The 57671-nt window shown below is 63.7% G+C and carries 40 protein-coding genes and 1 pseudogene (1 of these 41 running past the window's edge); 20 read left to right on the forward strand and 21 right to left on the reverse strand.

What is annotated here, in order from left to right; all coding sequences use genetic code 11:
* The first annotated feature begins 93 nt into the window (after positions 1-93).
* The 3 genes from tnpA to Pla111_RS10030 are packed head-to-tail and all read left to right on the forward strand — an operon-like array spanning position 94 to position 1001.
* A complete protein-coding gene (gene tnpA / locus Pla111_RS10020; RefSeq protein WP_197524927.1) occupies positions 94-438 on the forward strand; it encodes an IS66 family insertion sequence element accessory protein TnpA in 345 nt (114 codons plus the stop codon).
* The gene (gene tnpB / locus Pla111_RS10025; protein ID WP_197524928.1) at positions 435-779 is read left to right on the forward strand and encodes an IS66 family insertion sequence element accessory protein TnpB; all 345 of its coding nucleotides are present in this window, start codon (positions 435-437) and stop codon (positions 777-779) included. Before tnpA ends, tnpB begins: the two co-directional genes overlap by 4 nt.
* 42 nt (positions 780-821) lie before the next feature.
* Positions 822-1001: an IS66 family transposase gene (locus tag Pla111_RS10030; RefSeq protein ID WP_197524929.1), complete on the forward strand. Its 180-nt coding sequence runs from the start codon at positions 822-824 to the stop codon at positions 999-1001.
* 24 nt (positions 1002-1025) lie between these two features.
* Here the strand turns inward: Pla111_RS10030 and Pla111_RS10035 are convergent, their stop codons facing one another.
* The 3 genes from Pla111_RS10035 to Pla111_RS10045 form a co-directional block, all read right to left on the reverse strand.
* A complete protein-coding gene (locus Pla111_RS10035; RefSeq protein ID WP_231930932.1) occupies positions 1026-1526 on the reverse strand; it encodes a transposase in 501 nt (166 codons plus the stop codon).
* Entirely contained in the window at positions 1511-2041 is a 531-nt protein-coding gene (locus tag Pla111_RS10040) for an IS630 family transposase (RefSeq protein ID WP_146573948.1), read from the reverse strand. The genes Pla111_RS10035 and Pla111_RS10040 overlap by 16 nt, the downstream gene beginning before the upstream one ends.
* A gap of 326 nt (positions 2042-2367) precedes the next feature.
* Positions 2368-3498, reverse strand: coding sequence for an IS110 family transposase (locus tag Pla111_RS10045; RefSeq protein WP_197524931.1), 1131 nt, complete (start codon positions 3496-3498; stop codon positions 2368-2370).
* Between the two features lie 141 nt (positions 3499-3639).
* On the opposite strand from Pla111_RS10045, the pseudogene Pla111_RS17675 reads away from it, so the two are divergent.
* A pseudogene (locus Pla111_RS17675) lies at positions 3640-3693 on the forward strand (hypothetical protein); the annotation flags it as partial.
* On the opposite strand, the gene Pla111_RS10055 reads toward Pla111_RS17675, so the two are convergent.
* The 8 genes from Pla111_RS10055 to Pla111_RS10095 all read right to left on the reverse strand — a co-directional run bounded on the left by Pla111_RS10055 (position 3683) and on the right by Pla111_RS10095 (position 11960).
* The gene (locus tag Pla111_RS10055; RefSeq protein WP_146573952.1) at positions 3683-4996 is read right to left on the reverse strand and encodes a transposase; all 1314 of its coding nucleotides are present in this window, start codon (positions 4994-4996) and stop codon (positions 3683-3685) included. The pseudogene Pla111_RS17675 and the gene Pla111_RS10055 overlap by 11 nt on opposite strands.
* A gap of 69 nt (positions 4997-5065) precedes the next feature.
* A complete protein-coding gene (locus Pla111_RS10060) occupies positions 5066-6160 on the reverse strand; it encodes an isocitrate/isopropylmalate dehydrogenase family protein (RefSeq protein WP_146573953.1) in 1095 nt (364 codons plus the stop codon).
* 10 nt (positions 6161-6170) lie between these two features.
* On the reverse strand, positions 6171-6470 hold the full coding sequence (locus Pla111_RS10065; protein ID WP_146573955.1) for a putative quinol monooxygenase: 300 nt from the start codon (positions 6468-6470) through the stop codon (positions 6171-6173).
* A gap of 11 nt (positions 6471-6481) precedes the next feature.
* Complete coding sequence (otnC, locus tag Pla111_RS10070; RefSeq protein ID WP_146573957.1) at positions 6482-7114, reverse strand: 3-oxo-tetronate 4-phosphate decarboxylase; 633 nt, start codon at positions 7112-7114, stop codon at positions 6482-6484.
* Positions 7111-8373: a 3-oxo-tetronate kinase gene (otnK, locus tag Pla111_RS10075; protein WP_146573960.1), complete on the reverse strand. Its 1263-nt coding sequence runs from the start codon at positions 8371-8373 to the stop codon at positions 7111-7113. Before otnK ends, otnC begins: the two co-directional genes overlap by 4 nt.
* Positions 8370-9008, reverse strand: a complete 639-nt coding sequence (locus tag Pla111_RS10080; RefSeq protein ID WP_231930934.1) for a hypothetical protein — start codon at positions 9006-9008, stop codon at positions 8370-8372. Before Pla111_RS10080 ends, otnK begins: the two co-directional genes overlap by 4 nt.
* A 28-nt stretch (positions 9009-9036) precedes the next feature.
* A complete protein-coding gene (locus Pla111_RS17465) occupies positions 9037-10689 on the reverse strand; it encodes a cyclase family protein (protein WP_231930942.1) in 1653 nt (550 codons plus the stop codon).
* The gene (locus Pla111_RS10095; RefSeq protein WP_197524932.1) at positions 10686-11960 is read right to left on the reverse strand and encodes an MFS transporter; all 1275 of its coding nucleotides are present in this window, start codon (positions 11958-11960) and stop codon (positions 10686-10688) included. The genes Pla111_RS17465 and Pla111_RS10095 overlap by 4 nt, the downstream gene beginning before the upstream one ends.
* Before the next feature lie 718 nt (positions 11961-12678).
* Between Pla111_RS10095 and Pla111_RS10100 the strand changes: the two genes are divergently transcribed.
* On the forward strand, positions 12679-15195 hold the full coding sequence (locus Pla111_RS10100) for a glycoside hydrolase family 2 TIM barrel-domain containing protein (protein WP_146573964.1): 2517 nt from the start codon (positions 12679-12681) through the stop codon (positions 15193-15195).
* Between the two features lie 191 nt (positions 15196-15386).
* On the opposite strand, the gene Pla111_RS10105 is transcribed toward Pla111_RS10100, so the two are convergent.
* The 3 genes from Pla111_RS10105 to Pla111_RS10115 form a co-directional block, all read right to left on the reverse strand.
* The gene (locus Pla111_RS10105) at positions 15387-17306 is read right to left on the reverse strand and encodes a sulfatase-like hydrolase/transferase (protein ID WP_146573966.1); all 1920 of its coding nucleotides are present in this window, start codon (positions 17304-17306) and stop codon (positions 15387-15389) included.
* Between the two features lie 605 nt (positions 17307-17911).
* Complete coding sequence (locus tag Pla111_RS17615; RefSeq protein WP_146573968.1) at positions 17912-21292, reverse strand: alpha-L-fucosidase; 3381 nt, start codon at positions 21290-21292, stop codon at positions 17912-17914.
* 22 nt (positions 21293-21314) lie between these two features.
* A complete protein-coding gene (locus Pla111_RS10115) occupies positions 21315-22334 on the reverse strand; it encodes a family 16 glycosylhydrolase (RefSeq protein WP_197524933.1) in 1020 nt (339 codons plus the stop codon).
* A gap of 229 nt (positions 22335-22563) precedes the next feature.
* Here Pla111_RS10115 and Pla111_RS10120 point away from each other — a divergent pair, with 229 nt between their 5' ends.
* The 7 genes from Pla111_RS10120 (at position 22564) to Pla111_RS10150 (ending at position 33037) form a co-directional block, all read left to right on the forward strand.
* Complete coding sequence (locus Pla111_RS10120; RefSeq protein ID WP_146573973.1) at positions 22564-26157, forward strand: G8 domain-containing protein; 3594 nt, start codon at positions 22564-22566, stop codon at positions 26155-26157.
* 26 nt (positions 26158-26183) lie between these two features.
* Positions 26184-27782 carry a sulfatase-like hydrolase/transferase gene (locus tag Pla111_RS10125; protein ID WP_146573975.1) on the forward strand — a complete coding sequence of 533 codons (1599 nt, stop codon included), beginning with the start codon at positions 26184-26186 and terminating at the stop codon, positions 27780-27782.
* A 60-nt stretch (positions 27783-27842) separates the two neighbouring features.
* Complete coding sequence (locus tag Pla111_RS10130; RefSeq protein ID WP_146573977.1) at positions 27843-28094, forward strand: hypothetical protein; 252 nt, start codon at positions 27843-27845, stop codon at positions 28092-28094.
* A 207-nt stretch (positions 28095-28301) separates the two neighbouring features.
* Positions 28302-30116 (forward strand): DUF5060 domain-containing protein, encoded by a 1815-nt coding sequence (locus Pla111_RS10135; RefSeq protein WP_146573979.1) that lies wholly within the window; start codon positions 28302-28304, stop codon positions 30114-30116.
* A gap of 86 nt (positions 30117-30202) precedes the next feature.
* The gene (locus Pla111_RS10140; protein WP_197524934.1) at positions 30203-30694 is read left to right on the forward strand and encodes a DUF5060 domain-containing protein; all 492 of its coding nucleotides are present in this window, start codon (positions 30203-30205) and stop codon (positions 30692-30694) included.
* Positions 30695-31231: 537 nt separating this feature from the next.
* Positions 31232-31726, forward strand: a complete 495-nt coding sequence (locus Pla111_RS10145) for a DDE-type integrase/transposase/recombinase (RefSeq protein ID WP_197524935.1) — start codon at positions 31232-31234, stop codon at positions 31724-31726.
* 738 nt (positions 31727-32464) lie between these two features.
* Positions 32465-33037, forward strand: coding sequence for a site-specific integrase (locus Pla111_RS10150; protein ID WP_146573985.1), 573 nt, complete (start codon positions 32465-32467; stop codon positions 33035-33037).
* 148 nt (positions 33038-33185) lie between these two features.
* On the opposite strand, the gene Pla111_RS17575 is transcribed toward Pla111_RS10150, so the two are convergent.
* Positions 33186-33410, reverse strand: a complete 225-nt coding sequence (locus Pla111_RS17575; protein ID WP_146573987.1) for a transposase — start codon at positions 33408-33410, stop codon at positions 33186-33188.
* Positions 33411-33944: 534 nt separating this feature from the next.
* On the opposite strand from Pla111_RS17575, the gene Pla111_RS10160 reads away from it, so the two are divergent.
* From Pla111_RS10160 to Pla111_RS10175, 4 genes are all read left to right on the forward strand, one after another.
* A complete protein-coding gene (locus Pla111_RS10160) occupies positions 33945-35189 on the forward strand; it encodes a DUF1559 domain-containing protein (RefSeq protein WP_146573989.1) in 1245 nt (414 codons plus the stop codon).
* A 218-nt stretch (positions 35190-35407) separates the two neighbouring features.
* Positions 35408-40006, forward strand: coding sequence for a Calx-beta domain-containing protein (locus tag Pla111_RS10165; RefSeq protein WP_146573991.1), 4599 nt, complete (start codon positions 35408-35410; stop codon positions 40004-40006).
* Positions 40007-40125: 119 nt separating this feature from the next.
* Entirely contained in the window at positions 40126-41310 is a 1185-nt protein-coding gene (locus tag Pla111_RS10170) for a transglutaminase-like domain-containing protein (RefSeq protein ID WP_197524936.1), read from the forward strand.
* A 43-nt stretch (positions 41311-41353) separates the two neighbouring features.
* A complete protein-coding gene (locus Pla111_RS10175; protein ID WP_146573993.1) occupies positions 41354-41533 on the forward strand; it encodes a hypothetical protein in 180 nt (59 codons plus the stop codon).
* Between the two features lie 822 nt (positions 41534-42355).
* Here Pla111_RS10175 and Pla111_RS10180 read toward each other — a convergent pair.
* Positions 42356-42859: a MerC domain-containing protein gene (locus Pla111_RS10180; RefSeq protein WP_197524937.1), complete on the reverse strand. Its 504-nt coding sequence runs from the start codon at positions 42857-42859 to the stop codon at positions 42356-42358.
* A gap of 444 nt (positions 42860-43303) precedes the next feature.
* On the opposite strand from Pla111_RS10180, the gene Pla111_RS10185 reads away from it, so the two are divergent.
* Positions 43304-44953 carry a SpoIID/LytB domain-containing protein gene (locus Pla111_RS10185; RefSeq protein WP_146573997.1) on the forward strand — a complete coding sequence of 550 codons (1650 nt, stop codon included), beginning with the start codon at positions 43304-43306 and terminating at the stop codon, positions 44951-44953.
* Between the two features lie 12 nt (positions 44954-44965).
* Here the strand turns inward: Pla111_RS10185 and Pla111_RS10190 are convergent, their stop codons facing one another.
* On the reverse strand, positions 44966-45982 hold the full coding sequence (locus Pla111_RS10190; protein ID WP_146573999.1) for a DUF1559 domain-containing protein: 1017 nt from the start codon (positions 45980-45982) through the stop codon (positions 44966-44968).
* 137 nt (positions 45983-46119) lie between these two features.
* Positions 46120-47433, reverse strand: a complete 1314-nt coding sequence (locus Pla111_RS10195; RefSeq protein WP_197524938.1) for an outer membrane protein assembly factor BamB family protein — start codon at positions 47431-47433, stop codon at positions 46120-46122.
* Positions 47434-47637: 204 nt separating this feature from the next.
* Here Pla111_RS10195 and Pla111_RS10200 point away from each other — a divergent pair, with 204 nt between their 5' ends.
* Genes Pla111_RS10200 through Pla111_RS10210 form a run of 3 tightly spaced genes read left to right on the forward strand, consistent with a single transcriptional unit; the run spans position 47638 to position 52978 of the window.
* Positions 47638-48153, forward strand: a complete 516-nt coding sequence (locus Pla111_RS10200; protein WP_146574003.1) for a MarR family winged helix-turn-helix transcriptional regulator — start codon at positions 47638-47640, stop codon at positions 48151-48153.
* Positions 48150-49454, forward strand: a complete 1305-nt coding sequence (locus Pla111_RS10205) for an efflux RND transporter periplasmic adaptor subunit (RefSeq protein ID WP_197524939.1) — start codon at positions 48150-48152, stop codon at positions 49452-49454. The genes Pla111_RS10200 and Pla111_RS10205 overlap by 4 nt, the downstream gene beginning before the upstream one ends.
* 50 nt (positions 49455-49504) lie before the next feature.
* Positions 49505-52978, forward strand: a complete 3474-nt coding sequence (locus Pla111_RS10210; RefSeq protein WP_146574005.1) for an efflux RND transporter permease subunit — start codon at positions 49505-49507, stop codon at positions 52976-52978.
* A 42-nt stretch (positions 52979-53020) separates the two neighbouring features.
* Here Pla111_RS10210 and Pla111_RS10215 read toward each other — a convergent pair whose 3' ends face one another.
* From Pla111_RS10215 to Pla111_RS10225, 3 genes are all read right to left on the reverse strand, one after another.
* Positions 53021-54346, reverse strand: coding sequence for a LamG-like jellyroll fold domain-containing protein (locus Pla111_RS10215; protein ID WP_197524940.1), 1326 nt, complete (start codon positions 54344-54346; stop codon positions 53021-53023).
* A 100-nt stretch (positions 54347-54446) separates the two neighbouring features.
* Positions 54447-56318 carry a sulfatase gene (locus Pla111_RS10220; protein WP_146574009.1) on the reverse strand — a complete coding sequence of 624 codons (1872 nt, stop codon included), beginning with the start codon at positions 56316-56318 and terminating at the stop codon, positions 54447-54449.
* A gap of 334 nt (positions 56319-56652) precedes the next feature.
* On the reverse strand, positions 56653-57671 hold the 3' portion of the coding sequence (locus Pla111_RS10225) for a type III polyketide synthase (protein ID WP_146574011.1). It continues 49 nt past the right edge of the window; the window shows 1019 of its 1068 coding nt (coding positions 50-1068); its start codon lies beyond the right edge, outside the window; the stop codon is at positions 56653-56655.

Genomic DNA, 57671 nt, shown 5'->3' on the forward strand with positions numbered 1-57671 from the left:
CTCCAGGGCCTGCTTCGGCTACGCCTCAGCAGGCCCCTCCGCTACGGAGGGCCAGCGGAGTAGAGTTCAACAATCCCGATTCTCTCATCGCAGGTGGTACATAGATCGGGGGAAGGCCAGGACGGGGCGAAGGAGCGGGTTTGGCGTGAGCTGGTGAGCCGGCAAGCGGCCAGCGGTCTTTCGGTGCGGGCGTTCTGCCGGCGTGAGGGGGTGAGCGAGGCGTCGTTCTACGGCTGGCGGCGGGCGCTCGGCCGACGGGCCGGCGGTCCGCCGCCGTTCGTGCCGGTGGTGGTAAGCGACGTTCCGATCCACCGCGAGCCGGCGGCGTCGCTGGCCCTCGAGCTGCGCGGCGGCCGCGTGCTGAGGCTGCCCGCCTCGACCCGGGCGGCGTGGCTGGCCGAGTTGCTGACCGCGATCGCCTCGGGGGACGCCCGATGATCGCGACCGACATGGCCCAGACGCAGGTGGGGGCCCAGACGCGGGTGGGGGTGGCGACCACGCCGGTCGACATGCGGAAGTCGTTCGACGGCCTCGCCGAAGTGGTCCGCAGCTTCCTGGGCCACGACCCGCTGTCGGGGAGCCTGTTCGTGTTCCGCAACAAGGGGGGCCACCTGGTGAAGGTGCTGTGGTGGGACCGCGACGGGCTGGCGATCTACTACAAGCGGCTGGAAGAAGGAGCGTTCGCGTGGCCGAAGGGGAACACTCCGTCGGTCGAGCTGACGTGCGAAGAGCTGCTGAAGCTGCTCTCGGGGTTGGAGGTTTCACGGCGAGTGGCGTGATTGCGGTAGCGCGATGATTCGGCGCCCGGTAGGATCACCGGCGTGGCCACGGTCGAGGAACTGCCGAGCGATGTTGAAGTACTCAAGCGGCTGATCCTCGATGAGCGACGTGAACGCGAGGGGGCGATCGAGCAGGTCACCCGCGGCTACCTCAACATCGACAACAACGCCAGCGAGCGGGCGCTCAAGCGGGTCGCCCTCGGCCGCAAGAATTCTTATTGACCCTTGCGCCGCCAACGAGCCCCTTTATAGCCTGAGTTGGGCGGTCTTGAAGAAGGAGAGTTTGATTCGGTGGTCGTGGGCTTGATCGTCGAGCGAGGCGTGGACGGCGGTGTTGAGTTCCTCGACATTGTCGGGGACGAAGTTGGCCAGGTCGGCGTACTTGGCGTGGCTCCACATCGCCTCGACCGGGTTGAGCTCGGGGCAGTACGCGGGCAGCTGCTCGAACTCGATCCCCTTCCAGCCCTTCTCGAGGATCCGCTTCTCGGCCGACCGATGCACGCTCCAGCGGTCCCACACCACGATCAGTGGGCGACGGACCTTCTTCCGCAGCCGACGCAAGAAGCCGATCGCGTCGTCGGTCTTCACGTTCTTCCGCTGCACGTCGAAGCAGCAGCCGACGCGGGTTCTGGTCGGCGAGAGGATCACCGCCCCGATCACGCTGAGCCGGTCGTGTCGATCCCAAGAGCGTTGGACCGGCGTGCAGCCCGAGGGGGCCCAGGTCCGCCGGTTCACCGGCTGGAGCATGAAGCCCTTTTCGTCGAGGAAGACGATGCTGGCGCCCCGTCGGCGGGCTTTTTTTTGATCCGCACCCACTCGACCCGACGCCAGTGCTCGACCGCATCGGGGTCCTGCTCGCGGGCGACCGTGCGCGGCTTCTGCGGCGTGAACCCCAGCTGCCGAAGCATCCGCGCGAGATGCCCGGCGTTGTACTCGACGCCGAACCGATTCTCGATCAACTCAGCCACCCGCGCGCAGGTCCACAGGTCGGTCGGGAAGCCCGCCTCGCGGGGACCGGCGACGATCAAGTCAACCAACTCGTCACGCTGTGGATCGGTGAGCTTGCGTTTGCCGCCGGGGTGCGGCTTGGCGGCGAGACCCTCTTCGCCCCCTTCACGCCAAGCCCGCCGCCAGCGTTTCGCGCTGCTGCGATCGACACCGAAACGTTCGGCCACCGTGCGGACGGACTCCCCTGCCTGGAAGCACGCCGCAGCGCGACGGCGTCGAGCTTCCAGCTCCGCCGCACTGCCTTGAGGTCTCATGCACCTTGCTACGGTGCTAGCGGCATCGAGGGTTCATTCGCCGCGCCAGGGTCAATATGACCTTCTGTCAACCCTCGAGGCGCAATTCTCCCGCAGTTGCCATTCGGCATTTTTCAATCGGGCAGTCGTTGTTGGCGGAGAGCGGCGTCGCCGGCCTTGCATCGACGGTCGATCCAACTCTTATGCGGGGATTGGCTACCCCAGGATGAAGGTGCGTCGCGCGGGCTGGCCTCGATCTGGCTGCTGTGGTCGGAACACAGAATTCTTGACGAGGGTTCCCTTTACCGCGCCGGCGACGCACGCTCTCCGCCAACCGCACGACCGATTTAAGCGATCGTCGCCGGTTCGCTGCGAGGCGAAACGCACTGGCCGATCGACCAGATGAAGCCAAGCAGTTCCCGGGCGACCGCCGTGATCGCCACCTGCGACTTCTTTCCTTTCGCCTGGAGCTGACGGTATCGCTTGCAGAGTCGGAGCTGCGCCTTCCACGCAATCTCCCTCGCCTCCTGGGGGATGTCGCGCGGCATCGTCTGCTGCATGTGCGAACCAACCTTCGGCGTCAATCGATAACTCCAAGCGGCCTCGTAGAGGAGCGTTCGCACCGAGCAGTTCCCGGCCTTGGTGATCCCCCGTGGCCTCACGCTGCCGCCGCTGGAATACTCGCCGGGGGTGAGGCCGAGAAACGCCATGAGTTGCTTCGGATGGGCGAAACGACGCATGTCGCCGACCTCGGCGACGAGCGTGACCGCGATCACCAATGCCACGCCCCGCAGGGCTTGCAGGGCTTCGACCAAGGCGCCGAGCGACCATTGGGGGACGAGATGGCGAATCTCGGCTTCCAAGTCCGTGCGACGCGACAAGACCTGCTCCATCGCGTTGACGTAACTCTGGAAGGCGATCTGCTGGGCCTCGTGGGGAAAACGCCGCCCTGCGAGCCAGAGCCGATGCCGGCCCGTCCAAGGCTTCGCGGAGTAATCGCTGGCCGCGTGTTTGAGCAAGAAGGACTGGATGCGCTGGCGGGCTTGCTTCAAGTCCTTGCTCGCGGCGTGCCGAGCACGCACCAGGTCGCGGACCGCTTCGTGGACCGGGTCGGGGACCCAAATGGCCGTCAGTTCGCCGGCTCGGGCTAGCCGCGCCAGGGTGACCGCGTCGCGGTGGTCGTTCTTCACCCGATCGCCCGGCTTCCGCGGGATATGGGACGGCGCGATCACGTCGCAGGCGAAGCCCCGTGCCTGCAGCAAGCGGTGAATCTCGTAACCGCACGGCCCCGCCTCATAGGTAAAGGCGATCCGACCGTGCCGCTCGGCGAGCTTGGTGGCGATCTTCTCGACATGGTGCGCCGTGTTGGGAACCGTGCCCCAGAACCGCACCTCGCCGTCCCGGCCCGAGTCGGCCACGGCGACCGCGATCGACTCCTTGTGGACGTCCAAACCGACATACGCATTGACCGCTTCCATGGCGATTCTCCTGAAAGTACCTGAGGAACGTCGCCCCTTCAGGCGACCCTACCAGCCTCGCCTCTCGGAGAAGGTCATACCATCTGGCTCTTCGCCGGGAACGACGCGGCCGCCCAGAGCCACGCGAGGCTCTGGTCGCTAATCGCCAGCTGCGAACGCCACCAGGTCGACCCGCAGCGCTACCTCACCAGCGTGCTGGTAAAAATCGGCCAGACGCCGCGAGAAGATCTCGGCCAGTTCCTCCCCGACGCGTGGAAGGCCGAAGACGCGGCAGAGCCTTTTCCCGAGAAATAGCCCCCCTCGCGACGCTACCTACGGCTACCTGGGGTTCGCCGTTTGGACACACCGCGGCCATGCCCCGGACCCGCAATCGGGCCATGCCCATCTGGTGCTTGAAGCGGGACATGGTCGCCTCGACGCCGGCTCGCCAACGATAGCGGTCGAGGAACTCGTCGGTCGCGTCTCGCAGCCTGCGTGCTCGTTGGCGAACCCGGTCGTGCGTATACTGCCAGCGGCGTTCGCGGCGCCCTACCGCCGACGCCGGGCAGTCTTCCTTGCGTGAGCACGCGTCGCACCCCGCCGGGTCGAACAGCACTTGCAGCCGCACTTCGGCGAGGCTCGTCTCGACCGGCGCCTGCCCGGCGGGACAGCGCAGCACGCGTCCCTCGTCGTCCAGCTCGAAATCCTCCAGCGTGAGCTTGCCTTGCTTCTTCCCTTTAGCGGGCGCTGACGGGGAGACGACCTCGACATCGCGTTCTCGCCCCTTCTCCAGGCACGCGTTGGAGCCGTAGTGCGAGTCGGCGAGCAGTTCGGCCGGCTTCACGCCACGCTGCTCGGTGCCGTCGATCGCCGGTTCGAGCGCGTCTTGGTCGTGCCGGTTGAGAGGATTCACCGCGACGTGCGTGATCAGGTCGGGCTTGCGTGGCGCCGGCTCGTCTTGATCTTCGCCGTCGTCGGGGCGGTCGTCCTCGGCGAAGGTCTCCATCAACTGGACCTGGTAGCCCGTGCCGCGGTGCTTGTTGTAGCGGGCGTCGGAGTCGGCCGGGTTGATGACGCCGTCGCAACCCGACTTGCAAGGCGGTCGAACAACGACTGGCGCCAAGGCGTCGTCGGTTACCTCACACTGCTCGTGGAAGATACGCTCCAGCAAGGCGAAGCTCTCCAGTTCGGCCGCGTCGGTGAAGCGGAACTGCTGGACCAACGCGTAAACGTCCTGCGCCGCCTCCGGCAAGCGACGCTTCGATTCGTTCGGACGCGTGTCGGCGAAGCAGCCCTCGCCCTGACGCTCGACGTACTTGCGGACGACCTCGGCTTCGACCTGGACGTAGAGGGTCGGATACTTACGACGCAGCTCTCGCAAGAACTTGCAGGCCGCCTCGACCAGGATCCCCAGCCGCGTGAGTCCTCGGATAGCCGACTTGTGATCGGCAGTCGAAAAGTGCAGCGCCCGGCGGGCCCGTTGGGCGCCCTCCGACTGATTGAGGGCGCGAACGTCCATCAAGCGGTAATATCGAGTGTCAACCTTGTTGAGCCGGAGGCGACAAGGCCGATAGTCCTAAAAGAGGAGTCAACCGTCGATCTGGTCAGCGACTGCTTCGGCGAACCGAGCCGTCGAGGCGGCGCCGCCGAGGTCGCGCGGGTGATTCCGTGGGTCGGCTACCGCACGCGCGACAGCGTCGTCGAGGAGGACCGCCGCGCGCGAAGCGCTGGGGTCGCCCCGTTCGGCGGCGAGCCACTCGAGCATCATCGCCCCCGAGAGGATCATGGCGGCCGGGTTCGCGATCCCTTGCCCCGCGATGTCGGGCGCCGAGCCGTGGGCGGGCTGGAACAGCGCGCGGCCCGCGCCGATTTCGCCCGAGGGTCCCATGCCGAGGCCGCCGACGAGCCCCGCGGCGAGGTCCGACAGGATGTCGCCGAACTGGTTCTCCATGACCAGCACGTCGTACGCGTCGGGCCGCGACACCAGGTACAGGCACATCGCGTCGACGTAGGCCGCGTCCGCCATCAGGTCGGGGTAGCCCTTCGCGACATCGAAGAAGACCTTCCGGAAGAAGGCGAAGCTGCGGAAGACGTTCGCCTTGTCGACGCAAGTGACGCGGCGTCGAGCGTCGGTCGGCCTCCCGCCGCGACGCCGGGACAGTCGGCAAGCGAAATCGACCACCTTGGAGGTCCCCGTCCGGGTGACCACGATCGTGTCGGTCGCCACTTCGTCACCGACGACCGCGCCCCCGCCGTACGACGCGAACAGGCCTTCGAGGTTTTCGCGGACGATCACCAGATCGATCCCAGCGCCGGGATTCGCCAACGGCGTGGGGACGCCAGGGTAAAGCTTTGCCGGTCGGGCCGCGGAGTGCAGGCCCATCGCGCGGCGGAGCCCCATCATCATCTCGGGCTGCACCTCGGTACCGTCCGCCTTGCGGACATCGGGCATACCGATCGCGGCCAGCCACACCGCGTCGGCCGCCAGGCAATCGGCGAGCGTCTCGTCCGGCAAGGCGACGCCGCAGCGGCGGTGGCGCTCGGCGCCGGCGTCGTGCCGCGCGAACTCGAGGCCCAGCCCGCCGGCCGCCGCGACCGCCTTCTCGATCGGCGCGAGCGCCGCGTCGGTGATCTCCGGTCCGATGCCGTCGCCGGGGAGCAGGACGATCTTGTAGGTGTTCATCTAGGCGCCTTTAGCGAGGGTTGCCGTCGGCCAGTTCCCAGCACGAGACTTCCTTCGACTCGATCCCGTCGCGGACAGCGGCGTCGAACACCTTGAAGTGCTCGGTCTGCAGGTGCGCGTCGAAAGCCGCCCGGTCGTCGTAGACCTCGTAGAGCAGGTAGGCGGCGCCATTGTTGGGGTCGAACGCCACGTCGAACCGCCTGCAGGCCGCTTCGCGGCCGAGCGAATTGGCGGCTTGCTCGTACACCAGCGCGCGAAAACGCTCCGCGAACTCTGTCCGGGCCCGGAATTTCACCAACACGACGTACATACCAAGGTTTCTCAGCTCGGGAAGCGCTCGCGGAGGTCGGCGACCTGGGCGTCGGTGAGCGGCCGGGTCGCGCTACCACGCAGTAGCAAATAGAGTTTGGCGGTCTCTTCGAGCTCCTCGATCGCGTAGACCGCCCGGTCGAGGTCGGCGCCCGCCACCACCGGGCCGTGGTTGGAGATCAGCACCGCATGGTGGCGGTCGGCAAGCCGCTCGACCGCCGCGGCGAGCGACTTGTCCCCCGGCGGATAGAACGGCACGAGCGGCAAACGACCTACTCGCATGACATAGTAGGCGGTCAGCGGCGGGAGGACATCGGCCTCGTTGACATCGGCGAGGCAGGACACCGCAACTGAGTAGGTCGAATGCAGATGGACTAGAGCCCGGTCGGATGGCCGCCGGCCGTACATCGCCAGGTGCAAGAAGGCCTCTTTCGTCGGCTGGTCGCCATCGAGCAACTCGCCTTGTGCGTCGAGCAAAGAAAGCCGCTTGGGGTCGAGTCGCCCCAAGCAGGCGTTGGTCGGCGTCATCAAATAGCGGTCGCCCAGCCGCACGCTGAGGTTGCCCGACGAACCGACGCCGAAGCCGCGCTCAAACAGCGAGCGTCCGTGCAGCACGATCCGCTCGCGGGCCTGGTCTTCGGTCATTGAGCGGTCCCCAGCGCGCGGAAGAAGAAGTCGTCCGCGCCGAAGTTGCCCGACTTGAGCGCCAGCGCCAAGCGGGGTTCGTCGAGCGTCTCGACCCAGGGGACGCCGGGCGCGATCTCGGGGCCGATCCGCACGGCCTCGACGCCGAGCTCGCGTATGACGGCGCCGGACGTTTCGCCCCCCGCCAGCACAAGCCGCCGCACGCCCTTCTCAACGAGGCCCGCGGCGACGCGGGCAAGCGTGTCTTCGAGCATCGCCGAGGCCGCTTCGACGCCTAGCTCGCGCTGCGCGGCACCCACGGCCGCCAGGTCGGCAGTGGAGTAAACCATGACCGGCCCGTCGGCGAGCCGTTCGGCGGCCGAATCGACGATCTTCCGGACCGAGTCGTCGCCCGCCGCCAGCCGCAGAGGATCGACGGCGCGCGAGAACGCCGCCTTTCTGAAGGCGGCCACCTGTCGCTGCGTCGCCGCCGAGCAACTGCCTGAGAGAAACGCGGCGTAGCCCTCCATACCGACAGCATCGGGCAAGCGGAAGGCAAGTTCTCGTCGCATATGGCACGCTTGTGCAATCGCGCCGGCGAAGGCCGATCCGCCCGTCATCAAGACATCGCGCTCGGCGACAAACGCGAGCGTTCCGAGGTGAAGGTCTTTCAGTGCGTCGGCAATGACAAACTGGACCCCTTGGGCAACCAACTCGTCGGCAGCGGTTTCCGCCGGGCCGAATCCCACTTCGACCGCCGAGTACGGCAGCAGGCCGACGGTCTGCTTCGTCTGTCGACCGAGCACCCGCACGAGGTCGGCGTCGGTCATCGGGTTGAGCGGGTGCCGCTCCATGCCCGACTCGTGGAGCGGCTTGCCGTTGACGAACAGATGCCCGCAGTAAACCGTCCGGCCATTCTCCGGGAACGACGGACAGAAAAAGACCCGACTGGCGTCGAGCGTGTCGGCGAGCGCCCCGGCGACCGGTCCGATGTTCCCCTTGTCGGTCGAGTCGAATGTCGAGCAGTACTTGAAGAAGAACCTCGCGAAACCGACCGACCGCAGTACCGCGAGCGCCGCGAGCGACTGCTCGACCGCGTCGCGGGCGGGGATCGAGCGGGACTTTAGCGCAATGATCGCCGCGTCGTAGCCAGCCGCGTTGAGTGGGTTCTCTGGCAGCCCGAAGTGCAGCAGGACACGCATGCCAGCGCGCGACAGCATCGCCCCCAGGTCGGTGGCACCCGTGTAGTCGTCGGCGATGCAGCCGAGCAGGCGGCTCACTCGGCCTCTCCTGCGGGTCGAGGGCGATCGCGGTCGGTCGTTAGGAGGAACTGGTCGAACTCGAAACCATCCTCCCGCATCGAGAACGACACCGTGTGCCTGCCCGACGACGGAATGTCGAGGTAGATGGCGTGGGGGACACCGCAGTGCTCCTTGGGAGTGCGCTGCTTGCTTTCCCACCACCAACGATTCTTTCCTTCGCACCACTGCATCCGCTGGCCTGTGGCGGGCCACTCGCCGTTGAGGCCGACGTGGATGCCATTGTCTTCGCTGCCAGTCGAGTAGGCGCGGCCCCAGACGTAGTAGCGGCCCGCTTCGGGGAAATCGACCTCGTAATCGATGACGGCGACGACGCCCGGCTCGTCAGAGAAGTTGACTCCCTTCGTGAGTTTGTCGGCGTGCGTCCGTCGCGTGTCGGGCAACAACTCAACGTAGGCTTTGCCGCTAGCGCCGTCGAGGTGCGGCGGATCGCCGTCATTCCCTTCCGATGCGGTCGAGTCGGCGCTGATGACACACCACTGACGGTGATCGCTGTTCGACTGCGCGGTGAAACACTCTGCTTCCACGAAGATATCGACCGCCGAGACGCGGCCAGCGACGAACAAGAGGGCAAGGCACGCAAGCCAGTAACGCATAACGGTTATCCGATGAGGGGAGCAAAACTTAGGGTTCAACGGCGATTGCCCGCACCGGTGAACCGTCGCCGCCGATCACTTTGAGAGGCAGGGCGATGAATTCGACCCGCTCGCATCGGAGCTGATCGAGATGGCATAACCCCTCGACGATGACGACACCGCCGCGAAACAGCGTCTGGTGGACGGCCGTCACCTCGCGTAGGTTATTGACATCGGCAACCGAAGGGGGCTCGACGCCCACCAGGGCGACCCGCTTTGCGACGAGCCACTCGGCTAGTTCCAACGAGAGACGCGGCAACGCGTTTCGGTAGGCGTCCTCGCCGTGGCGGCGGTGCCAATCGGTCTGCAGCAGCAAGCGCTCCCCCGCGACCACCTCGCCGGCGGCCGCCGCGAACCGCTCGACCGAGATCAGCTCAGCCGGCTCAACTGGCGTCAGGTCGATGATCCGCGCGGGGCCGCAGCATACCGACAGGTCTTGCTGATCGAGCGTCGCCGCGCCAGGGAAGAAGTGGCACGGCGCATCGATATGCGTGCCGCAGTGGGAGTAGAGCGTGAGCGTTGTCGCATTCCAACCATCGACTGCAAGGCGCTTCGCGGGATCGACTTTCGCGCCCGGTAGGTCGGCGTCGATTCCCCGCGATAAATCGACAATCCGCCGCGGCTCCTCTGGTCTCACCGAGCGGCCAGTTCGGTCAGACTCGTACGCCGCTTCGACCGCCGCCAGCGACCGCAGGTAGTCTTCGCCGGAGGTCTCGAACCGCTCACCCGCGCGAAGCCGTTCGACGAAGTGCCGCTGTGTCGCGTAGACACAGTCTCCGGCAAAGCCCTCGTCACGCCATTCGTAGGCGTGTTCGACTTCTGGCTCACCGAGCCGTTTGACAAACAGCCGCCCAGCGCCGTCCAGGCGAATCGTCCCCCCAGTCCCTTCGACGAGCGTGTCGCCGAACGTCAGGCGGGGGTTTTCGTCGGTCGTCTCGTTGTAGCGGTTGGCGTCCCAAACCGCGACCGCACCGGAAGCGAATCTCACCGTCACCAGCGCGGCGTCTTCGCCGGCGATTGCTGGATTCAACCTCCTGAGGATGGCCGAGACGCTTTCGATCTCGCCGGCGAGATAGCGGAACGTATCTAGGAAATGGACACCCGTCTCGTGAACCAACAGCCGCGGCATTGTCCGAAAGTACGGCTGCCGAGCGACATAAGCGTCTTCCCCCCACCCATCGCCCATCCGAGTGTGGACCATGAGGGTGTGCACATCGCCGACGGTGCCTGTGTCGATGAGGCGCTTGGTCTCACGCCGCCAAGGCTGGAAGCGGAAGTTCTCGTGCACCATGAAGGGGACGCCGTGTGCGGCGGCGACGACCCGCTCGGCGCCGGCTCGGTCGTCGGCGAGCGGCTTCTGGCAGAGGATGGCGACGCCCCAAGCCGCGCACCTCTCGACGAGCTCGAGCTTGCCGGGTGGAGGCGTGATGAGATCGACAAAGTCGGGACGGACGGCGTCCAGCGCCTCGGCGGCGTCGGTGAACCAGCTCGCCGCGCCGACCGCCTCGGCGGCGCGGCGGGCGCGTGACTCGTCGCGATCGCAGACCGCTTCGATCCGCACGTCGTCCATCCTGCGCCATGCGTCGAAGTGGAAGCGGGCAAAATAGCCGGCACCGATCGTCAGCCCTCGCAGCGGCGTCATTGTGAGACCTCCGCCGGTTCATCAAGCAACGGGCTTCGCGGATCGAGCTGCAACCAGCATACGACCGCGACGAGATTCAACCCCGCCGCGACGTAGAAGAACGTGCTGGTAGCGCCCGACCAGTCCTTCAGGTAGGCGTAGGCGAGCGTCGTGAGGAAGCCGCCAACATTGCCCGCCATGTTCATGGTGCCCGAGACGACGCCCGAGTGCCGCTTGCCGATGTCCATACAGAACGACCAGCTGGGGGCGAGCGTCATGTCGGCGCCGAAGATCGCCAAGCAGAACCACGCCACGGCAGAGAAGACCTCGGTCTGCTGCATGCTCATCAGAACGCCGAGCGTCGCCAGGGCGAACCCCGCCGCTGCGGGGACCTGGCGTGAGAGCTTCCACGCGCCGCCGCGGTAGAGGCGGTCGATCAGCCACCCCGAGAACCAATTGCCGATCGCCCCCGCCACTAGCGGCGCCGACGCGTACCATCCCGCCTCGACGCTCCCCAGGTCGAACTTGGTCTTCAAGTGCGGGAACCAATGCGTCAGGCAGAAGAAGAAGGTGAAGTTGGACGCGAAGTACTGCAGGCATAACAGACCAACGCGGCCCGAACGCATCAGGTCGCCGGTGGTGATCGGCCTGCCGTCCGCAACGCCGACCGACCCGCTCTGCTGGCGACTGGCTTGGATGTAGGCGAGCTCTGCGGGCGTTACGGAGCGGTTCTGCTCGGGCTCGTCTCGAAACCAGAGCCACCAGAACACCGCCCAGCCGATGCCAACGACCATCAGCACCGCGAAGCTGGCGCGCCAGCCGAGTGTCTGCAACAGCCAAGCGACGCCCGGCAGCGCAAGGGCGGCGCCCAACCGCGAGCCTGAAAAGTTGATCCCTTGCACCAAACCGCGCTCCTGCATCGGGATCCAAGAGAACGCCGCCCGCGCCATCCCGGGGAAGGCCCCCGCCTCGCCGGCGCCGAAGGCCAGCCGCGCCGCGAGCAGCGACGCGTAGTTGAAGGCCGCCCCGGTCAGCCCGGTAAAGACCGACCACAGCACGACGATCGCCGTGAGGAGGCGCCGGGGGCCGTACTTGTCCGCGAACCACCCGCCGGGCGTCTGGAACACCGCATAGCCGAGCGAGAACGCGCCGAGGACCCAAGCCCACTGCTTGTCGGTGAGCGACAACTCGCCGACGATCGAGTCCTTCGCTGCGGAGATGCACGCCCGATCGACGTACAACAGTACTGACAACGCGAACGTGCCAAATACGAACCAGGCGCGTGATGGCATAGCAGCCCGTTGATTTACGGGATTCCACCGAAGCCGGTCAGAAAAATCGGTGGCCCTGTCCATTCGGTGACTTGTCGGCTCCGGCAGATCCCCGAGTTGTGATCGATATCTTCGCTCCGCATCGCAAAACCAGCAACTTCTCCTGACACCCGGTGCCCGGAACGCAAAACGGGCTGCTACGTCGCTAACCTCCCGCTCATGCAGCATCTGTTTGAACGCAGGGATCGAGTCGCAGCATTGGCCTCCAGTCAGCACCCAAAGGATGCTGGGACGCAAGAACGACTAGGATTGCTGCGACTAGGCAGTTAGAGACCGCTGCTACAACCCCGAGTATGGCGGCGAATCGATTTAAAACGTACAGGTCCTCTGATTAGATGGGCCTTGCCGCCCTGACGAGGACACCGCACCGAAGCGTCGATTCTGGGGCGGATCCAGTCGAGGCCGCTGGCCGTTTGGAGATTGTATACCATGGGCGATTGGGAGTAAAGTGACCTGGAAGATAGGTCTCTTCCAAACCAGCGGTGACGGCTCTGCGCCACGAAACAGACGCAGATCGCACAGTCAGTCGCGGGGAGGGCTAGCACCGCGCGACGTACGACCTCCGACGCCTGACCCGCGATGCCATGATCCAGGATCGCTGCAGCCACACCCTCTCCCTGTAGAAGCCTGCTCAACTAGATCCACAACACTGAAGCCGATACCCACTCCCGCCAGGTTCATGCAGAGCACTTATTTAGTTTTAGTGATCGCATCCATCGCCTGCTGGCAATGCTCCGCTATCGCAACAGAATCCATCGACTTCAACCGCGATTGGCGGTTCCGTCTCGGCGAGCTCGATGCCGCCGCGCCCGACTTTGCCGACGACGCTTGGCGAGTCCTTGACCTCCCGCACGACTGGTCGGTCGAGTCTTCGTTCAGCGAAGGCCTAGAGGGTTGTACCGGCTACCTGCCCGGCGGCGTCGGCTGGTACCGCAAGACCCTCGATCTCGACTTGGGTGAAGATCAGGTCGCGTACCTCTGCTTCGACGGCGTGTACAACCGCTCGAGGGTTTGGCTGAACGGCCAGGAGCTCGGGTTCCACCCGTATGGCTACTCCCCGTTTCACTACGAGATCACCTCCGAATTGCTACGTCCGGGAGCGCCGAGCGTAGTCGCGGTACGGGTCGATCACTCACGCTACGCCGATAGTCGCTGGTACACCGGTTCTGGCATCTATCGCGACGTCAAGCTGCGGGTGTGCAATCGCCTGCACGCGCCCGTCGATGGCGTCTATGTGACTACGCCCAAGGTTGGGGAGTCCGATGCGACAGTCGCTATCGAGACTACGGTAAGAAACGCCTACGTCTCTCCAAAGTCATTCCGTGTCGTGACGCGCGTGGTCGGCCCCAACGGGGAAGTTGTCTCCTCTGGATCGACCGATGGAACCCTGAACGCCAACTCGGAACATGTCTTCTCCCAGACGATATCTGTGCAGCTGCCTCGTCTTTGGAGCCCGCGAACGCCCGAGCTGTACACGGCACAGACTTCGATCGAGGTCGCCGGCGAGACCCTCGATCGCCGAACGACGCGCTTCGGCATCCGATCAATTCGCTTCGACGCGGACCGGGGGTTCTTTCTGAACGGGGAGTCGCTTCGGATCCAAGGCGTCTGCCTGCACCACGACGGAGGTGCGGTCGGCGCCGCCGTACCGGCAGCGGTGTGGCGCCGCCGCTTGCTCGCACTCAAAGAGGGCGGCTGTAATGCCGTGCGGTCGGCCCACAATCCTCCTTCTCCAGAGTTCCTTGACCTGTGCGACGAGCTCGGCTTACTCGTTCAAGACGAGTTCTACGACGAGTGGGATTACCCGAAAGACAAACGACTCAACATGCAGGAGAAGTCGGTAGACCCGATCACCCGCGGTCACCACGATCACTTCCAGGAGTGGGCCGAGCGTGACTTGAAGGCGACCGTGCTCCGGGACCGCAACCATCCCTGTGTGTTCCAATGGAGCATCGGCAACGAAATCGAATGGACCTATCCCGGATACCGGACGGCCTCGGGCTACTTCGACGCCGACGCTGGCGGGAATTACTTTTGGGATCCACCGCGCATCGAGCCGGAAGAAGTACGGCGACGCATCGAAACAGCCGACCCCCCCGAATACATCCTCGCCGAAACGGCGAAACGGTTAGCTGCTTGGACGCGGGAACTCGATCGCACGCGGCCGATCACCGCCAATTGCATCTTACCAAGCGTGAGCCACGTTTCGGGTTACGCCGACGCTCTTGACCTTGTTGGGTACAGCTACCGCCGCGTTGTCTACGACTACGCCCAACGTCACTTCCCAGACAAGCCGATCATGGGCACGGAGAATCTGGGGCAGTGGCACGAGTGGAAGGCCGTCCTCGAGCGGCCGCGCGTGGCCGGGGTCTTCCTCTGGACCGGCGTCGACTACTTGGGCGAAGCGAACGGGCGCTGGCCGCAGAAGGGGCTTCGATGCGGATTGCTCGATACGGCGGGTTTCACCAAGCCGTCGTACCACATGATGAAATCCCTTTGGACAAGCGAGCCCTGCGTTTACCTGGCGACAAGCCTCTTGTCAGAGTCAGACTATCAGCTCGATGAAGCCGCGGGACGCGTGACTGAGAAGTCGCCTGGAGCATGGCAGCAGAGGACCTGGGAATGGCACGCGGTCAATCGGCACTGGAACTACGCGGCCGGCGAGACGGTGGTCGTTGAGGCGTACGCCAATGCCGATCGCCTCGAGTTGTTGCTCAACGGTCGGTCCCTAGGAGTCCAGAGCCTTTCTGACTTCCCAGACCGGATCTTCAAGTGGGCCGTACCCTTCGAGCCCGGCGAGTTGGTGGTGACGTCGGCGTCGGGCGCCGCGCGAGACGCGCTGCGTACCGCGGGGCCTCCAGCACGAATGAAGCTCGAGATTGACCGCGGGCGCATCGCACCAGACGGCAGAGACGTGGCCCACGTCGTCGCTCAGATCACCGATGAGAAAGGGGTCCCGGTCCGAACCAGCGACCGAGAGGTCAGCTTTCGAGTCGATGGGCCGGCTCAGTTGATAGGCGTCGACAACGGCTCGCTGACGACGATTGAGAGCTTTCAGTCCGACCGCGTTCCGACGCACCAAGGACGCTGCCTCGGTATCGTGCGTTCAACTCGCAGCGCCGGCGAAGTCACCTTCCGGGCGAGCACCGAAGGTCTGCCGGACGCAGTCGCCGTCATTAGGGTGGGAGACGATTGACGCGGAGGGTAGTCCCGCTATCACATCAAGTGATGGAACGTCGCACCACTTCACATTTGGCGACTCCCACCCGCCTACTGCGTCGCCGGTACACCGGCGTTGTTGATGACCGGATCCAGATCGATGCCCCCGAGCTGTCAAGCGATCCGCGAGCACACCGATCGAAGTCTCTTGTGTAATGCCCAAACCGGCTACTTTGCCCCGATGCCGGGAGGCGCGGAAAGCTGGCCGTACGCGCTCGCAGGAGGAATCATGCCGTCGGGGATCGAGATCCGTTTGTCGTCGGCTCCGCCGGCGAAGTTGCTCAGGCTGTAGCTGTTCGGCAGCGACCAATCGCACTCAATCCGTCCATCCCCCAGAACGATGTTCCCGAGCTTCTCGCGGAACCAGAGGGCGAGGTCGTGGTACTCCACCGTGTACGCGACGTTCCGTCGCTCGAGTGGGTCGGCGCGGAGGTCGTATAAGGCCAGATCGGCGTCGCGGGGTTTGCAAGTGAGCGCCCACCGAACGTCGTCGTTCAGCAACGGGGCTTGCCCTACCGTCCGCCGGTCGCGTGTCCGCATCGAGAAAGCAAAGTCATCCGTCCGCAGGTAGGCGCGGTGCCCGCAGACGAGGTTCATCTCGCCAAGAATGTACTCACGCTCCGGAACCTGTCCTTCGACGACCTGAGCCAGGTCGTCGCCGTCGAGGTAGTCGAAGTCCGGAAGGGAGACATCGACGCCCCCGGCGGCAGCCACGGTCGGGAAGAAGTCGACGTACTCGACCATGCCGTCATGGACGCTGCCCGGCGGGAACCGCTGCACATCCGACGACACGACGATCGCCGCCCCAGAGACCGACTGCCTCCAGGGACCGAACTTGGCCATGACGCCCTGCTCGCCGAGGTGCCAACCATGATCACCGATCGTTAGGACGATCAAGTAACCCCGGCCGGTCCGCTCGCTGTAACGCTTGAAAGCGTCGACCGCCTGACCGATGAGCGAGTCTCCGTACGCCGCGAAAGCGTAGTAGTCCCGGATCGCTTGGAGCTTCTCCGCGGGCCGCATGCGATCGGTCTTCGACTCCAGGTAGGCCTCAACGAGTTGGCTTGGCAACGCCGCCAACTCGTCAGCATCGAACTCCGGCAAGCGATAACTCCGCTCTCGGAATCGCTCTCGGAAGCTCTGCGGCGGAAGGACTGGGGTGTGCGGCAAGTGGAAACCCAGATTGACGAAGAGCGGTTTGTCGGTGTCCGCGCCTTCGACCTCTTTGCTCCACAGCGTTTTGTAGCGTTCGCCCGCGTGCTGGAGGTGATTCTGGAACTCCTTCACGATGTAGGCGTCAACCGTCTCGCCCGCGGGCTTCGGATTAACGCCGCCGAGGATCAAACCGGTGTTCACCATGGTGTACGCGCGAAGGATGTCGAACTCTTCCTCGACGGCGCGCTTGGCGTTGTGCTCTTTCGCATTCAGCAAACGGTCCGCTCTACTCAGGGTGTACCGCTTCACGCGTCCGTCCGGGTAATGGACCGTCTCGGTGGCGTCTTTCCGCAAGAGGATCGCGTCAACCAGCCCGTACGCTCCCGTAGAGACGAGGTCGCCGATCCCGTTTCTCTCCAGATCGCTCTCGTAGTCGATCTCGAAGTCGAAGAGCGTTGGCGTGCCGCGCCGGCTTGAGCCCCGCGGCGTAACGCCGAGGTGACGCTTGCCAATAATCGCTGTGTGGTATCCAGCGTCCCGCATCACTTGCGGCACCGTGGGCCGGGCGAAGTCAGCCTCTTGATGCGTCTGCTCCCAACCGTACTTGCCGTTTCGGAAGGGATACCGGCCGGTGATCATCGATGCCCGCGATGGGCCGCAGGCCGGGGAGTTGCAGAACGCCCGCGTGAAGAGGACGCCTTCGCTCGCGAGCGCGTCGATGTTCGGTGAGGACACGTAGCCGAGCGGGCTCTCGCTCTTTCCGGTCGTCGCCCGGTTATACGCCTCAACCGAGTCCGCCCGATGGTCATCCGTGACAATCCACAGGATGTTCGGCTGCGAGGCCTGCGTCGAGCCGATCGACAGAAGGGCGACCAATGCCACGATGCAAGCTGTCGGGTTACACGCCAGCACGTAGACCATCAGGTGTCTCATCGGTCATAAGATGAAAAGTGCAACGCGAATCGGGCGCGCCGAGCCAACTCGAGCAAGGTAACGGTTCCGCAGCCCGGCGATCGGAGACGGCGGGTCTGCTGTCAAGTCAGTGAGCGAATCGCACGTCGCAAGCATTGCGTCGGACAGGGTGCGACGCCCCCCACCGGCAGAATCGAGGCAGCAGCGGTATCGGGTGTGCGTTGCTGATTGTGTGCAGCACATTCGCTCCGCACAACTAACTCCCAAGATCGAGCACCTCATGAACCCAACCTTTTGCTGCTGAGACACTCGCAAGCCGCCCTGATCGGCTTCCCGAAAATCACCGATTTGTCGTCGATCTCCGCCGCCCACCGGGCCGAACGCGATACGGTGCGCAGCGTTCTTGACGCCGTGCCGTTCGGCGCCGGACGCTCCCGGATCGTCGCCTAGCGTTCAAGGATCAGGGTACGGTCCGGCCAATCGGACAATGGGTCGCGCAGAAGCGAGGAAAGGCGTCTTGAAACGCTGTAGGATCGCCTATTCAAACGTCACGGTCATTGGGCCGCACCTCGTGTGTCGCTAGCCGTATGCTCGGCTTTGCGTTCGCACGCGGGTGCGGCTCCGGGTTACTTCTCTGTCGGCGCCCCTTTGGTCGTCATTCGGAAAGCGAGAGCCGTCTGGTTCGAAGGCGCTTGCGGGCCAACGATCACCACGCCAGCATCCGTTCGCCGCCAGGCGATTTTCTCATCGGACCCAACCAACGCGATGTCAACGACCTCGATTGCGGATGCGGGGCCACTCTTGCCGAACGGCTCGAGTAGGGTTTCCGAGCCGGACGTTGGCACCCCGAGTTGGATGGCGTAGATGACATCGCCTCGGCTGGTGTAGCGGATATCGGCCGCGGTGTAGCGCTGGTCGGTTCGGATCCCTCCGAAGCGGTTCGCACCGGCGGTGGTTGGACCGTGACCGTGGGTCACGAAAGGACGGGTCTCGTAGATCGCCTCGCCGTTCTGGTCAAGCCAAGCGCCTAGCTCGATAAGCACCTTGCGCTGGTCTTCGGGGATGGAGCCATCCGCCTTTGGTGAGACGTTCAACAGCAGTTGGCCGTTCTTACTGACGATGTCGACGAGGTTGTGCACGACCATGGCGGATTCTTTGATCCGCAGGTTCCGGGTGTAGCACCAACTGCCGAGGCTGATGGTGTCGTCCGACAGCCAAGGGCTGTCGGCGATCTCCGCCATGCCGCCTTTCTCGATGTCGAACACGCCGATCCCTTTCGGCAGGTCCTCCTGCTTGAACGTGACGGCTACGTCACGCCCCCATTTGTCGGCGGAATTGTAATAGTAATCCACGAAGCGTCGGCGCAAGTCGTCCGGGATCGTGTCAAGCCAACTGTCGAACCAGATGAGGTCGGGCTCGTACCGATCGATGACCTCGCGCAGCTTGCCGTACCACATCTCGAGGAACTCGTCTCTTGGCATGTCGCCGTAGAGCAGGGCCCGCTCCGGATCGTCGAAGGCGCCAGGGTAGTTTGTCATGGCGAAGCTGTAGTGCCCCACCCATTGGCCGTTTTCCTCGCGGAGATGGTTCCGAGCGTGGTGGAACGTGGCGACGACCTTCATGCCGCGTTCACGGGCCGCTTCGGTGATCTCTCCGAGGAGGTCACGCCGCGGCCCCCGGTCAACCGAGTTCCAGGGCGTCAAGTTGCTGTCCCACAAGGCGAATCCGTCGTGGTGCTCGGCGACCGGACCGACGAACCGCGCCCCCGAGCGGGCGAAAAGATCGATCCATTCTGTCGCGTCGAAGTGCTCTGCAGTGAACTCGTCGACGAAGTCGTCGTACCCGTGCTCGGACGGGTCACCGTAGGTCGCGAGGTGATGCTTGTGGACGTAGCCCTCGGGGTTGTGCATATCGCGAGGGTACCATTCGTTGCCGAACGCCGGCACCGAGTAGACGCCCCAGTGGAAGTAGATCCCGTACTTTGCGTCGCGGAACCATTCGGGGGCCTGTTCGCGTTCGCGTAGTTCGTCCCACGACGCGACGTCCACTTCTGGCTCTGTCGACGTCACGCAAGGGAGGCCGCCGAGCATCAGCGCCCGGAGTTCCGGCAGGTAGCGTTGGTAGACTTCACGCGGGGTGCAGCCTTTGTCTTTGCAGATCGACGACGCCATGCCGACGATCTCGCCCATCATACCGCAGGTCCGCATCACGCGGACTGCGCCGAGGCCGTCCTGGGTAACGCTAATGTCGCGTCCCGCCATGAAGAGGTTGTCGATGTTGCGGCTGTAGAGGCAGCGGTAAGGCGCCCAGTACGGCTGTTTGTACTGGTACTTATCGCCACGAGTGAACGTCGAGAAGAAGGCGTCCGTGTCGTTCTCCTCGAAGTAGTCCGGGTGGGGAGAGTGGACATCGATGTGCCAGGTGCAGGGGAAGGCCGCATCCGCGAACTCGGTGGCGTTGCGGAAGTCCTCGGCGGTGAGGACGACATCGCCGATCAGCCGGCGCGACTCACGCTTGCCGGAGACGTACGCCGCCCACTTCAAGCGGTGATTCGAGTAGCGACCGTCGACATTCTTCAAGACGTCCCAAGCACCGTACATAGCGCGGAAGTTGAGGTCGCGAATCCACTCCCCGTCGGCGATCGGGTTTTTGTTGAATCCCGACTCCCAGAACCAAGTGCCGAGCTGGTTGTCGCCTTTCAGGTCGAACGTCTTATTGCGATTCCGGCCCGGGAAATCAACGTCAATGAGGTCGGCCGCCCATGGGCAACGCGGGAACGGTTGGGCCGACTCGGCCGGCGTGAAGCTTAAGGAGATGCGTTCGTTGAAGTCCTCGCAGAGGCACTTCAACGCGTGCTCGTTCTCCTCGGTCTCGCCAAAGCTCCACAGATTCGTCTGGCCCATTCGGCCCTCAGCGGCGAGTTCGAAGTCGGCGGCGACCAAGGCGCCGAGGACGCCGTCGCCGGTTGAGTCGAGGAACCTCTTGCCGCGGACCAGGGTGCGGCGTCCGCTGCGGGTGTGTTGTGCGATCACCGAGTGGATCGAGCCGCCTTCCGCCCGCGCGGCGTTGACACGCTGCTCCATCATTAGCGTGAGGTTGGGCTCGGCTTGGGCGAGCTCCAGCTTGTGCCGGTCATTGAAGTGCCTGTGGTCCTTCACGTCGGGCACCCCTTGGGAAGGCTGGTGCGGACCGAGGAGTTCAATGACAACGTCGCCGACATGCGGGAAGGGTTCGTAGTTGCTAAAGCCGTGCGGCCAGACGCGGACCTCGCTGCTGCCGTTGCCGCCGAGGGCCGGACGGTCTTGGATCAGCGCTACCGACTGGCCGAGCCGTGCGGCTGTGATCGCCGCACAGGTTCCGGCGATGCCGCCGCCGACCACGACCAGGTCGTACTCGCCGCCGTCGGCCGGACCGCGGTCCCACCCGAGCAATCCGCTGCGTAACGACGCGAGTTTGTCGCCTCCGTCAGGCGGGATGAAGTTGGTATCGCGGGCTAGCAGGATGGCGTCGCAGCGGCCTTCGAAACCGGTCAGGTCGTGGAGGGCGAACTCCACCCGATCGCCGAGTCTCACTGTGCCCCCGTCGTGCCATTGCCACTTGGCGCCCTCGGTTCCAAAGGTCTTGGGCAGCGGCGACCCGTCGACAACGATCCGGAACCGGCCCGGCGCCCCCGGCACGTTCCAAGGCGCCACCCAATCGCGGGTCCGAACCCAGACCCGGTACTCGCCAGGGCTTGGGAGAGACACCGTGGTCGTTGCGTCGTTGACCGGGACGCCGAGCCCGTGGGCGAGCACGAACGGCGACCCCATCTGGTCCATGAACTGCTGATCCACAACCCAACCGCCCGGGCTGTCGAACGCCTCCGCCTCGATGAGCACGAGGTCTTTGCCTTGGGCAGCGGGGCAGGTTGCGACGAGCGCCGCCAGCAGCGTCGCGATCGCCCCCGTCAGGGTCGGTCGAGGAACGTACACGCGGGCGTAAGGGCCCGAGTTCGAAGAGAAGGACATGGAGATGAGTGTGTTGGGGGGGCTACTGCTTCGTATCGCTCTCTTCAATTGGCTTGTAGGCCCGCACCCAATCGACAAGGTACGTATGATCGCGCTTACTGCGGATCTCGGCGTCGGTCGGGTGACGTCCGGCGACGGCGTTCCACGTTTGAGCCTCCATGTTGATGATCACGTGCAACGGTTTGTTGAGTCCCGTGCGGACTCCTTCCTCGTTGCGCGTGAAGCCAGGCGGGTCGATGCCGCCGATGCCGTCGGCGTCGTCGAGCCCTGAGGTGACCTTCACCAACTCGCCGTCGAGGTAGTACTCCAGGTGGGTGGGGTCTCGCCAGTAAACGCCGAACCGATGAAATTGCTTGGTCCAGTAGCCACCGCCGGGCCCGGCTTTCAGACCCGGGCGGGTGTACCAGGTGCTAGCGTCGTGAGGCTGGTAGTCCTGAAAGGGCGCCCTTATGAACGTGTGGTGACTGAAGTGGATGCGCTGAGCGAACCAGTCGTTCCGACCGTCGTCGCCGGCGCCGCCGTAGCTCTCGAGGACGTCGATCTCCTGGGTACTGTCCCCGCTCAACATCCAAACGTTCGCGGCGAGCACAGCGTTTGGGATTTTGACCCGAGCCTCGAGGTAGACCGGGGCTTCGATTGTCTCGAGAGAAGAGATGCAACCCAGGCGGGTCGCCGGGAGAGTGTACTCCTTGGGGGGCCCTCCGGTGCTGTCCGCGTTCTTGAATGACTGGGTCTCGCCAGGCACACGCGTCGCGATGATCTTCAGCTTGCTCTGGTCGATGGACACATTCTCGTGACGCCAGACGGTCGTCCCCGGTCCGTCCCATCGCCCAATGTAGTGGTTCTTCCACTTCCCACCGATCTCCGTCAAGCGGTTGGTCGGGCCAAATTCCGTCCGGAATTCATCCGAGACCCTTTCCTCTAGTCGCCAAACTCGGGTCGGTCCAGGGTCGGCGGGCACGGCGTAGCGATCCCACTCCGCGGCGGTCACCGGGGTTGGTAGCACCGCGGCAGCGGTCAGCAGAAGAAGAGGGCGATGCACGGGGGTCCTTGAAATCTGGGGGGCGTAAGCGATGCAGCCAATCGTAGTCTGACGGCGCATTATTGTCGACAATCGGCAACAGCTGTGGTAAGCTGAAAACGATCACAGTGGCCGTTGCAGCATCAGCTCGCCTGATGTCCGCGGGCCGACGTGTCGCAAGGAAGCGCTGGCGGGTCGAACGCCGCGGGTCACTCTTCTCTATCTCTTTCACCGAAAAGTCGGGTTTGCAATGCGAAACGGACAACGCATTCGGCTCAGCCTTGAGCGGCTTGAGGATCGCACCCTTCTGACAACGACCACGGCGATTCAGAGCGGCGCGTGGGACGATCCTGCGACGTGGACCGCCGGTGCCCCAACTGACGCGGTAAGGGCGATCGTGCCCTCGGGGCTGACGGTTTCGCTGACCGGCGACGACCATGTTGCGCGCGAAATCGTCATCCAAGGCGTCCTCGACGTCGAGGAGTCGCCGGGGATCATCAAGACACTCACAACCGACTGGATTCACGTCAACAGCGGCGGCGTGTTCCAGATCGGAACTGAGGCTGACCGCTACGACGCCAACGATTTCATTATCACGCTGACCGGCGACGACCCGACGGCCGTCTTCACGATAGAGGGAGCGGGAACGCTCACAAACAACAACGGGTTCCTGATGGTCGCTAGCGGTGGCCGTTTGCAGTTCTTCGGCGATGAGAAGCTCAGCTACACCCGCCTGGCGGAGACCGTTAGCGCCGGGGCGTCTCAGATCCGCGTCGAGTCGGCTATTGAACGCAATTTTGACGAACAGATCAACGAAGCCGATGGTTCGGTCGACTGGGAGGTGGGTGACCAGGTCGTCGTCGCCAGCTCGACCGAAGACTACCGCGACGAGGAGGTGCGCGTGATCACTGCGGTCGTCCCGCAGGGCGATGGCACGGTGCTGCTGAGTCTCAACACGCCGCTTCAGAAACGGCACTACGGTGAGATCGAGACTTACAGCCGTGGCGCCGCGAAGGGCGACTTCAACAACGACGGCGTGGTCGATGCGGCCGACTACACCGTTTGGCGTGACAACCTCGGCGCTTCGAACGAGAACGCGATCGCCGGCAACGGGGATGGCGGCGGGATTACCGACGCCGATCGTCTGCTCTGGGCCGCGAACTTCGGCGCGACGGCGGACGCCGACTTCCGCACCTGGGATATCGATATGCGAGCGGAGGTAGCGCTGCTCAGTCGGAACGTCCGTATTCAGGGTCAAGCTTCGCAAGATACGGACAACGCTTTCGGCGACCGAGCTCGATTCAACGCCGATCTGTCGGAGGGTTTTGGCGCCCATACGATGATCATGGGCTCGGCCGGCCAAATCACGATCGACAGCGTGCAGTTCGATCGAATGGGGCAAACGGCGCGTGCTGGCCGATACCCGATCCACTGGCACATCGCGGGCGACCGCACGGGAGATATCCTCCGGGGCGCAAGCATCACCAACTCGAACAACCGAGGCGTCACCGTTCACGGGACGCACAATCTGTTGATCGAGAACAACGTGCTGCACGACATCCACGGCCACGGCTTCTTCGTCGAGGACGCGGTTGAGACCGGCAATCTCTTCCGGGCGAACATCGCTCTGGGCATCCATGCCGTGGGCCGCAGCGAGGCGGTCGGCGACAACGCCCCGGACTTGAACGACCCATTCATCGTCGACACGCACGACCACGTCGGCCAGAACCCGACCCGCTTCTTGAGTTCCGCCGCTTTCTGGGTCACGAACCCGGACAACGACTTTGTCGGCAACATCGCGGCCGGCTCGGAGGGGACCGGTTTCTGGTTCTTGTTCCCTGACTCACCGATCGGCGCCGCAGCTAGCGACCCGCAATACGCGGGCGTCCGGCCCGACCGGGTCAATCTCGGCGTCTTCGATCATAACAGCTCGCACTCAGCGCCGATCGGCCTGAACTTCGACCGCGGTAGTGACATCGAGGGACCGGTTGGTGCCACGCTCAAGCCAAACTTTGACGGTGACGCGCACATCCCTTCCGCGGAGCCTCAGATCACCAATTACACCGCGTACAAGCACACGACCGGGATCTATCACCGCGGACGGATCGGTCACTTTGAAGGGAGTCGATTCGCCGACAATTTCACTAGCACGTTCATCACATTTACCCAACGACTAACCGACACGCTCTACGTCGGTCACAGCCGCGGCAATAGCGACACGAGCGGGCCGGTGACCGGGCACACCTTCTACGATGGCGCAAACACGCACGATGGAACGCACTTCGCTGGCTTCTCCGCCGCGAATGCAAGTATGTTTCGAACGCAGAACGTCGCCATCCGTCACACCCACTTCGTGATGCGGGACTCGTCGTACCAGGACGACGGATCGGCCGACAACCTCCAGTACTCGAACCAGACGGGCGGCTTTTCCTCGTTCGAACTGGTTGGCTCGAACATGCCGTCGGTCATTTACGACGAGGACGGCACACTCACGGGCCACGTCGGCGGCGGGCCGGGCTCGACGGTCGTCCCTGATCATCCGTTCTTCTACGACGCGGGCGACTTCAGACCATCCGGATGGAACGCGCGGGTTTCCAACGACCTGTACGCTGTTTTCCGCATGCGCTCCCCGTCAGGGCAAAACCCGACTTTCCGTGTCACAACGCCGGACGGCGAACAGGGGCAAGACAGCCCGGGTAACGGCCAGTTCGCGGGGACCAACACCCTGATGAAGATGGACGCTGGCGACTACGTTGTCGACTTCCCGGCCGGCACGGCAAGCGCTTCGAACGGGTTCGACATCCTCTACTTCGCGGTCAATGGCCCGCGCACCGGTTCGACCGTTGTGCGTTTCGCCGGTATGGGCAACGTCTTCTCGGTCGATAACCGGACGTTCGTCAGCAATCTGGCGACGCTTCGCGACTCGTCGCAGACCGTTTGGACTCGGTCGGGCAGCGACCTCTACGTCAACTTCTTTAGCGTCACGAGCGAGTCCAACCGAGTCAACTTCGTGCCTGGAGTCATTGGACTCCCGACCGTGCTCTGGGAAGACACATCGCCACCCGACAGTTCTACTGGCTCTGCCGTTACCAAGATCACTGATCCATTCGGCACCGGCAGAGGCGATATCGGTCGGTGGGTGACGAACGGGCAACCCCAGTTCCACAACATCAATCCGGCCGGCCCCGCTCTGAATGTCAGTAGTTTCAACGGATGGGACTACACGTTCTCATTCGAATACTACGTCAGCTCGAACCAGCCACTTACTGATGACACATTCTACACGAATGTCTACGGGCCTACGAACTTTATTACCATCGGTAGCAACGCCGTATTGAACTCCTGGACGACGGTTACCGCGACGGGAACCATCAACACCTCTAGCGGAACGACGGTTGAACCGTTGATCATCGTCAACCGCAAGAGCACTACCGAAACGACTCCGTCTCTCTACATCGACAATATCCATTTCTCAGTCATAGCGCCCGCGGCTGCGTCTGCAGCTGCTGCGACGGCATTTTACACTGACGATTTCAGTTCAACCTTGGACCCGACGGCTTCTAGCGCCGCGACGGTGACGCCCGAGACGTCATTGGCGGCGGCCGCGGCGAGCGCAGTTGCGCCGTCGCTCGCCGTTGTGGAAGAGACAGACGGCGGAGCGGTCGCGGTCGGTTGGTCGAACCAACGGCGTAGCGCCTTGGCGCTGTTAGCGGTCGACCTAGCGCTCGCGGACTGGAAGGACGAGGATCCGCACTTGGACGGGCCGGGGTTCAACGGATCCGATAGCGCGGAGCAGGACGAATCCCCGGGCGTCCTCTTCGACGAACTGCTGTTCCCGTTATAAGCCGCCCTGCACGCACAATAGCTGTCATGTTCAACGAGGGAGATAGCTCCGCGTGGCGCGCTGCGAGGCGTCGAGGCGCGTCGCGGCTCTTGACCGCGATCGCGACGCTTCTGGCGTTTTTCGGGTCGGGGCCCGCAGCGGCGTCGCGCCCGAACATCTTATGGATTGTGACCGACGACCAGCGAAGCGATTCGCTGGCCTGCTACAACCGCGGGACGACCGGTCGGTCGCGCAGCCGGCTCGGCTACGTCGAGTCCCCGAACGTCGATCGGCTGGCGTCGCAGGGGGTGCTCTTCACCAACGCCTACGCCAACTCGATGGCGTGCGCACCGTCGCGGGCTTCGATGATCACGGGCAAATACCCCCACCGCTGCGGTATCTACGGGTTCGAGCAGACCCACCGCAGCGCCGGCTGCACTAGCCGCATGATCCCCGAAGTGCTCAAGGAACACGGCTACCAGCCGGCCGCTTTTGGCAAGAGTGGCGTCCGGATCTTCCCGCGGGAGTGGATGAACCAGTGGAAGTCCCCCGGGTTCTTCAACCCGTATGTCAGCAGCGAGGCGTTGGAGAAGTCGCCGCACAGCGACTTCTGGTTCAACCGGCCGTGGGGCCGGCACGACGGTAAAGGGATGGTCCTCGGCACGGAGGAGGTTTACCGATACGCGGACGGATCGACCAGGCGATTCTGGCGACGGCGCGTCGATCGCGAGATCACCCCGGAAGAGGCGGCCCATCGCCGAGAGGTCGAAGCAGAACTCGACATCCTCCGCACCTACACTCGCAGTAACCCGGATCTGATCATCGGTGGGCGCTCGCCGAACGTCGCTTCGGCGACGCTCGACGGATCGATCGCCCGCTCAGTTCAGCAGTACCTCAGCCACCCCGGCCGAGCTTACGACTCGCTGGTCGGCGAGCGACTCCAAGGCCCCGATCCGGCGAAGCCGATCTTCACCTACGTCGGGTTCTGCTTCCCCCACACGCCGGTCTTGCCGTCGGACGAGTTCCGCGAACGCTTTGCCGGCCAGGCCTACGACGCCCCTGCGTTCACCGACGAAGAGGCCGAGCTGCTACCGCCGTCGATGCGAAAACTGCGGGACGACATGGACTTCTCTCGAATGACCTACGACGAGAAGCAGCAAGCGATCCGCGATTACTACGCGTTCTGTGCAATGGGCGACTCTTTAATCGGCAAGACCGTCGACGCGTTTCGTGACTACTGCGAGCAGCGGGACCAAGAGTATCTGATCGTTTACGTCTGTGGCGACCATGGCTGGCACCTGGGCGAGCAAGGAATCGAAGCGAAATTCACGCCCTGGACGCAAACAGTGCGCTGCAGCTTCGTCGTCGTCTCTTCCGAGTCAGGCAACTACGCACCGGGGACGGTTTGCCACGACGCGGTCGAGTTTGTCGACATCGCCCCAACGTTCTACGAGGCGGCGGGCGTGCCACTCGACGCGCACCCCGGCCTCGACGGCGTCAGCCTGACGACCACGCTGCGTGAAGGGCCGCAACGCGACTACATCCTCGGCGAGATGAATCAGGTCCGAGGAGACTGGGCGTATCTGCGGAGTGAAGACTTCAACTTCGCGATGCGTGTCCGTCCGTTTTTCACGAAACCAGGCTGAGGCTACAAGCCGGGCGCGCGGATCCGCTGGGGGCTCGACGCCCCCGACGAGGCGGTCGAGATGATCCTCCACGACCTCCGTGTGGACCCCGACGAACGTGTCAATGTCGCTTACTACGAGCCTTATCGAGAATTGGCGGGTCTGCTTCGGGGCAAGCTCGCGAGCATCGTGTTGGGCGACGGACGCATCGAGTGCGATTGGCAGCAGGAGGACGATTGGATCGTCAGCGACTTCGCGTCGGGCGCTCACGATCGTCGGCTCGTCCTGCCCACCGGGGCCGCGCCTCGCCCGAGCCTGCCGATCGATCCGTAGCGAGAACCTCTCGCGATCGAATGAAAGTGCGACGCTACATTCACGGTCGATTCGGGCGGGAATCGGTCTTGAGCGACATAAGCTTGAAGACGCCAGCCGGAATTGGCCCTTGCTTCATCGGCTCGTCCCCAGCCCGCCCGCCTCGCCTTGCGGCAGGCATTCAAGCGCCTCGTAACACCGACCGCAGCCCGCAACTCAGGAATCCATGTGAATCGCCGTAGCCCACTCTATCTGGTCTTATTCTGCCTCTTCGTCTTTGGATCGCTGCGCTCGGCATCCTCGGCGGAGACGGTTTCGGGCGAGCTCCGTCGCTGGCACAAGGTGACCATCTCGCTGGACGGCCCGGAGTGCTCAGAGGGCGGCGTGCCAAATCCGTTCCTCGACTACCGGATGGACGTGACGTTCGCTCACGCCGATTCTGGATTGACGTATACGGTCCCCGGTTACTTCGCTGCGGACGGGGACGCCGCGAACACGTCGGCCGACTCCGGGACGAAGTGGCGTGCGCACCTTTCGCCGGACGAAGTCGGCGAGTGGACCTACACGGTCTCATTCCGTGCGGGCGACGGTGTCGCGATATCAGACGACCCAAATGATGGCGCAGCGGTTGCCGGAGTGGATGGCGTGTCCGGCTCGTTCGTCGTCGCCGAGACCAACAAGACGGGTCGCGACTTCCGAGCGACGGGGCGTCTCGGGTACGTCGGGAAGCACCACCTGCGGTTCAAGGGGAACGGCGAGTATTTCCTTAAGGCAGGGGCCGACGCGCCGGAGAACCTGCTGGCGTACCGCGACTTCGACGGCGATTTCGCGACCGACGGTCATCGTGACGGGCTCGTGAAGGATTGGGCTTCGCACGCCCGTGACTGGCGCCCCGGGGACCCCAGCTGGCGGGACGGCAAAGGAAAGGGTCTCGTCGGAGCGATCAACTACCTCGCAGATCAAGGTCTCAACGGCTTTTCGTTCATCACCCTGAATATCGACGGCGACGATCGCAACGTCTTCCCGTACACGAGCTATGCTGAGCGCGAGCGGTTCGACTGCTCGCGCCTCGACCAGTGGGAGATGCTGTTCGAGCACTCCGACCGTCTCGGCATGCACCTGCACTTCAAGACGCAGGAGGCCGAGAACGTCAATTTGCTCGACGGCGGCGAGCTGGGTCCGCGGCGGAAGCTGTACTACCGCGAGTTGATCGCGCGTTTCGCGCATCACCTCGCGCTGAACTGGAATCTCGGCGAGGAGGTGGGCCTAGGGCACAAAGTTGGCACCGCTAAGAAGCAAGCCTGGGCGAACTACTTCGCCGAGCACGATCCCTACCGCCACCATTTGGTGATCCACAATGGCGACAATCACTTCGACCTGCTCGGCGACGCTTCGCCCCTGACCGGATTCTCGCTGCAGACAAACCGCCCCGACTTCGGCAACGTCCACGGCGCCACGCTGCGGTACTTGCGCAAGTCGGCAGCGGCCGGTAAGCCGTGGGTCGTCGCCTGCGATGAACCGGGCGACGCGCAGCATGCATTGATCCCGGACGCAGAAGACCCAACGCACGACGACGCCCGCAAGAACGCCTTGTGGGGCAACCTGATGGCGGGCGGGGCGGGCGTGGAGTGGTACTTCGGCTACAAGCACGACCACAGCGATCTGACCTGCCAGAATTTCCGCGTGCGGGAAACGATGTGGCGACAGAGCCGCATCGCGCTGGAGTTCTTCCGGGCGAACCACATCCCGTTCTGGGAGATGGCGAGCGACGACGACCGCTTATCGGGCGCCGAGGGCTACGCCTTCACGAAGCCGGGCGAACTCTATCTCGTCTACCGCAAAGCAGGCGGGGAGCTTGTAGTCGACCTCGCCGATGCTCCCGCGGACTGCGAGGTCCGCTGGTTCGACCCGCGCGAAGGCGGCCAGTTGCTGGCGGGCTCGGTGAAGACTGTCGCGCCCGGGGCATCGGCATCGCTAGGTGATCCGCCCACAGATCCCGACCGGGATTGGCTGGCCGTCATCCGGATGGCGTCCCATGAGTGACAGAGCGCAAGCGTCCTCGTTGGCTGACGAGCAGCATGCCAACGACATCGCCAGATCCTGACTTCTTCTCTAGACTTGGTCGCGCAATGAAACGACGCTACACGCTTGTGACCCAGATTCGACTCGAGGCGGAGGTTCTCGAACTACGCGTGATGCTCGCCGGCGATGGCTTCAAGGATGAATCCGTCGCCGCGCCGTCATCGGTGCCCGCCGTGGCTTCCGCCGTGATCAACGACGAGGCTCGACCCTGGCACAAGCTAACCTTCGACTTCGAAGGCCCTGTCACGAGCGAGACCGCTACGGTAAATCCGTTCACCGACTGCCGGCTCGACGTGAGCTTTCGCCACAGCGCCTCGGGCGAGACGTTCGTCGTACCGGGATACTACGCGGCCGATGGCGACGTCGCGAGCACGAGTGCGACCAGCGGCTCAGTATGGCGAACCGACTGCGCGCCGAACGAGACCGGGGCGTGGACCTACACGGCTTCTTTCCGCACCGGTTCCATTGTGGCGGTGGCTGACACCCTGTTGGCGGGTGCAAGCGCCGGGTTCTTCGACGGGGAGACCGGGAACTTGTGATCGGCAGCCGGAAATTGCAGCGCCCGGCGTGTCCTTCGGGGCACCCGAGTTGTGGGGCGCGCTGCTGTGCCGAGTGAGCCATTGGTAGCCATTGGTAGGAAGCTGAGAGGCCGTGGGCGGGGGCGAAGCCCCCTCCCGAGGGTTGTCTCGATTTGCCTCGGCGAGCGAGGCGCGAAGGAGTGCTGACCAACATGGAGCTGTGGGCCGAGGTCCGGCGCCGCGTGCTGACGGGCGAGCTGAGCCGCCGCCAGGCGGCCAAGGAGTTCCACCTTAACTACCGGACGATCCATAAGATCGTCGGCAACGTCGAGCCGCCCGGCTACCGACGCGCCCAGCCGCGTAAGCGGCCCAAGATGGAGAAGTTCTTGCCGAAGATCGCCGAGATCCTCGATAGCGACAGAAACGTCCCCAAAGAAGCAACGTCACACGGCCCGGCGGGTCTACGACCGGCTGGTCGCCGAGCACGGCTTCGACGGGAGCTACTCGAGCGTCAAGGAAGCGGTCCGAGAGTGGCGTCAGGGTCGCCAAGGGGTCTTCTTGCCACTGTCGCACCCGCCGGGCGAGGCGCAGGTCGATTCCGGCTTCGCCGGCGTCGACCTGGCCGGTGAGCGGACCAAGGTCGCGTTCCTTGTCATGACGCTGCCGTACTCCGACGCGGTCTACGCGCAGGCGTTCCCCCGCGAGTGCACCGAGTCGTTCCAGGAAGGCCACAAGCGGGCCTTCGAGTTCTTCGGCGGCGTGCCCAAGCGGATCAGCTATGACAACAGTCGCGTGGCGATCGCGAAGATCACCAGCGCCCGCGATCGGCAGCTTACCCGCGAGTTCTTGCGTCTTCAGAGTCACTACCTGTTCGCGTTGCCCGAATTGCAGCCGGATATTGTCACGGGACAGCAGGTCGAGTGGCACGGGATCGGGTGCAGACTCGGCCAATTTCGGCTAAATTGGGCACTTCCAGGAGCCGCTGAGGGACTGCTTTTTCGCCTCGTAAACTCCTGTCAGCAAGCACTTAAGTCGCTCCCCGATGGGTGGTAAGCCGACAGTGACCTCCGCCTCCGAAGCCAAAGGTTGCAACACCACATCCCGACCACCGAGCGTACCCAGAATCTACCCGGGATTCGTTCGGGCACATGGAGATGTTGGACTTACGACGAATGCCCGAACTGCCTTGATCGACGCAAATGACTTGCTAGACTGCTTTGCGTCATTCACGCTGGTGCGTTGTAGTGAGTTCGGGACGCAGAGGTCGAAGGTTCGAATCCTTTCAGCCCGACTTTGTCTAAGTCTTGCCGAATCCTAGCTTTGTGGTACCCGTCGACGTTCGACGGAGCGGCGTTTTCCACCCGGGTTTTTGAGTACGTACTCAAAAACTCTGGGCAATCTGGAGAACCCTCGCTATGCCACGTCCCAAGAAGCTGATTCCCTCTTATCGCAAGCACCGCGCCAGCGGACAGGCCGTCGTCAACGTCAATGGCCGGACCGTCTATCTCGGCCCGCATGGCACACACGCCAGCCATCGCGAGTACGACCGCGTCATCGCCGAGTGGCTTGCACGCGGAAGAGCCCCTGAACCAACTGCCGACCGGCGGATCTCGGTCGTGGAGCTCTGTGCTCGTTATTTGACGTTCGCCAAGTCCTACTACCAAAAGAACGGCCGCTGCACCAAAGTCGTCCCCGGCGTGAAGTGCGTCATCCGGCTACTTACGCGAATGGTACGGCCGCGAAGCGGCAGCCGATTTCGGTCCCATCGCGCTCAAGGCGATCCGTCAACGGATGGTCGAAGATGGCCTGAGCCGACGCTACGTCAACGATCACGTCGATCGCGTGAAGCGAATGTTCAAGTGGGCCGCCAGCGAGCAGCTCGTGCCCCACGAGACGTACCACGCGCTCGCCCTAGTAGCGGGTCTGCGTCGTGGAAAAACGGCGGCGTGCGAAACGAAACCGATCCCCCCCGTGGACGACGCGACAGTCAACGCCACCCTCCCCTTCCTCTCGACGGTGGTTGGCGACATGGTGCGTCTGCAGCGCTTGACCGGCATGCGTCCGGCGGAGGTTTGCCAGCTGCGGCCGTGCGATCTGGATCGGACCGAGGAGGTGTGGGTCTTTACGCCCGCCTCCCACAAGACCGAGCACCATGGCCGTGAGCGAACCATCTTTATCGGCCCTCGTGGGCAAGCGCTGCTTGAGAAGTACCTGCACGGCGATCCGCAGCGTTGCTGCTTCCGGCCGTGCGACGCCGAAGCCGAGCGGCTGGCCAAGCGGTCTAAAAGCCGCAAGGTTCCTTTAGCGTACGGCAATCGCCCGGGCACCAATCGCAAGACGCAGCCCCAGCGATCGCCTGGGTAATGCTATGAAACGGACGCCTATCGCCGTGCGATTCATCGGGCTTGCGACCGGGCATTCCCCCACCCCACGCTTCGCGCAGCTTCCCAATGATCTATCCCGCCGTGTGCTTCTTACCTCGGGGCATCTCGCTCTCCCTTCAAGTGGCGTCCTATCGGCCTGATCTTCGATCAGAACATGGACTCGTTTGAAGGGGGCAGGCCAAGGGACCGAACTCTTCGGGCAGGTCGCGCCACGGGCAGCCCGTGCGCAGCACGTAGAGGATGCCATCGACCATGTCGCGGGGGTCCTTCCGCTTCCGCCCCACCGCCGCGGGCGGCGGGAACGCCTCGGCGATCTGCTCCCACGCGTCCTCGCTCAACCGATCTCTCACCATCGCCAAGCCCTCCGTGGTACAAACGAATCAAACGGGCTCAGCTTGCGACGAACATCGCTACGCGGCAAGATCAGTTCTCAGACAGTGCCTCGTAGCAATCTTCCTAAGCCACTACAGACGAGTAGGTTTAGGCGAGGCTGAAGTCGATTCTCATAACATCGAGGTCGTCGCGAGAAGACAAGACAGTTGGTGCGAGCGACTCTTACTTTCCGGCTGGAATAATTTCTGGATAGCGGCAGCAGCCCAGCATAACTTACGGCCTATCCATCGCACTGGCGGATCACTTTCTGTCCCTGCACAAATCAGCTCGCTTGCCCCGCCAGAGGGGCTCAGCAACCGCTTGATGAAGCTTACGCGAAGCCGGCGTGAAGCGGCGATGAAGTCTTGATGAATCTCTCTTCATGACGGTTGCGTGACGCGAAACTTGCGCTGACAACGTCCAGCAGCGAGCCGAATGCGCGTTCGCTTAGGCGTGCTGGAAGAGCCAGGCGCCTCGTGTTGACTCACGCCGCACCTTCCTAGCAAGAGATACCGATGAAGGATTCCCAGCGAGGCGAGGAACGCCTCGGGCACCGCTCTGCCGTTTACCCGAAGTACTTCTTTTGCAGTAAGCGGGCGTTCACGCTCGTGGAATTGCTGGTGGTGATCGCCATTATCGGCATCCTCGTAGCGCTACTGCTGCCGGCGGTGCAAGCGGCCCGCGAAGCCGCCCGGCGTTCAACCTGCGTCAACAACATGCGACAATTAGCGCTCGCGACGCTGAACTTTGAATCGGCGAATCGCTACCTGCCGCCGGGCGCTGGCACCTGTGTAGACACCCAAGGATTGCCTTCGTGGCTGGTGGCGGGTTCGCAAGTCGCCAACGCAACCTGCTACGGGCCCAACTGGGCTCTTCAGTTGTTTGCTTACGTTGAGGAAGGCAGCCTAGCTGATCTTGCCAAGCAAGCGCTGGAGGATCCCACCGAATCGGCACGCGCTAATCCGTGGGATACCTGGGATATGCAGCCCAAGAGTGGACGCAACTGGCGCCCCTTCCACGAGAACGTTACCGGCCTGATGAGCTGCCCCAGCTCGGGCAACTTAGGCGTGCTCGTGCCTTACAACGACGGCGACGATGACACGACTGGAACGGGGCTGGGAAACCTCTCCAAAGGCAATTACGTGGCCAACTTCGGCGGCAGCACGATGGAAGCCGCTGCGCTACAGCCCTCGCAGACTTACACAACACCTCAGCAGCACGAAGCGTGTCCGGGCATGTTTGGTCTAGAGCGAATTCGCAAAGAGCCGGTAACCGCTCGCATTGCCAAGGGAGTCGATCTTGGAAAAGTCTCAGATGGGACCTCAAAGACCCTTATGTATAGCGAAGTGCTTACTTGGAACGAGCCAAACGGCAAAGAAGGTCAACACGAATCGATCAATGAAGGGAACGACGACTGGCGCGGCGTGTGGATGATTCCGAGCATGGGTGCCAGCGCATTCTCGACACGCAATAAACCCAACTCGAGTGTGCCCGATGCGATCTACGCCTGCGGCACAGGCCTAGCCGATCTGCCAGAGGGTCGAAAATTGCCTTGCACGGAGGTGGATGTGCAAAGCTCTCCGGTCTCCTGGGCTTCGCCCCGCAGTGCGCACCCCGGCGGTGTGAACGCGGCGATGGGGGATGGCTCGGTCCGCTTCGTCGATGACGACGTGGATGGCAATCTGTGGCGCTCGGAAGGAACCCGCGCCGGCGGCGACGGAACCGAGCGCTCATGCATGCCCAATATTGAGGCGCAGTGATTCGTGCCGTCTACTGCGGGGCTCCACTCTCGTTCAGTTCGGCCCTTTGAGCTGATTGGCTTTCACGCACTTCACCTTGCAGCAGAAACAATTAATTCTTCATCGTAGCGATACACAACTCCTAACAATCGTTCCCTACAGTCACTCTCACTCTCTAACACATCTACCTCTGATTCTCGGCAACCCCATCTTCCCGACGCATCACCCGGAGTTCCCTAATGCGATTTTCCAACAAGAAGTTGGCCAAGCGTCGCCGTGAATCGGCGCGGCGGCGAGCTGCAGTTCAGCGTCGCACCCGTTTCGAAGGGCTTGAGTCGCGTCAGTTGCTCACGTCCTTCACCTTCCAGCAAGGCCTCAACGGGTACGCCGGACAAGAAGACACCGTACTTTATTCGCGCCAGCCGGAAGTCAACTTCGGCACCGAGGGTTCGATCAGCCCCGACCAGCAAGACGCCAACGGCGTTCGTCAGGGTCTGGTGAAGTTCGGCGACATCTTCGGCAATCTCCCTGGGCAGATTCCGCTGGGATCGACGATCAACTCGGCGACCCTGATCGTCGACGTGGTGAACGACTCGAACTCGTCGATGCAGATGAGCCTCTTCCGCATGCAAGAGGACTGGAGTGAGTCGACCGCCACGTGGAGCAGCTTCGGCGACATTGGCGGCGTTCAAGCTTCGGAAGGCGAGGCCTCGGACTTCCCGCCCGATTCGATTCTGTTCGACCCCGATACGAGCGCGAATAGCCCGACTGCTGGTCGCTTCGACGTGAAGACGTCGCTGCAATACTGGGCGGCGGGCGACAGCAACTTCGGTTGGATGGTCGAGAGCGCCGCCACCAACGGCTGGGACTTCCGCACTAAGGAGTCGGCTCAAGCGCAGCGTCCGCGGCTGATTGTCGACTTCACCGCGCCCAGCGGAGCCGGCCAGTTCGAGTTCCTCAACACCGCGCCGACCGTGGGCGAGGGGGACGCTGGCATGAAGACCACGCTCTTGGAAGTCTACCGCGTAGGGGGCGTCACCGGTGCCGCCTCGGTGAACTACACCATCACCGCCGGCACAGCGACGGCTGGGTCCGACTTTGTCGCCGCCAGCGGCACTCTCAACTTTGCCTCGGGCGAAACCGTCAAGACCATTCCGGTCGATATCTTGGGCGACACTGCTCTGGAAGGGAACGAAACGGTTGTGGTGACCCTTTCCGGCGCGCCGATCGTGGCGGGGCAGGGCGTCGCAACGCTTTCGATTGGCGACGACGACGCGCTGATCAACGAAGTGCTCGCCAACGTCAGTAACGCCAGCGACGAGACCAACCGTGAGTACATCGAGCTGATCGGTACGCCCGGCGCTTCGCTCAACGGTTACTACTTCACCATCTTTGAAGGTGAAGAGGAAGAGTTGGGCGGCACCGCCGGCGAAGCGACCGGCATCGCCGACTTGGTGATTGATCTGAGCGGGCAAACCTTCGGATCCAACGGCCTGCTTGTCATTACCCCCAGCAACTGGGCTTACACCGCTGCGGCGGGGACGAATGTCTTCTCGACGGCGGCGCTCGATGGCGCCGGCGGTAAGATCGAAGACTCGTCTCAGACCTACGCTCTGATTCGTAGCCTCGGCGCTCCGATCGTGCAGGGAGTCGACTACGACACGATCGGCGCCTACGAGAACGCCACGAACCAGGCGATCGGCACGGGCCTCGGCATCCTCGATCAATTGCCTGCCGGCGCGCAAGTCGTCGATAGCGTGGGCGTGGTGGAAGGTGGCGGCGGCGACCGCGACCGCACCCTCGCCCCGCCCGAGATCGGCAACCCAGGTGTCCACGTCCACCAGCCGACGGGCGTTTCTGGTTCAAGCGGTGTGACCTCGGACGCGGTCTCGCGTCGCGCGGGACAGAAGCTGCCTAACTCGATTGGCGCCTGGTTCAATGGCGATATCCTCAGTGGCGACGATTCGACCGGTCCGATCACCTACGCGAACGACACGTTCTTCATAAGCGTTGTCGCTCCGGACGGCGCGGTGCTGACTCCCGGCGCCCCTAACGTGCTGCGGACCGTGTTCTTCGACGTGGAAGATCAGAATGCCGAAGTCGCCGAAGCCGACGGCAGCGTGACCGTCATGCTCCGCCGCACCGGTGACTTGAACGAAACGGTCGATGTGACCTACACGACGATTGGCGGCACGGCTCAGTCTGGCGTCGATTTTGTCGCCAAAACCGAGACGGTCACCTTCGGCGTGGGCGTCGCGGAGATCCCCGTGACGATCAACCTAATTCCTGACAGCGTGGCGGAAGGCTTCGAGCGCTTCACGCTGCAAATCACCGACGCCAGCGGCGACTATCTGGTTACCAACGGACGTGTAACTGGTTCGCCGGCCGCGAACGGCTTGGCCACCGTCACGATCGCCGACGCCGACGTCTCAACCGCAACGTTCCAGAATGGAGTGAATGGTTACTTCGGCACGCAGGACGCCACGATTGATGGCGACCAGCTGTTCGACACTTTCGGTCAGGACGGTATCGTCCGTGTCGACCAGGTGAAGGGCGAAGGGGAAGACACGCCCACCCAAATCCGTCCTCAACAGGGGCTGATTCGTTTCGACAATCTGTTTGGTGCCGGTGCGGGACAAGTCCCCTTCGGCTCACAAATCTTCGACGCTTTCTTGACAGTCAATGTGACCAACGTCTCGTCGGGTGCCGAGGTCAACTTCTTTAAGATGGAGCAGGACTGGGAAGAGATCAACGCTACGTGGCTTGATCCGCAGGGGTCGGCTGGCGGCAGCATTCTGAACGGCGTCACGCCGGACGGAGTGGAAGCTTCCGCCACGCCTGACGGCACGGTGCCCGACGCCGGCCGCGCTGGACTGGTCGAGATTCCGCTCGATGTCGATACGCTCCAAGCTTGGGCCAACGGCGCCGACCAGAATTATGGCTGGTCGATCATTAGCGATTCCGCCTCGCTGTGGAGCTTCAATAGCTCTGAAGCGTTCGCCACAGGAACGTTTCGGCCGGAACTGACGATCCTGTACACCGCTCCGGAATCGGGCAACACCGGCACGTTCGGCCTTTCCGACGCCCAGTACCGCGTGAACGAGGACGCTGGCTCAGCCTCGATTACGATCACCCGCAAGGGGGGATCGACAGGTGCCGCAACCGTGAACTGGAGCCTGAGCCTCGGTACGGGTTCCGCGGCCGATGTGAGCACTCTCTCGGGCTCGGTAAACTTCGCCAGCGGCGAGCTGTTCAAGACTTTCAACATTGGCGTCACGAACGACCTACTCGTCGAGGCGAACGAGAAGTTCACTCTAACGCTCAGCGGCGCCGGACTCGACTTCTCGCGCAGCGAAGCCGAGCTGACGATTCGCGACAACGATTTCAACCCGTTCGCCTCGAATCTGCTGCTCAACGAAATCTGGATCAACTCGCCCGGTAACGATCCCCCATACGAGTTCGTTGAACTCACCGGTACGGCTGGCATCGGCATGGGCTCCCTCTACTACGTGGCGGTCGAAGGTCTCGTGGGAGACCGCACTGGTGTGGCAGAGAAGGTAGTCGACATCGGCGACTTCCGTAACGGCACGAACGGCCACACGCTGTTGACGCCGGACGCCGCCGACTTTGGCTTCAACGTGCCGGCCGGCGCCACGCAGATTGACCGCCTCGGCTCGATCGGCACGGAGAACGTCGCAAGCCAGAACGACTCGACGACCTATTTGCTGCTCTACAGCCCCTTCACCGACCTGACGACGACCTCGTTCGACTACGACTGGGACGATGACGGCTCGTTGGAGTTGCCTAGCGGCGTGCAGATTGTTGACTCGCTCGGCGTGCGGGTGCTTGGCGCCGAAGACCAGTTGTACGGTCCTTCGACCAACGTCGCCGCGTTTGGCGTCTCAGACCCGGACGTGGACGCTGTGAGCCGCTTCCGTGGCGATACGCAACGTAACCGTGGCACGTCTTGGTTCGGTGGCGACTTGTTCCCCGCCGGCGATGACTATCTGCTGTACGAAGCAGGCGAAGCGTTTGGCCTGCCCGTGGCAGGGGCCGCGCTCACCCCGGGTGAGACGAACGTCGGCACGGCGGCTCAAAGCCCGCTCGTTTCGCTCGTAAGTTCTTCGGTCGCTGCGAATGGTCTAGTCACGCTGACCTTCAATGGCCCGATCAGCCAGGTTACCGAGGGTGACGGTGGCGCGGTGGGCCCCGGTGGCGAGGGCATCTCGATCACCGACACCAGCGGTGTCGCCATACCCGGTGTGGACGCCGTTCCGGTCATCAGCGGCTTCGGGACGAACACGCTGACGCTGTCGTTTACCGGCGCCGCGACGACCCCGGGAGGCGGTCTGCCTTCAGGCAACTTCCAGTTGAACTTGGTCGGCAACGGCATCATCGGTAATGGTCGTGCGGTGGACACCGCGAACACCGGATCGGTCACCGGCAGCGATCGCGTCTTGGCTCTATCGCGTCTGTCGGCAGGCGACTTCAACGCCGATGGTCGGGTCGATAACTCGGACCTGAACCTGTTGCTAGCCAACTGGGGTTCGAGCACCGTTCCCCCCACCTGGGTGAACGGTTTCAGCGGCACGGTTGACAATGGCGAGTTGAACGCGCTGTTGGGCGACTGGGGCCTCGGCGCCGGTGCGGCGACTTCGTTCGCGACCACATCGAGCGTCGATCCGGTTGAGTCGGCTGTCGCCGCCGAGCCGGCTAGCTCGACCAAGTCGACTGACGCGGCGTTCGCCTACTACGCCGCTGAAGAAACCCAGCAGGAGGAAGAAGCCCGCCGCGAGCGGCGCGGCTTCCGCAGGGCTGTGGTAGGCATGCGTGGCTAAGTGCAACCAGGACTGGTCAACTTAGTGATAACCGAGAACACGCAGGGGCCGCAGCTATACTGTGGCCCCTGCGTCGTTTATGAATTGCGCTAATGATTCCTCATGGTGAGCAACTATCAATGAAACACATACTAGCCTTGGCGTTCTTCCTAGCATGCTTAATGCCGCAGGCCTTGGTCGCCGACGATGATTTGCGCGCCAATCAGCCCTATTCCGCCAAACAAGGAACGCCGGTTGATACGGAGATCGTTTTCACCGCAGCGGTCACGGCGCCGCACGGGACGAAGCGGCTACGCGTGTGGATGCCGTTGCCGCCGAGCGACAACGCCCAGCAGTGCGAATCGCTCAGTTTCAGCACCTTTCCGACCGCTGTCGATCCGGAGATCGGCGCCGAGAGTCGCTATGGCAATCGCTTCGCTTACTTTGAGTTTATCGAGCCGAAAGGCGCGCAACTCATTACGCATCGGCTGCGTGTGAAGACGCGCGAACTCGTTTGGAACATCGACCCGGCAGCCGCTTCCACCCCAACGAAATGGCCCGACGAGTTTGCTCCTTACTTGGAGGCTGATACGGCGATAGCGCTCGGGGAAGACGGGGAGTCTCTCTTGCAAGATATCGTCGCCCCCCAGCAAGCCGCGGCCGAACCGAAGAACGCGAACCTTACCAGGGCGATGGACTGGATCGAACAGAATCTTCAATACGATCACGCGAATGCTTCGCTCGCCGCGAGCGCGGAGCATGCCCTGCGCGAACGCGCTGGCCATTGCAGCGATTACCACGGGCTGTGCGCCGCTTTCGGCCGAGAGTTGGGTTTCCCGACGCGGGTCACCTATGGTCTGGCGCTCTTCCCGAAAGACTCGCCGTCCCACTGCAAACTGGAAGTCTATCTGCCCCCTAACGGTTGGGTGAGCTACGACCTGTCAGAAACACAGAAGATGCTCTCAGCGATCAGCGCTAACGGGGAACTCACTGAGAAAGAGCGAAAGACTTATGCCGAGGCAGCGCGGCGCCGACTCCATCGAGGATATCGCGAAGCGGCGTGGCTCCTAATGACGCGCGGAACCGACTATGACCTGGAGCCCACCGCAGAAGGGCGCGTGAATGTCGTGCGGACCCTCTATGCCGAGGCGGATGGGGTGGCCCTCCCCGAGCCCGATCCGGCGAATCCTCATCAACGCGAATTCGCCTGGATGACCTCGCATCGGTACGATAGCAATCGCACGATGCCGATGCCGTTCCAGGACCTGACGACGCTCACTCCCTTTCATATTGACCTTCCCCCTTCAAACGAGTCCAGGTTCTGATCGAAGATCAGGCGGATTGGACGCCACTTGAAGGAGGCTAGAGATGCCTAGAGGCAAGAAGCACACGGCTGAAGAGATCATCGGTAAGCTCCGCGAAGCGGAGGTTCACCTCTCCCAGGGGAGCACGCAGGAGCAGGCGGCCCGGTCGATTGGAAGTGCATTAGGCTGTAGCTTGAATGACTCGATCGTCTTCAACCCCGGAGGCCCCTATGTCACGCGGTAACAAGATCCCGGCGCCGGAAGCGCCCGAGTGCCCGGCGGAGATGTCGCCGGATGATTGCTTGGTGCGGATCGTCGGGCATGCGCTCGATCGGAGTGAAACAGGCAACATGCCAAGCGCGCGGAGTTATCGAGTATTTACTCAAAAACCCCGGTAACATACCGCAAGAACTCGAAGAATAACGCGCTCGATCGCAATGCCTTGCAATGCGGCAGCGATCGCGTAAAGTCTCGTGGAACGTAGAGGAAAACGCCGCTCAGACGCCACGTCTTGGCCGGATTCGGGACGCAGAGGTCGAAGGTTCGAATCCTTTCAGCCCGACTGGTTTTTTTGGCGGTCTCGGCTTGTCTTAGCCAAAACCTCGCCACGCTGCTTTTCTCGGCGGTCTCGGCTTGTCTTCGCCAAGACCTCGCCACGCTGCTTTTCTCGGCGGTCTCGGCTGGGCTTCGCTGGGCACCCGGCGCTTCGACGCTTCACTGGGTTTGACGGGTTCACCGCTTCACCGCGTTTCACCACTCCCACGGGAGGGGTAACCCGGGGTAAGCGGTGAAACGCTGCCACGCACGCCGCACGGAACAAACACGGCAAGAACAGAAGATGCCCGCTGCCCCGGCCCCGCTTGTCCGGCACCGGACGCCGGGTACCCTCGAAAAGCACCGCTGGGCAAGCCCGCCGTAGCACCCGGCGCGAGGGACGCAGCGCTGTGCCAAGATGCTGTGCAGCCTACAGTACTCGTATGCCGGGCCCACATGCCGGGCCCGAACACCTGTCACCGGATCCCGTTATCCGCATCCCCTCCCCGCATCACCTGTGCGGTGGGGGGCTTCAGCCTTCGTGCGGGTGCTGATGCCCCGACTTGCAGCACAGGCAGGCGTAGCGATGGTTGAGCAGGTGAGCCGCCACGAGGATCACGCCCGCCATGGGCGGCAGCACCACCGCGTAGCGGCTTAGCAGCGACTCGCCCGTCGCGGCTGTTTGGCTGCCGGGCAGGCACGCGGCACACGAGAGACCGGCGACGCCAAAGGCCTCGATCGCCAGCAGTCCCACGCCCAACAAACCGAGCAACGCCGGGGCGATCTTGCCGTGCTTGCGGAAGCCAGGGGCAAAGGCCAGCACCGCCACGGCAAAGCAAAGGGCGGTCATCCCCTGGTGGAAACCCTTGCCCGCGACCCAGCTGAGCCCCAACGCCGGCAGGTAGCCAACCGTTACCGGCACGAGGGCACAGTGCACGGCACAGGCGACCGAGGCAGCGATACCGGCGGCATCGCCCCACGCGGCGCGGGACGCTACGGCACGGGTTTCAGCGGCGGAGGAGGTTTGGCAGGGCATCGACGGGTTGGCTCGTGAGCAAGACAGGTCGGTCGGGCCGAATCCGCGCATCCGTTGGGCGGCTCGCAGCACCTCGCGATAGCCTCGTAATTTGCACGATTTTGTCGGTTATTTCTAGGGGTAAGCCGTCACGAATTGCCCACACGGGGTCAGGGCAAGCGCACTACCACGCCCCCCCGCAGGGGCCTACTGGGCACGCCCGCGGGGCCTCACGGCGCTGCCAGGGCCTCACGGCGCTGCCGCCGGGCCCACGGGCACGCCGCCGGGCACCCTGCGACGGGCACCCCTGCGGGCACCCCGGGGCACTGGCCAGGAGGCGTGCGCAAAGGCGCTGATAGCGTGCGGCGTCGAACCGTCAGTTTTCCTGCTTCTTGGCTAGACTGGGGGGGTAGCAAGTAATCCGCTCAGGCTTCTCCCCATCGGTAACGGAACAGGCAGAACGTGATGGAATCCCGCAACGGACGTTTCTTTGGTGCTCTGGCAGCGGCCCTGTCGGTGCTGGTTCTTTCGGCCGGCCCCGCCCGGGGGCAGTCGGAGTTCAACGCCCGGCCAACCATAACGGTCGATGTGGACAACAACCCGGCTCTGCGGCGCAACGTGCCGACCGAGTCGGAGTACGTGCCCGGCGTGGTGGTCAGCGAAAACGGGCTGGCGAGCTTCGAGGCGCTCAAGGCCCAGGCGGTCGCGGCCCGCACGTTCGCCTATTTCATCGTCGATGATCGGCCCTCGGGCGTCATCGGCGACGGCCAGAACGATCAGGTCTTCAGCGGCTCCACGCCGCGCGCCATCCACTACGCCGCCGCCCAAGCCACCGAGGGCGAGATCCTCTGGGTACGCGACACGGTGGGCGTGCAGCGCGACGTGCTGATTGCCTCGTTCTATGTGGCGGGGGCGATCCCGACCGCGCCGTTCAACCCCGCCAGCCCCAGCGCCCGACCGGCACCCGGCGCTCCCAGCACGGGCAACACCGAGCGGTTTGTGACCTACACGTATGAGGACGGACTCTTCGCGGGCAACAACCTGGGGACCACGCTCGGCTTTGTCGGGTCGCCGACCAACCCCAACTGGCCCAACCGCGGTGCCAAGAGCCAAAACGGGGCCGACTATCTCTCAGACAACTCGATCAATTATCTGGACATCCTCAAGTATTACTACGGTGCCGATATCCAGGTGCGCACCGCCAAGACCGCGGGTACCGGCGTGGAGTTTAGCCGCAAGGTGCTCACCGACTTTGACGACTACGGCAGCGGACGCGCCTCGGACGGGGTGATCGGCGGCCATGAAGGCGTGTTTGGCAGAGCCCCGACGTTCTCCGGCAGCACCACCGCCAACCTCGCCGGTTCGACCGCCGAGCGTGACGCAACCACGGCCCACGAGGGAACGCACTCGCAGCGGATCGATATCAACTACGACGAAACGCTCGGCGGTGACTTCCTGCTGCGGCACGTCGCGGGAGCACGATTCAGCGACTACGGCGGCAGCCAGAACGTCGCGGAGTTCGAGTCGAACCTACAGTTTGAATCGATCGGGGCGGTCGGCTTCTGGATGAAGACCACCGATCCGGGCCTCGAGGTCTCGCTCGCGATCGATGACCCGGTGACGGGGGATCGCGGGGTGCGCCGTCCGGTGATCGCCGACGGGCAGTGGCGTGAGTACCGCTGGCAGCTCGATGAAGCGAGCGAGTGGGAAGCGTGGGTCGGAGCCGGCAACGGGCAGATCGACGGCACGTGGGTCACGCTCGATTCGATCCAAATCTTCGGGGCGAGCGACGCAACCGTTTTCTTGGACACCGTCTTTTGGGACCCGCAGGCCGAGTTTGTTGCCCCGCCCACGCCTGGCGACTTCAGCGGCGACGGGATCGTGGACAACACGGACCTGAATCTGTTGCTGGCCAACTGGGGTGCCATGGCAGCGCCGCAGCCAACCGGCTGGAACGGTGCCGCGCCCAGCGGTCCGACCATCGACAACGACGAACTGAACGCGCTGCTGGCCAACTGGGGCGTTGGTGTCACCGCCATCCCCGAGCCGGCGGCCCTGGTTGCGGTCGCGCTGCTGGTAACATGCCAAGCATGCCCGCGAGGTCGCAAGTCGTAGCGCCGGTGTGGTTCAGAACCGGACGACTTCTTCCCCGGCGATCGTGCTGATGGCACCCAGCCAGAGCCATTCGTCGCTCATCCGGATGTCTTCCACGCCGTTGGGATTGAGGCCGGTCGCCTCAGCGTCTTGCCCCGATGACAAGGCCTGGGTGTGCCCATCGAGGAAGACAAACAGCGTGACTGTCGGGTGTTCGCTGCCGAAATTCTGGTTGCTGCGCCGGTCGCGGCTGCCCGGATCCGAGAGCCCGCCTTCCGTGCCGCGTAAGATCGTCTCGATACGATCTCCCGCCAGGAAGCAGGTGTCGCCCTGAAAGTAGTGAACCCGATCCGCCGGCCAGTCGGGATCAGCCGGTGGAAGATAGCGTTCACCGATCGCGAGCGTCTTCGACAACCCGTCGGTCACTTGCTGCCCGGTCACGCGTGAACCGCTAAAGATCGGACCGGCCAGCGTGGCGTCGATCTCGTTGCGTGCAACAAAGATATTGCCGACCGGGTTTTCTTCGATGAAGTCGTTGGCCTCCATGCCCATGTCTTCCTCAAGGCCAGCGTTCGCGGCATAGTCCCCGAGCACCGCGGCCCCTGTAACCAACGGGCTGGCGTCGTCGTTGTCAAAGTCGCGGTCCGCGGCGGCGGAGCGGCGGCTGGGGCACGCGTAGGCCTCGATCGGGGTCCGCATCGCGACGGCGTTGCTGGGGGCATCAACACGATCCGCAGGCACCTGCGCGTCGTGGATCGCCTGCTCCTCGAGCTGCGGCAAGAGAAAATAGGCCCACGACAACGCGTAGGGGTCCGTGGCATTGCGACCGGTCGGGAAACTCCCTTTCGCGTCGTGGTAGTTCTGGATCGCCAGGCCGATCTGTCGCAACTGATTGGTGCACTGCGTGCGGCGGGCGGCTTCGCGGGCCGCCTGCACCGCGGGCAACAGCAGCGCTACCAAGATGCCGATGATCGCGATCACCACGAGCAACTCAACAAGCGTGAAAGCGCGGGAGTGCCGGGCAGTGTTTCTCGGTGGTAGCGACAGCATCGGACCTCTCTTTTACGAAGAAATTTTTTCGGCAAACCGCAGCTGCAAGGCTCGCGGAAAGGGTCTGCCGACGCACTTTGCTCTCGGCAAGTTGAGTTTAGGCGCGGGGCGCTGCCATGACCGCCCCTGAGAGGCGGTTAGTTTCGGTCGGCGTCCTGAGCCCGCACGCAATACAGCCGATCCGCGCTGCGGAGCACGATCGCTCCGTCAGAAACGGCCGGCGTACTCCAGAACTGGCCGGGCAAAGCGTTCGCGGCAATCGGCTCGTAGCCCCGTGGGGGCGAAAAAACAAATGTCGTGCCGGCGTCATCGAGCAGATAGATTTTACCTCCGGCCGCCCACGGAGATGCCCAAAACGTGGATCCCCCTTGAAGCCGCCCCTGATGGATCTGCTCGCCGGTGGCGAGATCGTGCACGCGCAGGATCGCGCCGCGGCGGGGCAGAATATAGATTTTACCGTCCACCACCAGCGGCGACGCCATGCCCACGGCACCGCGGGGGTTGGCCCACACGAGGCCCGCCCCCGCGGCCTCGGGCTGGCTCACCTCGATAGCGCCCTGAGCGCCGGCCCGCACGGCAAACAAGCCACCCGGCGAGCCCCCCCGGCGGACGCGGTTCTCGCTGCCCACGATCAGCGTATCGCCATCGGTCGCGGGCGAGGCCGAACTGCGGCCACCGATCGACATCGACCAGTTCTCGACGCCCGTCGCGGGGTCGTAAGAACGGACCGTCTTGCCGCCAACCACAAGCTCGGTGCGCACCGAGTTGCGCCACACGATGGGCGTGCTCCAATTGGAGACTTCGCCCGGGCGTTCGACACGCCAGCGCTGCTCGCCCGTGGCCTTATCCAGAGCAACCAGGTGCGACTGCTGCTCGTTGTCGTTCTGCACGAAAAGCAGCCCCTGATGAAGCGCCAGGCTGCTCGCCGATCCCCAGTCGTTGGCCATCGGATAGACGCCCAAGTCCTTCGACCAGCGCAGCTCGCCGTCGAGTCCGTAGCAGTACAGCCCGTTAGGTCCGAACGAGGCGTACACAAACTCGCCATCGGTCACGGGAGTTTCGCTGGCATAAGTGTTGGTGGCATGACGAGGCGCACGGGGGGCCTGCTCGGCCGCGACACGGCTCCACCGCAGTTCGCCGGTTGACAAGTCGTAGCAGCGCACCTCGAACCGATAGCGTGCGGTGTCGGTGCCGGTGCCGGAGTCGGGCGCAACCGGAACCGCACTGGTCACCAGCACCTTTTCGCCCACGATGATCGGCATGGACCATCCCTCGCCGGGGACCGCGACGCTCCAGGCAAGATTGCTGGCAGGGCTCCAATCCGTTGGCGGTGCCGCGCCGGTTGCGACACCGTTGGCCTGCGCTCCGCGGAACTGCGGCCAGTCGGCCCCCGCCGTGGTCGCCGCGCTGAGGATCATAACCAGCTGCAAAACGCGAAATCGGGGGCCCATCGACTCGTCTCCAAGGGGCAAGGCAAGCGCGCAGCGGTGCATCGCTCGATCTGTCAGCTAACCGTTTTGTGATCGGCGCGTCGATGGGGGAGGAGCGCCAGGGGCGTTCCCCCCCCTGTGGCGAGACCCTCAACGCGAAGCCGCACGCTCGGTGGAAAGCCGCTCCAAATTGTCATCCGTCCAAACCGTTACTACAATAACTAAATGTCGGATAAATCAGCACAAGCCACGAAGATAGCAACGGCCGCGAAGGCAAGCCGAGACACCAGCGCCTTGGTCTACGACTTCGATCAGAGCGTCGGCTTTTGGTTGGCGACGACCCATCAAACCTACATGCGTGCGTTTCAGGAGACGCTTTCCCCCCACGGGATCACCTATCGGCAGGCGCAGGTCCTCGGCTGGCTAGCGGCCGAGGGGCCGCTCTCGCAGCGTGAGTTAGCCGAACGCATGCTGATCGAACCTCCTAACTTGGTGGGGGTCCTGAATCGCATGGAGGGTGCTGGACTGATCGAGCGTGGTGCCTGCGCAAGCGACCGTCGCAAGAACACGATCCGGCCGTTACCCGCCGCGTTAACGCTGTGGCGAAAGATTGCGGCTTGCGGTCGGCAGATCCGCGAGCGCGCCGTGGAAGGACTGAAGCCCGCCGAGCGGGAACAACTCAAGAAGCTGCTCGCGAAGGTCCGCGATAACCTGTCCAACGATCCCCACGGAATCGCATGAAGATCCTTTCCGGCTTTCGCACGGCCTCTCGTATAGCGGCTCTGGTGCCGATCCTCGTTGCCCTTGCGACGGTCGCGGCGCAGCCGCCAGGGGCCCCGATGATCGTGGTTTCGCCGGTGGTGCAGCGCACCATCGCTGCGACGCAGGTCTTTGTGGGGACCGTCGCACCGGTCAAGCGGGCATTGATCGGCAGCGCCGTCGACGGTCGTGTTGTGGAGTTCCCCGTTGAAGAAGGCGACCGAGTCGAGTCCGGCAGTAAATTAGCTCAACTGATGATCGAAACGATCTCGCTTGAGCTGGCGGCTGCTGAGGCGGAGCTTGACCTGCGGACACAGCGCCTGGCCGAGCTGCAAGCGGGGTCGCGCCCCGAAGAGATCGAGCAACTGCGGGCCCGCATGGCAGCGACCGAGGCTCGGCGTAACTACAACGAGGCGCGTCTGAATCGTGTTAAAGGGGTCTATCAATCCAACCGCGCGATTACCGAAGACGAGTACGAAGAGGCGATCGCCAACGCCGCCGAAGCCACTGAAATGCACCTCGAAGCCAAGGCGGCGCACGCGCTCGCCGTGGCCGGCTCTCGAAAAGAAGTGATCGCCCAAGCCCGCGCTGAGGTGGCCATGCAGCAGGCGGTGGTCGATCGTCTGCGGGACCAGATCCAGAAGCACACGATCATCACGCGCTTCGCCGGCTACGTCGTTTCCGAGCACACCGAGGTCGGGCAGTGGGTCAACCGAGGCGACCCGGTCGCCGAAGTAGTCGCCCTGGATGAGGTGGAGGTAGTAGCGCAGGTGGTCGAACAGAGTGTGCCGTTCATCCTGCCCGGGTCGATCATCACGATCGAGATCCCGGCGATCCCCGGGCGAACGTTCCGCGGAAAAGTGATGGTCAGCATCCCGCAAGCGGACAGCCGCTCGCGCACCTTTCCGGTGAAGGTGCTAGTAAAGAACGAGATCACTCCCGCGGGTCCGCTGCTGAAGCCGGGCATGTACGCCCGACTGACGCTGCCGATTGCTTCGCAACAGAACGCGATGCTTGTTCCTAAAGACGCGATCGTGCTCGGCGGACGTCAGCCGCTGGTCTTTGCGATCGGTCCGAACGCTTCGGTGGGCTCGGAAGGAACGGTTCGGGCGGTGCCGGTCGAGATCGGGTCGGCGAGCGGCCCGCTTTTGCAGGTTGTCGGCGAGCTGGGTCCTGACGACGCGGTGGTTGTTGAAGGCAACGAGCGGCTCCGCCCCGGTCAGCCGGTGCGGATCGGAAAAGTCTTGGCGCTCCCCGCCGAGTTGCCCACCAAGGCGTCGTAGCCGAACGAACCACACCGTTGCCGTGAATTCCCCATTACACGAGTCGCGCGATGAATCTGATTGACTCGTTCTTGGGCAACCCGGTTAAGGTTGCGGTCGGCGTGCTGTTGATGACGCTGTTTGGCGGTATTGCCTTGCTGCGCATGCCGATGCAACTAACGCCCGAGGTGCAGACGCCAACGATCACCGTCACCACCACCTGGCTCGGGGCGAGCCCGCAGGAGGTTGAGCGGGAGATCACGATCGAGCAAGAGGAACAGCTCAAAGGCGTTGAGGGGGTCCGCAAACTCACCAGTGAGAGCAGCGACTCGCAGAGCACCATCACGCTGGAGTTCAACGTTGGCGAGGACATGGATCAGGCGCTGCTGAAGGTCAACAGCCGCCTGCAGCAAGTGCCCGAGTATCCCGAAGACGCCGATCAACCGGTGATTGTCACCGCCAACTCTTCGAGTCGGCCGATCGCTTGGTTCATTCTGGGCCCCGCCCCGCCCACCGCTGAAGGGCTCGAACAATTTGCAGCGGAGCACCCTGCCCTGCGCCCCTCGATCGAACGGATCGGAGCGACCGAGAACATTGGCCTCCGCTTGCTGCGGCTACGCCGACTGGTGGAAGCCCACCCCGAGGCAGCTGCTCTGGCACCCCCCCCGGAGCTGATCGTTCCGCAGCTGGAGCGCTTCGCCGAGGACGAAATCGAGGCCCGCTTCGAACGGGTCTCTGGCGTGTCGCAGTCGAACGTTTTGGGGGGATTCGAGGATGAGCTGCAGATCATCGTCGACCCCGAGAAGCTCTCCGCCCGACAGGTCACGCTGACCCAGGTGCGCGACGTCTTACGGAGCCAGAATCGTGACACCTCGGCCGGAGACTTCTGGGAAGGCAAACGCCGGTGGGTGGTCCGCGCGCTCAACGAGTTCCGCTCGCCCCAGCAGGTTGAAGAGCAGCTTCTCGCGGTGCGCGATGGTGCTCCGGTCTACGTCCGCGACGTGGCGGAGGTACGGCTCGGCTTCAAGAAACCCAGCGGTCTGGTGCGACGGTTTGGTGAGGCCTGCATCGCGGTCAACTGCCTCCGTGAGACCGGTGCCAACGTGCTGGACGTAATGAAGGAGCTCCGCGCGGTCAACGCCAGCCTCAACGAAAACGTGCTCGGACCGCGCGGCCTGCGACTCACCCAGGTGTATGACGAAACGGAGTACATCAACTCTTCGGTGGAACTGGTTCAGAACAACATTTTCGTTGGCGGTGCCCTGACGATGTTGGTGCTGATGGGCTTCCTGCATTTCGGAGCCCGTGCGCTCGTGGTCGGCCCGCTGATCCTGGCCACCTCGCTCGCGGCGGTGTACGTCTCACCCTGGTGGTTTGCGACCTGTGTTGCGTTGATCATTGGGGCGGGCTTCTGGTTCGCCCGCGGTGCATTGGTGGTTGGGTTGGCGATTCCGACAAGCATCGTCGGCACGTTCTTGGTGCTGGGGTTGCTGGGGCGTTCGCTTAATGTGATCAGTCTGGCGGGGCTGGCGTTCGCCGTGGGCATGCTGGTCGATAACGCCGTGGTCGTGCTCGAAAACATCTATCGCCGACGCGCGCTGGGCGAAGCGCCGTTCGTCGCCGCCGCCCGCGGAACGCAAGAAGTGTGGGGAGCCGTGCTCTCCTCCACGCTAACTACCATCGCGGTCTTCCTGCCCGTGATCTTTGTCGAGGAGCAGGCCGGACAGCTGTTTCGCGACATCGCGCTGGCAATCAGCGCCGCGGTGGGGCTTTCGCTGATCGTTTCCGTGGTGGTGATCCCCACGGCGGCGGCCCGACTGCTGAAAGACCCCCCGGCAGATACCGATAGCAGCACGCACCGACTGACAGGAGTTGATCGCTTGGGGCACGCTTTCACGGGCTCGATCGTTGGCCTGAACGCCGCAATCCAGCGCAGCACGTTCGGCCGAGTGGTGACGGTGATCGCCCTCGTGGGGCTTTCGGCGGGGGTCAGTTGGGCGTTGTGGCCGCGTGTGGAGTACCTGCCGACGGGCAATCGGAATCTGGTGTTCGGAATCGTGTTGCCACCTCCCGGTTACAACATTGATCAGCTCATGGAGCTCGGCGAAACCGTCGAACGCGAGCTTAAGCCCTATTGGGATATCGACCCTTCAGACACTGCCGGTAACCAACTTGACGGGCCCGCGATACAAGATTTTTTCTTCGTCGTCCGTGGGAGAAGCGTCTTCCTTGGCGTGCGGGCCGTCGATCCGTTGCGCTCAGCGGAACTGGTTCCGCTGGTGTCGCGCATCGGGGCGAAGCTGCCCGGCGCGTTTGTCGTCGCCAAGCAGTCGAGCCTGTTTGAAGACGGTTTGACCGCCGGCCGAACGATCGATATCGAGATCACGGGCCCCGACGTTGAACGGCTTGTTGATCTCGGACGGATCGCGCTGGGGGGCGTTGCCCAACACTTGCCCGGCAGTCAGGCACGCCCCGTGCCGAGTCTCGACCTGTCGAGTCCCGAGGTCCACGTGCGGCCCAAGCTGATGCAAGCCGCCGAGATGCAGATGAGCGCCACCGAGATCGGTTTCGCCGTGGACGCCCTGGTCGATGGTGCCTATGTGGGCGATTATTTTCTTGAGGGCAAGAAGATCGACCTGACCGTCATCGGCGAGAATCGCTTTACGGGACGCACCCAAATGATCGGTGCCGTGCCGGTTGCGACCCCAACGGGTCAGCTCGTTCCGCTCACCGCGATGGCGGACGTGACGCTGGCCAGCGGCCCCGAGCAGGTCAACCACCGTGAGCGTGTCCGCGCGATCACGATCGAGGTATCGCCTCCTCCTGAGGTCGCCCTGGAAGACGCGATGAACATCATCCAACAAAAGATCGTGCCGGCGATGCGCGAGACCGGTTTGCTCAGCGGATCGTACTCGGTCGGGCTGGCGGGCACCGCCGACAAGCTCCGCGAGACCTGGCTGTCGCTGCGGTTCAACATTCTCCTGGCGCTTCTGATCACCTACCTGCTGATGGCGGCGTTGTTCGAGTCGTGGCTGTACCCGTTGGTGATCATCTTGACCGTGCCGCTCGGTGCGGTGGGAGGAATCATGGTACTGGCAATCCTGAACCTGTTTACGCCGCAACCGCTCGATGTGCTAACGATGCTGGGCTTTGTCGTGCTGATCGGAACCGTTGTAAACAACCCGATCTTGATCATTCACCAGTCGCTCAACCTGATACGCGATGAAGACTATCCGCCGCGCGAAGCCGTTCTGGAGAGCGTCCGTACGCGCGTGCGGCCCATCTTCATGACCACGACCACCACGCTACTGGGCTTGGCTCCGCTGGTGTTCTTCCCCGGCGCAGGCAGCGAACTCTACCGCGGCTTGGGAAGCGTCGTGCTGGGCGGTTTGCTGGTTTCGACCGTTTTCACGCTGATCCTGGCACCCACGCTGTTCACCCTCGCGCTCGATACGAAGCGGGCGCTGCGGCAGATCGGGGCACGCCGCACCTCTGGTCCAAGCGCTCTGACGGCGGACGCCCACGAGAAACGGATCGCGGTGTGATCCCCTCAGGGGACCCTGTCTACGCGTTGCCAAGCCCGACGCTCAAACCGCCACGCGTTTGAGAAGGCCCGCGCTGCAGAAGATGATTAGCAGTCTGAGCCCGGTCGGTTCGGGGATCGTTTGGGCCGCTGAGCTGGCTTGCCAGGCGGCGACCCACGCCGCGTAGTCATCGGTGGTCGTGGCGGTGGGTGTCGAGTCGTTATGCAGTGCCAGCGGAGTCCCCACGGCATCGCGCCACACGGTGTAGTCGGCCACGTCGATCAAGCCGTCGTCGTTGTAGTCGCCGGCCAGAACGGCACCGACCTCACCGAGCCTGCCGCTACGAAACACGCCTTCGGTTTGGTAAGTCAGCTCCAAATCGAGCGGAAAGAACGGGTTGTACGCGGCACCTAGCGGCAAGCTTTGGCCAGGACCAAGGACCGATTCGTCGCTCAGATAGCCTTCGGCAAGCAGGTTGCTGCTGGGCGTGCCAAGCCGTTCCCAGCCGTCGCCCAGGCCAGTGGCCGCGCCAAAGCCGGACCGATCCTGAGCCTGTAGACTGGCCCATCCCGTTGGCGAGAGCGCGCCGCTGGCGCTGGTCAGTTCGTAGTAGCCCAGTGCGATTGGTTGGTCACTCGGGTTGCGAATCGCGATGCCGCCGCTCGTTGGATCAACATCGATAACTAGCGCCGCGACGGCGCTCGCCAGATCGCCAATCTCTGCGTCGTTGAGGGCCGTATCGTAGAGGCGGAAGTCGTCCAGCAGCCCGATGAAGTCGCCTGCCGGGTCAAACGCCGGCGAACGCCCGAGATTGAGGTTCGTAGCCATCCCGCCGCTGGTGTTGATCAGCGTGGCCCCCGGATTTCCGCCGGTCGGTGTGGCAGGGAGCTCAACCCCATCCAGAAACACATCGATGTCGAGATAATCCACGGCACCGCTGGGTACGCGAATCGCCAGGTGATGGAAGCCCGCCGACGCTCCGGTAAAGTCGAACCCGCTACCCCAAGTGACATTGCCACCGCTGTAACGCAGCCGGATGCCCCCCCCTTCGAGCGATACATCAAACGACTGACCGGTATTACTCCGGCCATAACCAAACATCTTGTTCTCAACGCCCTGCTGCTCTTGGCTGAACCAGAACGCGATCGTGCGTGGATCGTTGCCGGTTGGGGCGGGGTTGAGGGACGAGCTCAGCAGCCCGTACGACAGGCCGTCGTCGTTCGGCAAACGGATGGCTTGGCCCAACACGCCCGGGACCCCCGCCTCCACCTGCCCGACCAGCAAGCCGTTATTGTTTCCGCCGGCCGAATCAATCAGCGTCGCGCCGCTGATGTCGGCGTTGTCAAACGTGTAGTGGACGAGCAGGCCAGCGCGAGCTGAAGCCGGCATGATCATCAGAGCAATAAGCAACAGCGACCTTGCCTGCATCGTTCGCACGGCATGAGAACCAAAACGCGTGGCGAGAAGCTGTGGGGATTGTAAGTGTGATTCAGTCACGGCGGCGGCCTCCCCGCAAAGCGAGCAGCGCGGCTGTTGAAAGCAGCCCCCCCAGCGACGTGGGCTCGGGCACACCGGCCACCATGGCTTCGAAAGCGCCGGCACCCAAGCGATTGTTGTAGACCGTCTTGAACTCGGCGAAGTCGAACCGATCGATCAGGCCGTCCAGATTGATATCGCCGACCGCGTAGGCGAGCACCGGATCGATTTGTGAGAGGTTCATACCGAAGAGCCCCCGCAGCAGTCCCCAGTCGGTTTCATCGATCACACCGTCCGTGTTGAAGTCACCCTGGAAGGTGCGCCACATCACCGGCGGTAGATCAACCGTCAAACCACTCTGGCGATTGACGGGCAAAGCGGCTTGGCTGCGTTTCAGATACGCGTGGAGCGCTAGGCTTAGCTCAAAGGCTTCCTCGCTGCCCGCGACGAACACATCGTTCGTCTCGCCGATATCGGTTGTGAGGTTGTAGAGCTCATACGACTCGGTCTCGTAGAAATAAAGGAGCTTATGCGTCTCGTCGGCCACGGCGCTGACGAACGAGCCGCCCGTGATGGCACCGCCGCCAAGCTTGTGCTGGTTGCTACGATGCGGGTAATGCCAGTAAAGATTGCCGCGGTCGTACGCTCCGCCGGTGAGCGCCGCGGCAAAACTTTTGCCATCCATGCCGGAGTTGCGTGGCGTCGCGGCACTAGCGCCGGTTAGTTCGAGCAGCGTCGGATAGAGGTCGTGAGTCGCAGCTAGCGCATTGGTAGCGGTCCCCTGCGCGATAGCGGGGTTACCAGTCCAACTGGCGATCAGTGGCGTGCGAATACCGCCCTCGTACAGGCTCCCCTTGCCGTCACGCAGCGGCTGGTTTTCCGTCGCGGGGGCCGACCCCAGCTCGGAGATAGTCAGGCCGCCGTTGTCTGAAGCAAACAGCACGATCGTGTTGTCGCGGATACTGTCGCTCGTGTTGCCATCGCCGTTGGGGTCGTCCAACCGATCGAGCACGCGACCGAGCGAGCGATCCATCTCCTCGACCATCGCCGCATAGATCGGGTTGTCGTGTCCCTGCAAGTCGGTTCCCTGCCCATTCAATATGGCGATCTTGGCCGTGTACTTGCTCACGGTTGCCGCGGGGGCCTGCAGGGGAACGTGAACCTGATACGAAGACATCAGCAAGAAGAACGGGTCGGGGTCGGCAGCCCGCTGGGTGATGAACGTCTCGGCGAAGCCCGAAAGCACGTCGGTCAGATACGTGTCCGCCGGATAGGTGCCCGGCGTGTCGATGCCCGGCATACCGCTCCAGCGGCCGTCGGGACCTGCAAAGAACCCTCCCTCACCGTCGCAAGGGCAGCCGGATCCGCCCCCCGCGATGTTCGAGTCGAAGCCGTTGGAGAGCGGGCTCCCCCCCACATGCCATTTGCCGATGAAGCCGGTGTCGTAGCCACCGGCTGACGAACCGAGCGACTCGGCAACGGTGATCTCGGCTGAACCCAAGCTGCGGTTAAAGACGGGCGACTGGAGCGTAGCACTGGTGTTGACGCCGCCGCCGGTGTGGTCGCTGAACCCGTGCAAACCCACGGACTTGCCGGTGAGCAACGACGCCCGCGTGGGCGAGCAGACCGGTGCCGAGGAATAAGCGCGCGTAAAGTTGACCCCTTCGCTGGCCAGGCGCAGCAGGTTGGGCGTTTCGTAGACTGCGCTGCCGGTGGGATTTAGCGCGGCATCGTGCTGCCAATCGGTCCAGCCCATGTCGTCGACAAAGAAAACGACAACGTTGGGTCCCGTGGCGTGGCTCGCTTGGTTCAAGCCCAAGCCCCCCACGGTCAAGCATGCCAGCAGCCCAAACTGCTTCGCGAACCTGAGCGCTACTGATTCCAAGGAAAACCCCGTGGTCCTATGGCAACCGAAAACGGCGTGGCAACAAGCTAAAATAAGCGGTCGCCTGCGCGGGCAACCCGCGACAGAGAGGCCGAGCAGGGAAACTCCACCGAAGCAGGGTGTCTTACGGTGAATCTCGGCCCTTGGTAGCCACTGGACGCGGCCGAAAAGCACGCTAACCGCTTACCTGGCATGCACTAATGACCGATCGGAGCGGCAGGGCGAGCACGAAATGACGCCTAATGCGTACCGCACCCATGTGTCGCGACAGCGGCATTCCGAATCACGACTTGTGCCGCGAAAGAGGGGCGTTGGGGCTCTCGGAAGCACCGCTCTAGACCCACAAGGCTGCCTCGGCGACCACCCCTGGACCAAACCCCAGCGCCACACAGGGGGCCGCGGCACCCTCGTCTCGCAGACGCCGCATCACGAACAGCGCGGTCGCGCTCGACATGTTGCCGTACTCGCTCAGCACGGCCAGCGAGGCGGCGGTGGCCGACTCGTCGAGCCCGAGCGCGGTACGGCAAGCCGACACAATGCGGGGCCCGCCCGGATGGATCGCCCAGGAGCGCACGTCGTTCATCGCGACTCCGTGTCGCTCAAGCCAAGCCGGCAGCCAATCGCCCAGCGTCTCTTCGATCACTCCGGGCAGCTCGGCCGAGAGGCCCATCTCAAAGCCGTGGTTACGCACCCGCCAGGTGATCAGTTCCTGAGTATGGGGAAGCACACGCGAACCGGTCGCCGCGAGTCGCCAAGGTTTCGCGGCCGAATCCGGTGGCGGGGTTGATCGGCCGATCACCGCGCCCGATCCATCCGCAAACAGCGCATTGCCGGCGACCCGTTCGTTATCCCAGTGAAAACAATAATGGATGCTGCACAGTTCGGTCGCGACCAGCAGCACGGTGGCGTCGGGCTCGGCGGCGGCCAAGCCACCTGCGACCCGCAAACCGTTGATCGCTCCGTGGCAACCCATGAAGCCGACATTCACTCTTTGCGTGTCGGGCGAGAACCCCAGCTCGTGGATCAGCGCGAGATCGACTCCCGGTGCCTCGAAGCCCGTGCAGGACACCGTCACCAGGTGGGTTACTTCTGCGGGCGCGATACCGCTATCGGCCAGCGCGGCTTGGGTCGATCGGATCGCGAGCGGCGCGGCGTGGGTCTCGTACCAATCGGTTCTTTCGGCGATCGTCGGCCCGTTGGGATCCCCCTCCCAGCGGAACGCTTCCGTGTAGGGAACGCAGGTGCGCCGCTCCTCAACTCCCGAACGCCGGTGCAACACCTCCACCAGACGCTGCTGCTTGTCGGTCTCGCACGCCACGCGACGGGCCAGCTCGATCGCATCGGCTCGGTTCA

It is taken from the genome of Botrimarina hoheduenensis, assembly GCF_007859815.1.
GTDB classification, from domain to species: Bacteria; Planctomycetota; Planctomycetia; order Pirellulales; family Lacipirellulaceae; genus Botrimarina; species Botrimarina hoheduenensis.

Bases quoted from the DNA above. Each gene is read 5' to 3' on its own strand.
- Pla111_RS10045 (WP_197524931.1), bottom strand. From the start codon at position 3,498: ATGGAAGCGGTCAATGCGTATGTCGGTTTGGACGTCCACAAGGAGTCG.
- Pla111_RS10095 (WP_197524932.1), bottom strand. From the start codon at position 11,960: ATGCCATCACGCGCCTGGTTCGTATTTGGCACGTTCGCGTTGTCAGTA.
- Pla111_RS10200 (WP_146574003.1), top strand. From the start codon at position 47,638: ATGTCGGATAAATCAGCACAAGCCACGAAGATAGCAACGGCCGCGAAG.
- Pla111_RS10105 (WP_146573966.1), bottom strand. From the start codon at position 17,306: ATGAGACACCTGATGGTCTACGTGCTGGCGTGTAACCCGACAGCTTGC.
- Pla111_RS10175 (WP_146573993.1), top strand. From the start codon at position 41,354: ATGCCTAGAGGCAAGAAGCACACGGCTGAAGAGATCATCGGTAAGCTC.
- Pla111_RS10215 (WP_197524940.1), bottom strand. From the start codon at position 54,346: ATGCCGGCTTCAGCTCGCGCTGGCCTGCTCGTCCACTACACGTTTGAC.
- Pla111_RS10080 (WP_231930934.1), bottom strand. From the start codon at position 9,008: ATGCGTTACTGGCTTGCGTGCCTTGCCCTCTTGTTCGTCGCTGGCCGC.
- Pla111_RS10170 (WP_197524936.1), top strand. From the start codon at position 40,126: ATGAAACACATACTAGCCTTGGCGTTCTTCCTAGCATGCTTAATGCCG.
- Pla111_RS10060 (WP_146573953.1), bottom strand. From the start codon at position 6,160: ATGAACACCTACAAGATCGTCCTGCTCCCCGGCGACGGCATCGGACCG.
- Pla111_RS10055 (WP_146573952.1), bottom strand. From the start codon at position 4,996: ATGGACGTTCGCGCCCTCAATCAGTCGGAGGGCGCCCAACGGGCCCGC.
- Pla111_RS10065 (WP_146573955.1), bottom strand. From the start codon at position 6,470: ATGTACGTCGTGTTGGTGAAATTCCGGGCCCGGACAGAGTTCGCGGAG.
- Pla111_RS10100 (WP_146573964.1), top strand. From the start codon at position 12,679: ATGCAGAGCACTTATTTAGTTTTAGTGATCGCATCCATCGCCTGCTGG.
- Pla111_RS10125 (WP_146573975.1), top strand. From the start codon at position 26,184: ATGTTCAACGAGGGAGATAGCTCCGCGTGGCGCGCTGCGAGGCGTCGA.
- Pla111_RS10210 (WP_146574005.1), top strand. From the start codon at position 49,505: ATGAATCTGATTGACTCGTTCTTGGGCAACCCGGTTAAGGTTGCGGTC.
- Pla111_RS10160 (WP_146573989.1), top strand. From the start codon at position 33,945: ATGAAGGATTCCCAGCGAGGCGAGGAACGCCTCGGGCACCGCTCTGCC.
- Pla111_RS10040 (WP_146573948.1), bottom strand. From the start codon at position 2,041: ATGAGACCTCAAGGCAGTGCGGCGGAGCTGGAAGCTCGACGCCGTCGC.
- Pla111_RS17465 (WP_231930942.1), bottom strand. From the start codon at position 10,689: ATGACGCCGCTGCGAGGGCTGACGATCGGTGCCGGCTATTTTGCCCGC.
- Pla111_RS10120 (WP_146573973.1), top strand. From the start codon at position 22,564: ATGCGAAACGGACAACGCATTCGGCTCAGCCTTGAGCGGCTTGAGGAT.
- Pla111_RS10205 (WP_197524939.1), top strand. From the start codon at position 48,150: ATGAAGATCCTTTCCGGCTTTCGCACGGCCTCTCGTATAGCGGCTCTG.
- Pla111_RS17615 (WP_146573968.1), bottom strand. From the start codon at position 21,292: ATGTCCTTCTCTTCGAACTCGGGCCCTTACGCCCGCGTGTACGTTCCT.
- otnC (WP_146573957.1), bottom strand. From the start codon at position 7,114: ATGACCGAAGACCAGGCCCGCGAGCGGATCGTGCTGCACGGACGCTCG.
- Pla111_RS10140 (WP_197524934.1), top strand. From the start codon at position 30,203: ATGAAACGACGCTACACGCTTGTGACCCAGATTCGACTCGAGGCGGAG.
- tnpB (WP_197524928.1), top strand. From the start codon at position 435: ATGATCGCGACCGACATGGCCCAGACGCAGGTGGGGGCCCAGACGCGG.
- Pla111_RS10130 (WP_146573977.1), top strand. From the start codon at position 27,843: ATGATCCTCCACGACCTCCGTGTGGACCCCGACGAACGTGTCAATGTC.
- Pla111_RS10190 (WP_146573999.1), bottom strand. From the start codon at position 45,982: ATGCTGTCGCTACCACCGAGAAACACTGCCCGGCACTCCCGCGCTTTC.
- Pla111_RS10195 (WP_197524938.1), bottom strand. From the start codon at position 47,433: ATGGGCCCCCGATTTCGCGTTTTGCAGCTGGTTATGATCCTCAGCGCG.
- Pla111_RS10165 (WP_146573991.1), top strand. From the start codon at position 35,408: ATGCGATTTTCCAACAAGAAGTTGGCCAAGCGTCGCCGTGAATCGGCG.
- Pla111_RS10150 (WP_146573985.1), top strand. From the start codon at position 32,465: ATGGTCGAAGATGGCCTGAGCCGACGCTACGTCAACGATCACGTCGAT.
- Pla111_RS10035 (WP_231930932.1), bottom strand. From the start codon at position 1,526: ATGCTCCAGCCGGTGAACCGGCGGACCTGGGCCCCCTCGGGCTGCACG.
- Pla111_RS17575 (WP_146573987.1), bottom strand. From the start codon at position 33,410: ATGGTGAGAGATCGGTTGAGCGAGGACGCGTGGGAGCAGATCGCCGAG.
- Pla111_RS10180 (WP_197524937.1), bottom strand. From the start codon at position 42,859: ATGCCCTGCCAAACCTCCTCCGCCGCTGAAACCCGTGCCGTAGCGTCC.
- Pla111_RS10185 (WP_146573997.1), top strand. From the start codon at position 43,304: ATGGAATCCCGCAACGGACGTTTCTTTGGTGCTCTGGCAGCGGCCCTG.